Here is a 56,774-nt window from a genome sequence, read left to right on the forward strand (position 1 = left end):
CGGGCCGACCGCCACCAAGCCTGACCCCGCCCACCTGCCCGAGCTGCCCGGCGCTCCGGCCGGGCCGCGGACCCGGCTTGGCCGGGGACGGGGCGCTCGGTGACGGCGCGGCGGACTTCGCCGGGGCCGCGGGGGCCTCGGCCTTCTCGGCCACGGTCGGCTCGGCGGCCACCGGAGCCGGGGTCGCCGGAGCGGCCGGCGCAGGGCGCTCGGCCGGAGCCGCGGGCGCGGCCTTCTTCGCCGGCTCGGCAGGCGCGACCGGTGCGGTCGCCTGCGGCGCGGCGGACGTGCTGGCGGCGGCCTTCTTGGCTGCGCGCTTCTTCGGCGGGTTCTTCTCGAACTCCTCCGCCAACCTACGGACTACCGGCGCCTCGATCGTCGAGGACGCCGACCGGACGAACTCGCCCATGTCGTTCAGTCTGGTCAGAACGACCTTGCTGGTAACTCCGAGCTCCTTCGCGAGCTCGTAGACCCGGACCTTTGCCACTACTCTCCCTCTGGTCCGAGCCTGGGCGCGGACCGTTAGTTGACGTACGTGCTCATCGCTTTGCACTCATCGGTAGACACTCATCGAGTGGTCATGAGTCGATGACCCGCCTTCATGTCGTCACGACGGTCCGGTCAGACCGCCGCGGACGGCCGGTTGGCCGCCGTTTGCACTGCTTCTTGCCTATCACGTTGCGCGACGTACTCCCGCACCGCGGTCACGTCGAGCGGCCCCTGGGCCCGGAAGGCCCGCGGGAACGCCTTGCGCCGCACGGCGAGGTCGAGACACTCGGCCACCGGGTGCAGGTGCGCTCCGCGGCCGGGCGCCCGATGCGCGGGATCCGGGAGGACAAGCCCTCCGGAAACCGTCATCCGCAGCAGGTCAGCCGGACTGCACCGCTTCCGGCACCCGATGCAGGTACGCTCCCTGGCCTTGCCAGGGCGCGCTTCCGCACTCACTGTCACGTGATCCTTCGGGAGTGGTTGCGACTCAGTCGACCGACCGAGAGATCAGTCTACCTTCTCGTCATCACGAGTCACATCGGTATCCGGCCGGATGTCGATCCGCCACCCGGTCAGCCGGGCGGCGAGGCGGGCGTTCTGCCCCTCCTTGCCGATCGCCAGCGACAGCTGGTAGTCGGGTACGACGACCCGCGCGGCGCGGGCCGCGGCGTCGACGACCTGCACCGATGTAACCTGCGCCGGCGACAGCGCATTCCCGACGAAGGTGGCCGGGTCGTCGCTGTGGTCGATGATGTCGATCTTCTCGCCGTGCAGCTCGTGCATGATGTTGCGCACCCGCTGGCCCATCGGCCCGATGCACGCGCCCTTGCCGTTCACCGACGGGTTCAGGGTGCGGACGGCGATCTTCGTCCGGTGCCCCGCCTCCCGGGCGATCGCGGTGATCTCGACCGTTCCGTCGGCGATCTCCGGCACCTCGAGCGCGAACAGCTTCTTGACCAGGTTCGGGTGCGTCCGGCTGACCGTGATCTGCGGGCCCTTGAAGCCCTTGCGGACGCCGACCACGTAGACCCGCAGCCGGGCGCCGTGCTCGTACTTCTCCCCCGGCACCTGCTCCGGGGCCGGCAGCACCGCCTCGATCTTGCCGAGGTCGACCATCACCGAGCGCGGGTCGCGGCCCTGCTGGATGACGCCGGACACGATGTCGCCCTCCTTGCCGGAGAACTCGCCGTACCGGACCTCGTCCTCGGCGTCGCGCAGCCGCTGCAGGATGATCTGCTTGGCCGTGGTGGCCGCGATCCGGCCGAAGTCGGCGGGCGTGTCGTCGTACTCGCGGGCCAGCGTGCCGTCCTCGGCGAACTCGCGCGCGTAGACGGTCACGTGCCCGGTCTTGCGGTCCAGCTCGGCCCGGGCGTGCTGCTGGGCGCCCTCGGTGCGGTGGTACGCCACCAGCAGCGCCTGCTCGATCGCCTCGACGACCACGTCCAGGGAGATGTCCTTCTCCCGTTCCAGTGACCGCAGGACAGCCATGTCGATGTCCATGTCAGTTCTCCTCCACCGTGCCCGCGGCGTTCGATCCTGGGGCAGCCTCGTCGTTGCCGGGGGCAGCCCGGTTGAACTCGATCTGGACCTTGGCCTTGGCCACGTCGGCGTACGCGACCGTGCGCGCGGTGCCGTCCACGTCCAGCTCGGCCGCCTCCTCGGAGGCGGACTTGATCCGGCCGGTCACCTTCCCGCCCGAGGTCAGCGTGACCGCGACCAGCCGGCTGACGTTGCGCCGCCAGTGCCGGGGCAGGGTGAGCGGCCGGTCGACGCCCGGGCTGGAGACCTCCAGGTAGTAGGCGCCGTCGCCCATGATGTCGTCGGCATCGAGTGCCTTGGAGATGGCCCGGCTAACCTCGGCGACGTCGTCCATGCTGATCCCGCCGTCCCGGTCGACGAGCACGCGCAGCTGCCGCCGACGGCCGCCCGCAGGCGTGACTTCGGCGCCCTCCAGGTCGCAGCCGAACTGCTCCACGATCGGCCGCAGGAAGTTCTCGAGGCTCGAGGTGTCCGTGTGGTCAGTCTTTCGGCTCACAGGTTGACCTGCCTCTCTCCAGTTGTGCACCCGTTCCGCACCCCGGCGATCCGACCGAGGGCAGTAGCCCACCATATCCGGCCCGCGACGATGTGCACGTCACCGCCTCGTCCCAGGCCGGTCACCGGCCCGTCACCAGGTATCGTTCCGCCGTGCCGAACGAACCTGTCCGCGTGTCGCGCCGACTCGCCCTGACGACCGCAGCCCTGCTGCCGGGCGCCGTCGTACTGGCGGGGTGCGACGACGGCCCGAGCAGCTCCGGTACGCCGGGCGCCGCGAACGACTCGAAATCGGGTCAGCCTGCCGAGGAGACACCCAGCACCGACCCGGTGGTCGTCGCGGCACTCAGTACGGCGGCCGCCCAGGTGACTCAATTGTCACTCCGCTACGCCTCGATGACGCGGAAATTCCCCGCGCTCCGTACCCAGCTCGCGGCCGGCTCGAAGTACCACGCCGCGCACCTGGCCCGGCTCAAGGAGACCGCGGGCGTACAGGCGGCGGCCGGCGAGGCGCCGGTCGTTCCCGCCTCGTCGCAGGCGGCCCTCGCGGAGCTGGCGAGGCAGGAGAAGGCCGCCGCGACCGCACACGCCGCAGCAGCCGCCAAGCTGGCCGGATCGCCCGCCCGCCTGCTCGCGATGATCGCCGCGGCCGAGACCCAACTGGCCACCACGCTCACCCCGAAGAAGAAGGCCCAACGATGAAAGCACAGCACCAGTGACGGAGGTCGAGGCACTCCAAGCGGCGCTCGCCGGTGAGCACGCGGCGATGTACGGCGTGGGTGTCGCCGGCGGCAAGCTGAGTGGCGCTCGCTTCCGGGCGGCGACCGACACCTACGACCAGCACCGGCGCAACCGCGACCGGCTGTCGGCGCTCGTGGTCGCGGCCGGCGAGACCCCGGTGGCCGCCGAGGCGGCGTACGACTTGCCGCAGGTGGTCTCCAACACGGCGACGGCCTCGGCGCTGGTCCTGCTGATCGAGCGACGGCTGGCAGCCGTGTACGGCGACCTCGTCGAGGCGGCCGAGCAGCCGGCGGTCCGGGTCTTCGCGATCCAGAGCCTGCTGGCCGCCGCGAGCGCCCAGCTCGCGTGGGGTGGAGCGCCGGTCGCCTTCCCCGGCGACGCCTGATGGCCAGGCGCACCTCGCCCTGTCCCTGCGGGCTCGGCGCCTCGTACGCCGACTGCTGTGGCCCTCTCCACCAAGGCGGTACGGCGACCACCGCCGAGCAGTTGATGCGCTCGCGCTACTCGGCCTTCGTCGTCGGCGACACGGCGTACCTGCTCCGCACCTGGTCGGCCGAAACCCGTCCAGCCGAGCTCCACCTGGATGAAGACATCAGCTGGACGGGTCTCGAGATCCTCGGCAGCACCGACGGCAGCCCCTTCCACACCACCGGCACCGTCGAGTTCCGGGCCAGTTACCGGCTCGGCGGCCGGACGGGGCACCAGCAGGAGAACAGCCGGTTCGTCCGCGAGGACGGCGCCTGGGTGTACGTCACCGCCGTCGACGCCACGGGCCGGTGACCGCGTACGTGATCCCCGGCGTGTAGACGTTGAAGAACATCGTCCGGCCGTCGGCGGAGAAGCCGGCCCCGGCCAGCTCACCGAACTCCGGGTCCTCCGGCGTGCCGTTGTTCACCCGGTTGCGGGCGAACTTGAACACCTCGCCGTCCTCGGTGGTGCCGAGGATGTGCTGCTCGCCGAGGCCGTCCTCGCACATCATCAGACCGCCGTACGGCGACATCGTGATGTTGTCCGGGGCATCGAACTCCGGGTCGTCGGAGCCCGGCGACGGCCGGGTGAAGATCACCTCGAGGCGCAGCGTCGCCTTGCGCGGGTCGTAGCGCCAGACCTGGCCGTCGTGGTCGACCTTCGGGCCGAGCTCGGTCCGCGCGAACGACGAGACGAAGTACACGCACCGGTCCCGGGTGCCCCACCAGCAGCCTTCCAGCTTGTAGCCGCCGGTGATCGGCTTGCCGTAGTCCTGCGCGCGGACCGACTGCGTGGTCGCCAGCGGGTCCGGCACCTTGATCCACTGCACGCCGCCGAACTCGGCCCCGGCCTCCTGGACGACGGACAGGTCCGGCAGGTCCGGGATGTGCATGGCCTGCAACTCCCCGCCCGCCCGCAGCGAACCCCATCCACCGCGCGGACGGTTCGGAAGGAACCGGTAGAAGCCGCCGAGCGGCGCGACGAACGCGTCCTCGGTCTCGTACACGATCCCGGTCGCCGGGTCGATCGCGACCGCCTCGTGCTGGAACCGGCCCATCGCCTTCAGCGGCGTCGGGTCCACGTTGCGGCGGTCGTCGTACGGGTCGACCTCGAAGATGAAGCCGTGGTCCTTGGTGTAGCCGGTGTCGCCGGCCTTGGCCTCGGTCTCCTCACAGGTCAGCCAGGTGCGCCACGGCGTGATGCCGCCGGAGCAGTTGATGGCGGTCCCGCCGAGGCTGACGAACTCCTTCTCGGCGTGGTTGTGCTTGTCCACCACCAGCGTGCTGGTGCCGCCCGCGCCGCCCGGGTCGTAGGTGCGCTCCGGCGGTGCGACCACCTTGATCGTGGCGGTCGGGCTGCACTCGTGGTTGCGGACCAGGCGCGAGCCGCCGTGCCGGTCCGGGAAGGCGCCCATGCCGTCGAACCGGCTGGGCGTCTTCAGGCCGTCGGGACGGACGGTGCCCTCCCGGGACAGGATCTTGTAGCTGAACCCGCGGGGCAGGTCGAGCATGCCGTTCGGGTCCTCGATCAGCGGGCCGTAGCCGATCTTCGGGCCGGACGTGCCGAGCGCGGGCTGGGCGGTGTAGAGCGCCTCGACGGAGCCCGCGACGCTGACCGCGACGCCCGCCGCGGCCGCTCGGGCGACGAACTGCCGCCGGGACAGGGGATTGTGCTCAACGGACACGGTGAGTGGCCTCCTCGTGGGCGGAAAGGATCTGCCGAACAGAGATGAACGTACGGTGAACGACAGACATCGACAAGGCGAACCGCGCGCCGCGGCACCCGCGACTTTCACCGTCGCGGGTGCCGCCTCCTCCCCTACGCCGAGCGAAGCGAGGGAGATTTTCAGCCGACTACTGGTAGCAGGGCTTGGAGAACTCGTGCGCGGTCGCGGTCTTCCCGGTGAAGAAGTCCCGCTCCACCGTGACGCCGGTCGGCGCCGCCGGGTCCACCTTGGAGATGATGCTGGCCCGGAACACCCGGTCGTTCGGCTCCCCGGAGAACCGGCCCGCCTCAGCCGGCAGCATCCCCTCGTAGTCCACCGTGTCCAGCGACTTCACCGCGTTCAGCAGCCCGGCGCGGGTGAGGTCCTTCGCATCGACCGCCTTCTGCAGCGCCGCCTTCATCGGGTACGACCAGACCCAGCCGGCCGTGTAACCGTCGTTCGGCGCCGCCCGGAACGTCGTCTGGTCGATCGACTCGGCGAGCGCCTTGTGCCCCGGCGTGTTCGCGCCGTACGGCGCCCAGGGCCCGGACTGCCGGTAGAGCGCGGTCAGCGCGGGCGCGGCCGGGCTCTTCAGCAGCGCCGGGTTCCAGGTCGGGCTGGTGCCGATGAACTGTCCCTTGAACCCGTTCTGGGCCGCGCCGCCGACGATCGTGGCCGCCTCGGTCGGGCCGGTGGTCAGGATGACCAGGTCCGGCTTGGCCGCGACCAGCTTCTGGATCGCCGCGCCCTGGTTCTCCTGCCCCGGCGCGGTCGGGATGTCGGTGAAGGTCAGCCCGTTGGCCTCGGCCGCGATCTTCGTCCCGGCCGCGGCGTCGTCGCCGTAGTCACCCGGGAAGTGCACCGCGGCGACGCTCTTCGGCTTCAGCGTCTCGACCGCGAAGTCGACCGAGTTCATCGACTCGAAGCAGTAGTTCGTGCCGGACTCCAGGATCACGTCCTCGAACGCCCACGCCGACGTCCAGGACGCCGGTACGCCGATCATCCCGGTGGACTTGAGGTCGCCCAGGATCGCCGCGGTGGTCGGCGAGCCGAGGGTCTGCGCGAGTCCGAGCACGTCGGGCTTGATCTCGGCGTACACCTCGTTGTGGATCTGCGGGTTGTACTTGTTGTCCTTGGTGTACTTGGACACGTCGACCTCGAACGCGCCGATCCCGCCGGCCTCGTTGACCCGCTTCCAGAACGCCTTCTGGCTCTCGGTGATCGGGACCCCCAAGGCCTTGAACGGGCCCTCGGTGAGGTCCGAGATCGAGCCGAGGTAGATGCAGCCCTTCGACGAGTCGACCGCCGTCGGGCACGGCTCGGAGGTGACCCCGACGTCGAACTTGACCCCTGAACTGCCCTGCTGGGCCTCCGGGGCGTCGTTGCGGCACCCCGCGACCAGTACCAGCGCCGCCACGACGGCGACGGCGATTCCCCTGTGCACGCTCATCGATACTCCTTCAGTGCGAGAACGGCCACGACTTCCAGTAGGTGCGGACTCTGATCCAGATCCCGAACAGCCCTCGAGGCTCGAAGATCAGGAAGCCGATGATCAACAGGCCGTAGAGGATCGTCTCGACCTGGAAGACCGTGATGCCCCCGGCCGTGGAGCTCGCGCTGATGAACGGCAGCACGGCCGGAAGCTCGCGGGTGACCCGCGGCAGCAGGGTGATGAACAGCGCGCCGAGCACCGATCCGGAGATCGTCGCGACACCGCCGATCAGCACCATCGCGATGTACTGCACCGACATGCCGAGGTTGAACGACCCCGGCTCGACGAAGCCGATCATCACGTACAGCAGCGCGCCCGCGACGCCGGCGTAGAACGACGACACCGCGAACGCAATCATCTTGTACCGGGTCACGTCGACCCCGATCACCTCGGCGGCCAGGTCCCGGTCCCGTACGGCGGCCAGCGCCCGGCCGATCCTGGACCGGACCAGGTTCCGGGCCAGCACGCCGAAGATCACCAGCAGCACGAGCATCAGCAGGTACAGCTTCTGCGCCTTGGTGAAGGTCGCGCCGTCCACGGCGAACTGGAACCCGAACAACTCCGGCACGGCGGCCGGCCGCCCGACCCCGACTCCCCCTGTCAACTCCCTCCAGTGCTTGAAGATGTGCTCCCCGATGAACACCAGTCCGAGCGTCACCACGGCCAGGTAGAGCCCGCGCAGTCGGGCCGCCAGCGGCGCGACGATCAACCCGGCCAGCCCGGCGACCAGCCCGGCGGCGAGCAACCAGATCGGCAGCGAGGTGATCCCGAACCCGATCAGCCGGGTGCTGTCCGGGTCGCCCGACAATGCCGCTGCCGTGTAGGCCCCGATCCCCAGGAAGAACGCATGACCGAGCGACACCTGGCCGCCGTACCCGGTGACGATGTTCAGCCCGATCGCCCCGATCGACGCGGCACACGCAGTCGCCAGTACGACGAGCAGGTCGTCGGTCAGCAGGAACGGCACCAACACCGCGACCACCACAAGCACTAGCGTCCACACCCGCTTCGCCGGTGTGTTCAGCAGCGACATGTCCTGCTTGTAGGACAGGTAGAGCAGGGGCCGACTCAAATGCGCTCCACCTCTCTGGTGCCGAAGAGGCCGTAGGGCTTGACCAGCAGGACGAGGAGCATCAGGAGGTACGGGACGACCAGGAAGAAGTCGCCGCCGAAGACGGGGTGCAGGTTGTCGCCGTAGCTGCCGACGAGGGCCTCGACCACGCCGATCGAGAGGCCGGCGATCACTGCCCCGCCGAGGGAGTCGAGACCGCCGAGGATGATCACCGGCAACGCCTTCAGCGCCGTCAGCCAGAGGTTCTGCTCGAGACCGATCCCGGTCGACAGGAAGACTCCGGCCAGCGCGGCCAGGGCAGCTGCGAGCGCCCAGGACAGGGAGAACACCCGGCCGACCGACACCCCCTGCGCGAGTGCGACCTCCTGGTCCGACGACGCCGCCCGCATCGCCAGCCCGGTCCGCGACCAGCGGTAGAACGCGAACAGCACGGCGACCACGATCAGTGTCGTCACCAGCGTGGCCAGATGCCGCTGGTCGATCTTCGCCCCGAGTACGTCGACCTGATTGAGGCCCCACGGGTCGCCCATCTGGCGGATGTCGAGGCCGATGAAGGAGTTCACCACCGTGCGGACGACGATGTCGACGCCGAGTGTGATGATCGCGATCACGAACACCGGCTTGCCGATCATCGGCCGCAGCGCCAGCCGTTCCACCCCGGCGCCGAGCAGCGCGGTGAGCAGCAGCGCGACCAGGACGGCGAGGAAGAAGTTCATCTCCAGCACCAGGTAGCCGACCAGCAACGCACCGGTCATCATGAACGCCGGCTGGGCGAAGCTGATCACCCGCATCGACTTGTAGACGATCACGAACCCCAGCGCCAGCAGCGCGTAGATCGCCCCCTGGCCGAGACCGCGGACGACGGTGGCGACGAACTCGTTCACCGCGCACCACCCCCGGCGTACATCGAGTCGACCAGGCCGGCGAACGTGTCCGCGACCGCCTTGCGCTTGACCTTCTGGGTCGCGGTCAGCTCGCCGTCCTCGTGGTCCAGCAGCTTCGGCAGCAGCCGGAACGACCGGACCTGCTCGACGGTGGCGAACCGCGCGTTGACCTCGTCCACGACCCCCTGGACCAGCGCGACCACCTCCGGCTTCGCGGACAGGTCGCCGTACGTCGAGTAGGGCAGCCGGTGCAGCTGGGCCCAGTGGCCGACGGTGTCCGGCTCGATCCCGATCAGGGCGGTCAGGAACTTGCGCCGGTCGCCGATCACCACCGCTTCCTTGATGTACGGCGACGCCTTCAGCGCGTTCTCGATCTCCGACGGGGCGACGTTCTTGCCGCCCGCGGTGATGATGATGTCCTTCATCCGGTCGGTGATCCGCAGGTGCGTGCCGCCGACCCACTCCCCCACGTCGCCGGTGTGCAGCCAGCCGTCGGCGTCGATCACCTTCGCGGTCGCCTCGGGGTCCTGCCAGTAGCCGGCGAAGGTGCCGGGATGCCGGGTGAGGATCTCGCCGGTGAGCTCGTCGACCTTCACCTCGACGCCCTGGTGCGGCTCGCCGACCGTGCCGACCTTGACTCGGCCCGGCCGGTTGGCCGTCGCCACGGCGGTGTTCTCGGTCATGCCGTACACCTCGTGCATCGGCAGGCCGAGCCCCATGAAGAACCGCAGCACCTCGGGCGCGATAGGCGCCGCCCCGGAGGCGGCGTACCGGACCTTGCGCAGTCCGACGCGGTCCTTCAGCGCTCGGTAGCAGAACAGCCAGCCGATCGCGTACACCGCCTTGGAGGCAGGGGTATGACGTCCGTCGTTGGCCGCGAGGACACCGCCGATCCAGTCGGCGCGGCGCAGCCAGTAACCGCCGATCATCCGCTTCACCGGGTCCGCGGACCCGATCCGGATCTGGACACCGGCCGCGATCTTCTCCCAGATCCTGGGGACGCCGAACAGGATGCTCGGCTGGACCTCGTGCAGGTTGGTCGCGACGGTCTCGATCGACTCGGCGAAGTGCACGCAGACGCCGGCGCCGGCGCCGAACCAGCAGCTGAAGATCCGCTCGGCCACGTGGCACAGGGGCAGGTAGGACAGCACGCTGTCGCGCGGTGACGGCGGCGGCGCGGTGAAGCCGCCGCGTTCGACCAGCTCCTGGATGGCGAAGTCGACGTTCGCGGCGGTCAGCATCACGCCCTTCGGCGGGCCGGTGGTCCCGGAGGTGTAGATCAGCGTGACCACGTCGTCGGCCCGAGCCGATTCCATCCGGTGCGCGACGGCGTCCGGGTTCGCCTCGCGGTGCTCGTGGCCGATGGCAAGGAAGTCGGGCCAGGCGATCAGCCGCGGGTCGTCGTACCGGTAGCGGATGCCGCGGGGCTCGACGTACACGATGTGCTCGAGGTCGGGCAGGTCGTCGATCGCGAGCGCCTTGTCGACCTGCTCCTGGTCCTCCGCGATCAGCACCTTGGCGCCCGAGTGCCGCAGCAGGTAGCCGACCTCGGCGACCGGGTTGGTCGGGTAGAGACCGACGGTCGCGGCGCGTACGGCGACCGTGCCGACGTCGGTGTAGAGCCACTCGCGGCGGTTCTCCGAGTGGATCGCCACCCGGTCGCCCGGCTCGATGCCGAGGGCAAGCAAGGCGTGGCCGACGAGCGCGGCGGTGTCCCAGTACCGCTCCCAGCTGACCTGCTGCCAGATGCCCAGATCCTTTTCCCGCAAGGCGATCACGTGCGGTGTCGTTTTCGCCCGCTCCTGGACCCGGGTGGCGATCGTGGCGGTCATGACCGCTCCACCTTGTGCTCCTCGCCCAGGTAGGCGCGGACCACCTCGGGGTCGGTCGCGACCTCCTGCGGGGTCCCGGTCCGGATCGGCTTGCCGAAATCGATCACCATGATCCGGTCGGCCAGGTCCATTACCAGGCCCATGTCGTGCTCGACCATGACCATCGGCAGGCCGAGCTCGTCGCGGATGTCGAGGATGAACCGGGCCATGTCCTCGGTCTCCTCCAGGTTCATCCCGGCGACCGGCTCGTCCAGCAGCAGCAGCTTCGGCTCCGACGCGAGCGCCCGGCCGAGCTCGACCCGCTTCTGGACGCCGTACGGGAGCAGGCCGACCGGGAGCCGCCGCCACTGCGCGAGCTCGAGGAAGTCGACGATCTCCTCGACCGCGCGGCGATTCGCGCGCTCGTTGCGGCGGGCCTTGCCCAGCCACACGAGCGCGGCCAGGACGCCATACGGGTGATGGTGGTGCCGCCCGAGCATCAGGTTGTCGAGCACGGTCAGGTTCGAGAACAGCTCGATGTTCTGGAAGGTACGGGCGATGCCGCGCCGGGCGATCGCGTGCGGGCGGCGGCCGATCAGGTCGTGTTCGCCGAACCGGACGGTCCCGCGCTGCGGCCGGTAGACACCGGAGAGCACGTTGAAGATCGAGGTCTTGCCGGCGCCGTTCGGGCCGATCACCGCGAACAGCTCGCCCGGGTTCACGGTGAAGCTCACGCCGTTGAGCGCGGTCACGCCGTCGAAGGTGAGGACGACGTCCGCGAAGTCGAGCACCGGGGTGGACTCCTGCGTGCTCTCGCTCTGCCGCGCCTCGGTCAGACTCATCCACGTCCTCGCTTCGCTCCGGGCGCGGATGAGGCACAAGGCCGGCTGTGCTTGACGGTGAACTCGCTACGCTCGTTCACGACAACCACCGCTTCCGGCGGCGGTAGTGCTTCACGTTGCGGAACGACTTCGCCGTACCCTCCGCGCCGAGGCCGAGGTAGAACTCGCGGACGTCGCCGTCGGCGAGCAGGTCGGCCGCGGGCTTGTCCATCACCATCGCGCCGTTCTCCAGCACGTAGCCGTGCTCGGCGATCGACAACGCCATCGCGGCGTTCTGCTCGACCAGCAGGACCGTGGTCCCCTGCTGGTTGATCTGCACGATCACGTCCCGGATCTGCCGCACGATCATCGGCGCCAGGCCGAGGCTCGGCTCGTCCAGCAGCAGGTACTTCGGGTCGGACATCAGCGCCCGGCCGATCGCCAGCATCTGCTGCTCCCCGCCGGACAGGTAGCCGGCCAGCTTGCGGCGCCGGTCGGCCAGCACCGGGAACAGCTGGTAGGTGCGGTCCAGGTTCCGCCGGACCGAGCGCGGGCTGACGTGGCCGCCGATCCGGAGGTTCTCCTCGACGGTCAGGTCGGCCAGGATCCGGCGGCCCTCCATCACCTGTTTGATGCCCAGGGCAGCGATCCGGCTGGCGCCGTAGCCGTGGATCGGCTCGCCGTCGAGCGTGATCGAGCCGCGCCGGACCTCGCCCTCGTGCACGTCGAGCAGGCCGGACAGTGCGCGCAGCAGCGTCGACTTGCCGGCCCCGTTCGCCCCCAGCAGGGCGACGATCCGGCCCTGCGGGACCTCGAGACCGACCCCCCGCAGCACCAGCATCACGTCGTCGTAGACGACCTCGAGGTTCTTCGCCGCCAGCACCCGGCCTCCCGGATCCCCGAAGGTTCCCAACCACCGTCCTGGCGAGTGAGTGTGACACCACCGCAGTCGACAGAGAAGGCCTGGCAGCCCGGAAATCGGACAGATCACCCAAACCGTGACCAGCTGTCATGAGTAAAACCAGTTACACAACTGGTATTATAGCGTGTGGCTCGGCGCGGTGGATCGGGCCTGGTCCAGCGCCGCGTTCAGGGTGATCGCCGCATCGATCAGCGCCAGGTGCGTGAAGGCCTGCGGGAAGTTGCCGAGCTGCTCGCCGGTCAGGCCGATCTCCTCGGAGTACAGCCCCACGTGGTTGGCGTAGGTGAGCATCTTCTCGAAGATGAGCCGTGCGTCCTCGAGCCGGCCCGCCCGGGCCAGGGCGTCGACGTAGCTGAAGGTGCACAGCGAGAACGTGCCTTCGTCGCCCGCGAGCCCGTCCGGCGACGCGGCCGGGTCGTAGCGGTAGACCAGGCTGTCGGTGACGAGCTCCGCGTTCATCGCGTCCAGCGTGGACTGCCACATCGGGTCGTTCGGCGCGATCAGGCCGACCGTTGCCATCCGCAACATCGACGAGTCGAGGACGGTGTCGTCGTAGTGCTGTACGAAGGCGCCGATCTTCTCGTTCCAGCCGCGTTGCATCACCTGCTGGTAGATCGCGTCCCGGCTGTTCGCCCAGCGCTCCAGGTCCGCCGGGCGGCCGTGTTTCGCGGCCAGCCGGATGGCCCGGTCGAAGGCGACCCAGCTCATCACCCGGCCGTAGGTGAAGTTCTTCTGCCCGCCGCGGGTCTCCCAGATGCCCTCGTCCGGCCGGTCCCAGTTGTCGGCCAGCCAGTCGACGATGCCACGCAGGGCGATCCAGCCATGGTGGTCGAGCTCGATACCGTGCTGGTCCGCGAAGTAGATGCTGTCCAGCGCCTCACCGAAGATGTCCAGCTGTAGCTGCTCCGAGGCGCCGTTGCCGATTCGCACCGGACGGGAGCCGCGGTACCCGGCGAGGTGGTCCAGGGACTCCTCGGTCAGATCGGACGAGCCGTCCACGCGGTACATGATGTTGAGCGGCCCGCCCGGTCCCGCGGTCTGCTCGTGCACGCGCTCCCGCAGCCACGCGCAGAACTCGGCCGCCTCCTGGGTGAAACCCATGCCGAGCAGCGCGTACACGGAGAACGACGCATCCCGCACCCACGTGTAGCGGTAGTCCCAGTTGCGCTCTCCGCCGACCTGCTCGGGCAGGCCGGCGGTGGGTGCGGCAACCAGCGCGCCGGTGGGCGCGTAGGTCATCAGCTTCAGCGTGATCGCCGAGCGCTGCACCATCTCCCGCCAGCGGCCGGTGTACGTCGACGTGGAGAGCCAGTCCCGCCAGAAGCGCACCGCGTCGTCGAACATCGCGGTGAACTCCGCGACCCTGATCTCCCGCGGCGGACCGTCGGCCGCCGTCTCCAGCACCAGTCCTCGGGTCTGCCCGGCCGTCATCTCGATGTCGACGTGGATGTCGCCACCGTCCGCCCGGGCCCGGGCCAGCCGCTCGTCACCGGGCTCACGGACGACGTGCAGGGTCAGGCTCAGGTCGTCGGTCACGAAGACGGCGCCCGGGTCGATCAGCCGCAGTTCGTGCGGTGTGCGGCCGTAGTCGAACCGTGGCTGGATGTCGAGCTCGAACCTGATCCGGCCGCGCACGCAGCGCACCATCCGCATGATCCGGTGGTTGTCGGTGGGCTGCTTGCCGCTCGGCGGCATGAAGTCGACGACCTCGCCGACGCCGTCCTCGGTCATCAACCGGGTGACCAGAACGGCGGTGTCCGGGAAGTACAGCTGGCGGCTGCTGACCTCGGCGCCGATCACCCGGGCCCGGAAGGAACCACCGCGCTCGTGGTCGAGCAACGCGCCGAAGATGCTCGGCGAGTCGAACCTCGGGCAGCAGAACCAGTCGATCGATCCGTCGGTGGTCACCAGCGCAGCGGTCTGCAGGTCGCCGATCAGTCCGTGCTCGGCGATGGGTGGATAGTCGGCCATCAGGGTCGCCTCCTGGTCCGGTTGCCGTCTGTCCAGCCTTCGGCCCCTGCGGACCGGACGAATCACCCACGCCGGATGATCTGGTTCAGCCGGCCGGGTCGTGCCAGCTCACGTCGTGCGGCAGCAGGGCGCCGGCCTCCTTCGGCCCCCAACTGCCCTTGGCGTACGTGATGACCGGTACGACGTCACCGAGCACCGGCTCGACCACGCGCCAGGCGGCCTCGACCGTGTCCTGCGCGGCGAAGAGCGCCTGCCGGCCCGCGAGCGCCGCCCCGATCAGCCGGTCGTACGGTCGCTGGTCGGATCCCGGCGCCTCGGCGAACGTGAGGTCCTCGGCCTGCGGGGTCCAGCCGGCGCCGGGCTTCTTGCCGGTCAGGGTGATCGCGACCTGGCTCTCCGGCCAGATCCGGAACCGCAGCTGGTTCGAGTGCACGGCAGGCCCCAGCCGGAAGAAGTCCTGCGGCGGACGGCGGAACCGGATCACCACCTCGGTCGCGGTGACCGGCATGCACTTCCCGGCGCGGATCGCGATCGGCACGCCGGCCCAGCGCCAGGTGTCCAGGGCGAGCCGGGCCGCTACGTAGGTCTCGGTCCGCGACTGCGGATCGACACCCGCGACGTCGTGGTAGCCCTCGTACTGCCCGAGCACCGTGTCCTCCGCGGTGAGCGGGCTGAGCGCACTGATGACCGCGGTCTTCTGCGCCCGCCAGGCGGCGTCGTCGAGGCGGCCCGGCGGGTCGGCCAGGACGCTCGCGAGCACCTGCAGCATGTGGTTCTGCAGCACGTCGCGGATCGCGCCGGTGCGATCGTAGAAGCTGCCCCGGTCGGCGACGTCGAAGCTCTCCGCCATGGTGATCTGGATGCTCTCCACGTGGTCGCGGCTGAGCAACGGCTCGATCACCGAGTTGGCGAAGCGGGCGAACAGCACGTTCTCCAGCGGGTCCAGGCCGAGCCAGTGGTCCACCCGGTAGATCGCGTCGTCGGGGAACACCCGGTTCATCGTCGCGTTGAGCTGCTGAGCGCTGGCCAGGTCGGTGCCGAACGGCTTCTCGACCATCACCCGGGCACCGTCGGCCTTGCCCGCGGTCGCGATCCCCTCGGCGATCCGGCCGAACAGCGGCGGCGGCACCTCGAGGTAGAACAGCGCCCGTCCGCCGGCGCCGATCTCGTCGGCCATCGCGGCGTACGTCGCATCGTCGCCGAGGTCGCCGTCGACGTAGCGCAGCAGGCCGAGCATGGCGGCCGCGGCGGGGGTGGCCGGATCGATCCCGTTGGCCCGCAACGACGCCTCTGCGTAAGCGCGGAACTGGTCGAGTCCCCAGCCGCTCTTGGCCACCCCGACTATCGGCACGTCGAGCACGCCCCGGTCGACCAGTCCGACCAGGGCGGGAAACGTCTCCAGCTTCGCGAGATCACCGGTCGCACCGAAGATGACCAGCGCGTCCATATCGGCAGGTGGCATGGAGATTCTCCTGTTCGGTCCGGGTCAGCCGGTCAGTGATGGAACCCGGCCGGTGCCTCCTCCTGCGGCATTGGGGACGCCAGCCCGTCGAGCCACTCGACCCCGACCCGCAGGTCCCGCAGGAAGAGTTCGGCCATGTCGTGACTGAACCCGTTGCGCACGACCACTCGCAGGACGACCAGGTCCTCCCGGTTCGGCGGCATCGTGTACGCCGGCACCAGCCAGCCCCGCTCGCGCAGCTTCCGGGACACGTCGTACGCCGTGTACTTCGTGATGCCGTCGGCCAGCCGGAACGCGAAGACCGGCAGGTCGCGCCCGTCCGAGACCAGTTCGAACGCGGGCATCTCCTTGATCGCGTCGCTGAGGTGGACGGCGACGTCCTGGCAGGTCTGCTGGATCCGCCGGTAGCCGTCCCGGCCGAGTCGCAGGAACTGGAAGTACTGCAGCAGAACCTGCGCGCCGGGCCGGGAGAAGTTCAGCGCGAACGTCGGCATGTCTCCGCCGAGGTAGTTCACCTTGAAGACGAGCTCCTCGGGCAGGTTCTGGCTGTGCCGCCACAGCACCCAGCCGACGCCCGGGTAGACCAGCCCGAACTTGTGACCCGACGCCTGGATCGAGGCCACCCGCGGCAGCCGGAAGTCCCACACCAGGTCAGGCTGCAGGAAGGGAGCCACGAAGCCACCGGACGCGGCGTCGACGTGCACCGGCACCGACAGTCCGGTCCGCTGCTCCAGGTCGTCCAGGGCCGCGCAGATCTCGGCGACCGGCTCGTAACTGCCTTCCATCGTCGAACCGAGCACCACGACCACCCCGATGGTGTTCTCGTCCACGAACGGCAGGGCCCGGTCGGCGGTCAGGTAGAGGTCGTCACCCTCCAGTGGCACGTACCGCGGCTCGACGTCCCAGTACTCGGCGAACTTCTCCCAGACGACCTGCACGTTCTGGCCCATCACCAGGTTGGGCCGGTCGGCCGGCAGGCCCGCGGCGCGCCGGGCGTGCTGCCAGCGCCGTTTGAGCGCCAGTCCGCCGAGCATGCAGCCCTCGGAGCTTCCGGTCGTCGACGTCCCGATCGCGTCGGCCGCGTCCGGGGCGTTCCACAGGTCGGCGAGCATCAGCACGCACCGGCTCTCGATCTCTGCCGTCTGCGGGTACTCGTCCTTGTCGACCATGTTCTTGTCGACCGTCTCGGAGTACAGCCGGTCCGCCTCGTCGTCCATCCACGTGGTGACGAACGTGGCCAGGTTGAACCGGGCGTTGCCGTCCAGCATGACCTCGTCCCGGACGATCTGGTACGCCGACTGCGGCAGCATCTCGTGATCCGGCATTCGGTCCTTCGGGACCGCGAGGACGCTGTCCCGCGTGAAGCGTGGCATCACTGCCAGATCGCCGACCGCCCGTTCCGTGGTGCTGCTGATCCCACCCATCACCGACCCCCTCGGTCACGACGACACGTCTTGCCGCCGCGACCCATCCCACACCGGGTCTCCGGAACCGTCCTCACCCTCTCCGCATGAGGCGCGGACCGTTCACCCGTGCGGTGTCAGAGCGAGCGCACCCAGTTGGCGAGCAGGGCGGCGCCGGCGTCGCCGGACTTCTCCGGGTGGAACTGGGTGGCGCTGAGCGGGCCGTTCTCGACCGCGGCCACGAAGCGGTCGTCGCCGTACGTCGTCCAGGTCACCAGCGGGGTCACCGACTCGCGCGTCCCGGTGAGCTCCCAGGCACGGACGCCGTACGAGTGGACGAAGTAGAAGCGCTCCTTCTCTATGCCGTCGAACAGCGTCGTGCCCGCCGGGACGTCGACGGTGTTCCAGCCCATGTGGGGAATCGGCTCGGCACTGTGCGGCTGCAGGCGCTCGACCGTCCCGGGCCACTGCTCGCAGCCCTCCGTCTCGACACCGTGCTCGATGCCGCGGGCGAACAGGATCTGCATCCCGACGCAGATGCCCAGCACCGGGCGACCGCCGGTCAGCCTGCGATCGACGATGTCGTCACCGCGGACTGCCTTGAGCCCGGTCATGCATGCCTCGAAGGCGCCGACGCCGGGGACGAGCAGGCCGTCGGCGTTCAGCGCCTCGTCGAAGTCCGAGGTGACCGTGACGTCCGCGCCGACGCGCTGCAGCGCCCGCTCGCCCGACCGGATGTTGCCCGAGCCGTAGTCGAACAGGACGACCTTCTTACTCACAGTGCCGCCTTCACAGGGCGCCCTTGGTGGACGGAATGCCCGGCTGCCGTGGGTCCGGCTCGGCCGCCGCCCGCAGCGCCCGGGCGAACGCCTTGAACTGGGCCTCGACGATGTGGTGCGGGTCGCGCCCGGACAGCACCCGGATGTGGATGCAGATCGCGGCGTTGAACGCGAGCGTCTCGAACACGTGCTGGGTCAGCGAACCGGCGTAGTCGCCGCCGATGATCGCGTAGACCTGACCGTCCGGCTCGCCGGTGTGCACGCAGTACGGACGGCCGGACAGGTCGACCGTGCAGTGCACGAGCGCCTCGTCCAGCGGCACGGTCGCGTCGCCGAACCGGCGGATGCCGCGCTTGTCGCCCAGCGCCTCCTTCAGCGCCTGGCCGATCCCGATCGCGGTGTCCTCGACGGTGTGGTGGGCGTCGATCTCGAGGTCGCCGACGGTGTTCACGTGCAGGTCCAGCAACGCGTGCTTGGCCAGCGCGTTGAGCATGTGGTCGTAGAACCCGACACCGGTGGAGATGTCGGCCCGGCCCTCACCGTCGAGGTTCAGCTCGACCAGGACCTTCGACTCACTCGTCTCGCGGTCGATCCGCGCCGTACGACTCATGCCCGTCCTCGCTTCGCTGCGGGCGGGCATGACCCGCCTTCGACGCTGTGTTGTCTGATGACCTCGCCCCGCTCGCTCATGTCAGCCTTCCAGTTTCCGTCTTGAGGACGCGCTCCAGCGAAGCGCGGAATGCGGCCATCTCGGCGCCGGTGCCGATCGAGACCCGCAGCCAGCCGTCCGGGCCGGTCTCGCGGATCAGGACGCCGTCGTCCAGCAGCGACTGCCAGACCGCGTGCCGGTCGGCGAAGGTGCCGAACAGGACGAAGTTCGCGTCCGAGTCGACCGCGCGCAGGCCGAGCGACCGCAGCCAGTCGACCGTCTCGTCCCGCTCGACCCGCAGCTGCTCGACCCGGCCGAGCAGCTCGTCGGAGTGCCGCAGCGCGGCCCGCGCGACCGCCTGGGTCACCGCGGACAGGTGGTACGGCAACCGCACGATCCGCAGCGCGTCCACCAGCTGCCGGCTCGCGGCAAGGTACCCGACCCGGCCGCCGGCCATCGCGAACGCCTTCGACATCGTCCGCGCGACCGCCAGGTTCGGGTACGACGGCAGCAACGTGACCGCACTCGGCGTCCCGGCCCGGCGGAACTCGGCGTACGCCTCGTCGACCACCAGGACGGCGCCCATCGCGGCGGTGCGGGCGGCGATCGCCTCGACCACCTCGATCGGCAGCGCCGTACCGGTCGGGTTGTTCGGCGAGGCGAGCAGTACGACGGACGGGTGGTGCCGGGAGATCGCGGCCAGCGCCTTGCTCTGGTCGAGGGTGAAGTCCTCGGCCCGGCGGCCGGTCACCCAGCCGGTGTTCGTGTCCCGCGCGTACTCCGGGTACATCGAGTACGTCGGGGCGAACGACAGCGCCGTCCGCCCGGGGCCGCCGAAGGCCTGCAGGATGTGCAGCATGACCTCGTTGGAGCCGTTCGCCGCCCAGACCTGCTCGGCGGTGAGCTGCGCCCCGGACTCCCGGCCCAGGTACGCCGCCAGGTCCGCGCGCAGGTCGAGGAACTCGCGGTCCGGGTAGCGGTTCATCCCGCGCGCGGCCACGGCGACCGACGCGGTGATGTCCGCGACGGTCTCCTCGCTCGGCGGGTACGGGTTCTCGTTGACGTTGAGCAGGATCGGGACGTCGAGCTGCGGGGCGCCGTACGGCTCGAAGCTCTTCAGCTCGTCGCGGATCGGCAGCCCGTCGAAGCGGCCCATCAGCCCTCCCCGGGGAATCGCACGCTGACTGCCGCACCGTGCGCCGGGAGATCCTCGGCGTGGGCGAGCGTGACCACGTGATCGGCGACGTCCCGGAGGGCCTCGCGGGAGTAGTTCACGACGTGCATGGCCTTCAGGAAGCTGCGCACGGACAGGCCCGACGAGTGGCAGGCACAGCCCGCGGTCGGCAGCACGTGGTTGGACCCCGCGCAGTAGTCACCCAGGGAGACCGGCGACCAGCCGCCGACGAAGATCGCGCCGGCGTTGTTGATCAGCCCGGCCCGCTCCTCGGCGTCCGCGGTCTGGATCTCCAGGTGCTCTGCGGCGTACGCGTCCACGACCGCGGTGCCCTGGTCCAGGTCGTCCACGAGTACGACGGCCGACTGCTGACCGTTGAGCGCCTCGGTCACGCGGTCCTGGTGCTTGGTCTTCGCGACCTGGACCGGCAGCTCGGCCTCCACCTTGGCGGCCAGGGTCTCGCTCGGCGTGACCAGCACGCTGGCGGCCATCGGGTCGTGCTCGGCCTGGCTGATCAGGTCGGCGGCGACATGCGCCGGGTCGGCAGTGTCGTCGGCCAGGATCGCGATCTCGGTCGGGCCGGCCTCGGAGTCGATGCCGACCTCACCGAGCAGGAACCGCTTGGCCGCGACCACGTAGATGTTGCCCGGGCCGGTGATCAGGTTGACCTTCTTGCACCCTGTGACACCAGCACCGAAGCCGTACGCGAACCCGGCGATCGCTTGCGCGCCGCCCATCGCGTAGACCTCGTCGATCCCGAGCAGCGCACACACCGCGAGCACAGTCGGGTGCGGCAGGCCGCCGTACTCCTTCTGGGGTGGTGAGGCGACAGCCAGGGACGGGACGCCGGCGACCTGGGCCGGTACGACGTTCATCACGACGCTGGACGCCAGTGGGGCGCGGCCGCCCGGGACGTACAGACCGACGCGCTGGACCGGGACGAAGCGCTGCGTGACCCGGCCGCCAGGCGCGGGCTCGGAGGCGATGTCGGCGGTCAGCTCGTCCTGGCTGACCTCGCGGACCCGGCGGATCGACTCCTCGAACGCGCTGCGCACCTCGGGGTCGAGCTCTTCGAGGGCGGTCTTCAAGGCGTCGGCCGGGGCCCGGATGTCCTCGACCCGCACATGGTCGAACCGCTCGCCGTACTCCCTGATCGCCTCGAGTCCACGATGGCGGACGTCCAGGCAGATCGGTCGGACGACGTCGAGAGCCTTCTCGACGTCGAACACGGCTCGGGGGACGAGGGCGTTCACTTCGGCTTGGAGGTCAGGCACCTCTCCGGCCGCCACTCGGCCCCGCAGGTCGACGCGGCGAATCATGGCTTCAGTCTAGTGGTGACGACCCGTGCCGCTGACGCCATATCCACAGGCTGGCCGTCACGAGGCGTGAGCACGGGGTAGCTACCACTAAGCTCGTCGGCATGGACTCCCGCCTGCCGCTGCTCACTGTCGAGACGGTGATCTTCCCCGGGCTGGTGCTCCCCATTCCGGTCACCGACGTGCAGGGCCGCGCGGTGATCCGCGACCTGGTCGAGAACGGTGGCGAGCTGGTCTGCGGCGCGCTCGCGGTCCGGGACGGGTACGAGCTGGGTGAGCGGGTGTTCCGGTCGCTGTACGGGACCGGCTGCGCGGCCACCATCTCGGAGATCACGCTGGACGCGGACGACGACGGGCCGGTCGAGATCACGCTGACCGGCAGCCGGCGGTTCAAGGTCGCGGAGCTGGACGGCAGCGGCGACTACCTGGTCGCGGACGTCGAGTGGCTGGTCGAGAGCCTCGGCGACGACCCGTTGGGTACGGCGACCATCGCGCTCGACCGCTTCCGGCGGTACGCGGCCGCCGTCACCGAGATCAGCCGCCCCGGCCTGCACATCGCCGACCTGCCCGACGACCCGAGCACGCTGTCGTACCTGATGTCGGCCGCGATGACCCTGATCACCCCGGACCGGCAGAAGCTCCTGGAGGCCCCCGACACCACGTCCCGCCTGGTCCAGCTCGTCGGCCTGCTCGACACCGAGCTCACCGCCATCGCCGCCCTCCCCTCGCTCCCGGCCACCGACATCAGCTGGTCCACGATGGCCCCGAACTGAGCCCTACCGATCTGAATCCCAGGTTGGTATGGTTTTGGTATGAGCAAGCAGATCACTGTGCGGTTGCCGGACGAGTTGGTGGAATTCATGGACCAACTGGTGGCGGCCGACAAGGCGTCGAGCCGGGCCACCGTGGTCGCCCGGGCGATGGAGCGTGAGCGCCGCCGGGAGCTGGCCGCCCGCGATCTCGCCATCCTTGCCGAGCATGGTGAGTATGACGACCTGGACGGCCTGGCCGCTGCCGCGTCCGGGACTGTGCTCAGCGATCTCGACTGATGCGGCCGATCCACATCGCCCGGCTGGACAAGCCGCGGCCGGTGGTGGTCCTGACCCGCGAACTGATCCGCCCGCGCCTCACCAACGTGACGGTCGCCCCGATCACCAGCAGAATCCGCGGCCTGTCCACCGAGGTCCCGGTCGGCCCCCGCAACGGCCTCGACCACGACAGCGCGATCTCGTGCGACAACATCCAGACGATCCCCAAGCTCCAGCTGGGCCGCCTGATCGGCTACCTCCACCCCGACCAGGAACCGGCCCTGGCCGAGGCCATCACCCTCGCGTTCGACCTCGAGGGTCCGCTCTAGCCCAGCTTGGTGACGTCGCGGACGGCGCCCTTGTCGGCGCTGGTCGCCATGGCGGCGTACGCGCGGAGCGCCTGGGAGACCTTGCGGTCGCGGTTCTTCGGCGCGTAGACGCCGTTCAGCGCAACGCGGCGGGCGTCCAGCTCCTCGTCGGACACGAGCAGCTCGATGGAGCGGTTCGGGATGTCGATGCGGATCTGGTCGCCGTCCTGGACCAGGGCGATGGTGCCGCCGGACGCGGCCTCGGGTGAGGCGTGGCCGATGGAGAGTCCCGACGTACCGCCGGAGAACCGGCCGTCGGTGACCAGCGCGCAGACCTTGCCCAGCCCGCGGCCCTTGAGGAAGGACGTCGGGTAGAGCATCTCCTGCATTCCCGGGCCACCCTTCGGCCCCTCGTAGCGGATCACCACGACGTCACCCGGCTGGACCCGCTTGGCGAGGATCTTCTCGACCGCCTCCTCCTGCGACTCGCACACCACCGCAGGACCCTGGAACGTCCAGATCGACTCGTCCACGCCGGCCGTCTTCACCACGCAGCCGTCTACGGCCAGGTTGCCCTTCAGCACCGCGAGCCCGCCGTCCTTCGAGTAGGCGTGCTCAAGGTCGCGGATGCACCCGTTGGCCGCGTCGGTGTCCAGCGTGTCCCACCGCTCCGACTGCGAGAACGCTGTCGCGGACCGCTTGCACCCCGGCGCCGCGTGCCACAGCTCGACCGCCTCCGGCGACGGCGAGCCGCCGCGCAGGTCCCAGGTCTTCAGCCACTCGTCGATCGAGTCGCTGTGCACGGTGGTGACGTTCTCGCTCAGCAGCCCGGCGCGGTGCAGCTCGCCGAGGATCGCCGGGATCCCACCGGCCCGGTGCACGTCCTCCATGTAGTACGTCCCGCTCGGCGCCACGTTCGGCGCGACCTTGGCCAGGCACGGCACCCGGCGCGACACCGCGTTGATGTCGTCCAGGTCGAACCCGACCTCGGCCTCCTGGGCGGCGGCGAGCAGGTGCAGGATCGTGTTCGTCGAGCCGCCCATCGCGATGTCCAGCGCCATCGCGTTGCCGAACGCCTCCGTGGACGCGATCGACCGCGGCAGCACGGTCGCGTCGTCGGTGTCGTAGTACCGCTCGGTGATCCGTACGACGGTCTCGCCGGCCTTCTCGTACAGCGCCCGGCGGGCGGTGTGGGTCGCGAGCACCGAGCCGTTGCCGGGCAGCGACAGCCCGATCGCCTCGGTCAGGCAGTTCATCGAGTTCGCGGTGAACATGCCGGAGCAGGACCCGCAGGTCGGGCAGGCGTTCTCCTCGATCCGCAGGATGTCGGCGTCGGAGACGTTCTCGTTGACCGCCTCGGACATCGCGTCGATCAGGTCCAGCTTGCGCACGGTCCCGTCGACCAGCGTGGCCCGGCCGGCCTCCATCGGGCCGCCGGAGACGAACACGGTCGGGATGTTCAGCCGGAGCGCGGCCATCAGCATGCCCGGGGTGATCTTGTCGCAGTTCGAGATGCAGACCAGCGCGTCCGCGCAGTGCGCCTCGACCATGTACTCGACCGAGTCCGCGATCAGGTCCCGGGACGGCAGGCTGTAGAGCATCCCGCCGTGGCCCATCGCGATCCCGTCGTCGACGGCGATCGTGTTGAACTCGCGCGCGATCCCGCCGGCCGCGTGAATGGCCTCGGAAACGATCCGGCCGACCGGCGCCAGGTGGGTGTGGCCGGGGACGAACTCGGTGAAGCTGTTCGCCACCGCGATGATCGGCTTGCCGAAGTCCTCCCGGGCGACCCCGGAGGCCTGCATGAGCGCGCGGGCGCCCGCCATGTTGCGGCCGTGGGTGACAGTGCGGGACCTCAGAGCAGGCACGGGGTATCTCCTAGGTGTGGGACAACTCGTCCGATGGTGCCACGCCCGTCCAGATGGCGGTACGCGGGTCCCGGATTCTGGCGGGCTCGAAAGTGCCTGACCGGGGCGGTGGGGTGGGGGAGGAAATTGTCTGTACGCGGTCCTAGCCTGGGGAGCATGACGGGCTACGAGCTCCACTCGCGGCGAGTGCACCCTGCCTTGCGCCCGTACGTCGCGGACATCAGCGGCTACGCGTACGTCGGTGAGCCGCCGCCACTGCATCGCGGCCTCCCCTCGCAGTACCTCACGCTCGTCATCACGCTGGACGATCCGCTCGGCGTCGCTTGGCCGGACTCCCCCGTGGAGAAGTACGACACACTGATCGGCGGCCTGCACTCGACCGCGGTCCACATCGGCGAGACACCCAACCGCTCCGGCATCCAGCTCGGCCTCACGCCGGCCGCATCCCGCGCGCTGTTCGGGCTGCCACCGGGCGAGCTCGCGTCGATCGTCGTCGGCCTGGACGAGGTCATCGGCGCCCCGGCGCGTGTGCTCACCGAGCGCCTGCGGACGGCGCCGTCCTGGGTCGACCGCTTCGACGTGCTGGAGGCGATGTTGCTCCGGCAGTGGGCCGAGCCGCCGGCCGCGGAGACGCGCGCCGAGGTGGGCTGGGCGTGGCGACGGCTCCGCGAGACGGCCGGCGGCATCGGCGTACAGGATCTGGCGGAAGAGGTCGGCTGGAGCCGGCGGTACCTGACCGACCGCTTCACGACGGAGTACGGGTTGGCGCCGAAGGTGGCGGCCCGGGTGATGCGGTTCGAGCAGGCGGTCGGACGGCTCCGGCGCGACCATCGAGTCAGGCTGGCGGACGTGTCGGCCGAGCTCGGGTACGCCGACCAGGCGCATCTGACCCGGGAGTGGAACACGATCGCTGGTTGCTCGCCGCGGCAGTGGATCGCCGAGGAGCTGATCCCAAACGTTCAAGACGTACCGGTCGCCGCGGCGGCAGAGTCGGAGGCATGAACACGACAACCGAGAACAAGATCGCCATCGGGGTCTGGCCGACGCTCGTCTACCACGACGGCCACGCGGCCCTGAAGTTCCTCACCGAAGGTCTGGGATTCACCCAGGTCTGCCTGTACGCCGGTGACGCCGAAGGATCGATCGCGCACTCCGAGCTGGCCTGGCCGGCCGGTGGTGGCGTGATGGTCAGCTCTGCCGGTCGTTCGCGCCAGCCGGACGACTTCTCCTTGCTGGCCGACCATCCGCAGTCGGTCTACCTAGTCGTCGACGGCGACCCGGATCGGCTGCTGGCCAAGGCGATCGCGGCCGGTGCTGTCGTCGTCCGCGGGCTGCGGGACGAGGACTACGGCTCCCGTGGGTTCACCGTGAAGGACCACGAGGGCAACCTGTGGAGCGCCGGCACGTACCCCGGCGAGATCACCGCGTAAGGGTTATCCACAACCCGCCCACGAGGTCCGGGATCGCGTGTCCCGGAGTCACTAGAATCGCCGGGTGACCGAGACAGCCGCAGTCCTGGACGAATCCGCCGGCGAAGCACTCGACGTGCTCCGCCGGGTGTTCGGGTACGACGCCTTCCGCGGTCAGCAGGCCGACATCATCGACACCGTGATCGCGGGCGGCGACGCGTTGGTGCTGATGCCGACCGGCGGCGGGAAGTCGTTGTGCTACCAGATTCCCGCCCTGGTCAGATCCGGTGTGGGCGTGGTGATCTCGCCCCTGATCGCGCTGATGCAGGACCAGGTAGACGCGCTGACCGCGCTCGGTGTGCGGGCCGGGTTCCTCAACTCCACCCAGGACTTCGAGCAGCGGCGCGAGGTCGAGCAGGCGTTCCTGGCCGGTGAGCTGGACCTGCTCTACCTGGCACCCGAGCGGCTCCGGGTCGAGGCGACCGTGCGGTTGCTGGACCAGGGCAAGATCGCGCTGTTCGCGATCGACGAGGCACACTGCGTGTCCCAGTGGGGCCACGACTTCCGGCCGGACTACCTGATGCTGTCGGAGTTGCACGAGCGCTGGCCCGACGTGCCGCGGATCGCGCTGACCGCGACGGCGACCGAGGCGACGCACCGGGAGATCGCGACCCGGTTGAAGCTGTCCGACGCCAAGCACTTCGTCGCGAGCTTCGACCGGCCGAACATCCAGTACCGGATCGTCCCGAAGGACAACCCGCAGCGGCAGTTGCTCGACCTGCTGCGCACCGAGCATGCCGGCGACGCCGGCATCGTCTACTGCCTGTCCCGCAACAGCGTCGAGAAGACGGCGGAGTTCCTGACCAAGAACGGCATCGAGGCCCTGCCGTACCACGCCGGGCTGGACGGCCGGACACGCGCGGCGAACCAGGCCAGGTTCCTGCGCGAGGACGGCCTGGTCGTGGTCGCGACGATCGCGTTCGGCATGGGGATCGACAAGCCGGACGTGCGTTTCGTCGCGCATCTCGACCTGCCGAAGTCGGTCGAGGGCTACTACCAGGAGACCGGTCGCGCGGGGCGGGACGGGCTGCCGTCGACGGCGTGGCTGGCGTATGGGCTGCAGGACGTCGTACAGCAGCGGAAGATGATCGACACGTCCGAGGGTGACCTGGCGCATCGCCGTCGGTTGAGCTCGCATCTCGACGCGATGCTCGCGCTGTGCGAGACCGTGCAGTGCCGCCGGTCGCAACTCCTGGCGTACTTCGGCCAGCAGGGCGACGCGTGTGGGAACTGCGACACCTGCATGACCCCGCCCGAGTCATGGGACGGCACGATCGCGGCGCAGAAGTTGCTGTCGACGGTCTACCGCCTGCAGCACGAGCGCGGTCAGAAGTTCGGCGCCGGCCAGTTGATCGACATCCTGCTCGGCAAGGAGACGGAGAAGGTCAAACAGTTCCGGCACGACCAGCTGACCGTCTACGGGATCGGCACCGAGCTGAAGGATCCCGAGTGGCGCGGCGTCGTCCGGCAGCTGCTCGCGCAACGGCTGCTCGCGGTCGAGGGCGACTACGGCACGCTCGTGCTCACCGAGGAGAGCGGCGAGGTGCTCGGGCGCCGGCGCGAGGTGATGATGCGCCGCGAGCCCGAGCGGGCAGCACGCTCGTCCAGGTCCTCCAGTGCGAAGAAGGCTGCCGCGGACCTCTCCCCCGAGGCCGCGCCGATCTTCGAGCGACTGCGCGCCTGGCGGGCCGGTGTGGCCAAGGAGCAAGGCGTGCCGGCGTACGTGATCTTCCACGACGCGACGCTGCGCCAGATCGCGACTGATCTCCCGGGCAGCCTGACCGAGCTCGGCCGGATCAGCGGAATCGGCGAGAACAAGCTGGCCAAGTACGGCGAGGGCGTGCTGGAAGCGCTGGCCGGCCAGGACTGACCCGGGTGTCGAATCCTGCGCCCATTCTTCGACGGGAGGGTACGGGGCGCGGACCGGCCGCGCTCCCGGACTGAAGGAGCAGGCTCATGTCCACAGCGGTGTTGTTGATGTCGATGTCCCTCGACGGTTTCATCGCGGGCCCGAACGACGTACCGGGTAACCCGGGCGGCGATGGCTTCATGCGGCTGCACGAGTGGTACGAGCGCCCGGACGGCGAGTTCGGCAGACCCGACGGGCCGGCTGGCGAGATCGTGGACGAGTTGAACGCGACGGGCGCGGTGGTGGTCGGGCGACGGACCGCGGAACAGGTGGACTACTACGGCGGTGACCACCACGGCACGCCGCTGTTCGTGTTCAGTCGCTCAGTCGACCCGGCAGCGGCGGCGAAGTACCCGGCGGTGACGTTCGTGACGGACATCGCGAGCGCGATCGCCCAGGCCAAGGCGGCCGCCGGCGACAAGGATGTCCTGGTCCACGGCGCGTACACGGCGCAGAAGGCACTCGAGGCGGGAGTGCTGGACGAGTTGCAGATCGACCAGGTTCCGGTGCTGTTCGGCCAGGGCCGGCGGCTGTTCGACGTACTGCCGGACCGGATCGAGTTGGACATCGTCCGCGTCATCGACACCCCGGCCGCGACCCATCTCCGCTACCGCGTCCGGCGTTAGGTGAGCAAGGGTTGGAGGGCTGTGGTGAGGTCGGTCATCACGGTGTCCACCTGTTTGTTGCCGTCGGCAAGGAGGATGGCGACGGAGATCTTCTTGTCCGGGATCACGACCAGCAGGCTGGTGTAGTCGGGCATGACGCCGCGGTGGCCGACCGCCGTACCGATGCCGAAGCGCTGGGTGAACAACATCGTGCCGAGGCCGTACTCGCCGTCGCCCTTGGTCATCTCGCTGACCAGGTTCGCCGGGATCACGCGGCCGCCGTACAACTGGTAGCCCCAGCGGGCGACCGTCGGCGCGTCGGCCGCGAGCCCGGCGTTCGCGGCGGACAGGCTCGCAATCGCGCGGCAGGGCAGGTAGCCGTCATCGGCCTTGCCACACACGGGATTCGCGTCACCGACGATCGGCGGCTGCGGCTTCTCGCCGTCCTGGAAGGCGGCTCGCAGCAACTCCGCGGGAGTCGCCAGATCCTCGCGCAGTGCCTTCGCCAGCGGCTTGCCGGCGACGTTCTCGATCAGCATGCCGAGGAGCACATAGCTGGGGTTGCTGTACGTGTAGCTGCCCGGCTGGCCGACCGGCGCGGAGTGATAGGCCAACGCCTGCTCGGCGGTCCAGGACTTGTCCGGCGCGGCCTTGATCGCTTCGTCCATGCGGCCGTAGTCGGCCGGCAGATAGTTCGGTACGCCGGACAGCATCGCCAGGTGCTGCCGCACGGTCGCGTTGTTGGCGGTCAACTTGTGCTTCACGTACGTCGAGATCGGCGCGTCCAGATCCACGTTCCCTTGGCCGGCGAGCAGCATCACCTCGGCGGCCACGAACGTCTTCGTGATGCTCGCGACCCCCATGGTCGTGCCCGGCCCGATCGCCTTGCCCGCAGCATCGACACCGGCCGCGCCGGACCAGACCCACCGATCCGTGACGACGGCCGCGCTCACTCCCCGCGACGCCGACTCGTCGGCCGGATTGGCGCCGTACCGGCTGACGACCTTCGTGAGCACGGCCTGCAGGGTCTCGGCTTTGGCGGACTCCAGCGGCGCCGCTGCAGGTTGCGGCCAGCTTGGCGATGCCTCGGACGTCGCCGCGACCGGCCCGCCGCTGTCCTCGCTACACCCGACCAGCGCGAGCCCCACTACCGCCGCAACGATCCCCCACCGCCTCATCTGCCGATGGTCGCACCCCACGAGTTCACTGTTGCCCGTGCTCGTGTGAGGGTGGGGGCTATGGCACGCGTTCTGGTGACCGGGTCCGCGGACGGGCTCGGTCAGATGGTGGCCCGGGAGTTGATCGAGCAGGGGCACGAGGTGGTGTTGCATGCGCGGAATGCACGGCGCGCCGACGACGCCGTCGCTGCGCTGCCGAAGGCCGCTGGTGTGGTGATCGGGGATCTGTCGAGTATCGACGAGACGCGCGGCATCGCCCGGCAGGCCAACGACTCCGGTCGGTTCGACGTCGTCGTCCACAACGCGGCGGTCGGGTATCAGGAGCCGCGGGTCGAGACGGTCGACGGGCTGGAGCACGTGTTCGCGGTCAACTCGCTGGCGCCGTACCTGCTGACTGCGTTGATCGAGCGGCCCGATCGGTTGGTGTACCTGAGCTCGGGGATGCACGAGAGCGGCGATGTCGTACTGGACGATTTGCAGTGGGTACGGCGCCGGTGGAGCGGGTCGCGGGCGTACTCCGACTCGAAGCTGCACGACGTGATCCTCGCGTTCGCGGTCGCCCGGCGCTGGCCCGCCGTACTGTCGAACGCCGTCGACCCGGGCTGGGTGCCGACGCGGATGGGCGGCCGCGGTGCGCCCGGCGACCTCGGCCAGGCGCACCTCACGCAGGTGTGGCTGGCGACAGCGCCGAGCACGCCGAGTGGCGGGTACTACTACCACCTGCGCCCGCACGCGACCCACCCGGCGGCCGCGGACCCCGAGGTGCAGGACGCGTTCCTCGAGGCCTGCGGCGCGCTCACCGGGGTGCCGTTCCCCGGGTGATCACTCCTGGACGACGTACAGCGTGTTGCCGTCCGGGTCGCGGAAGCTGAACATCGGCGGGACGTCGGGCCAGCGGATCAACTCGTCGGTGTCGACACCCTCGGACTGCAGGTGCTTGTGCGCGGCGGCCGCGTCGGGGGTGACCAAGCGGACGCCGGTGTCGGTCGGACCGTCGCTCGCAGCCGGCGTCAGGGCGAGGTTCGTCGGGGAGCCGGGCGGCGCGACGACGATCCAGCGGCCGCCGATCTCAGGCAGCGGCGCGTCCATCAACAACTCGAACCCGAGCGTCCCGGTGTAGAACGCCAGCGCACGATCCTGGTCCCCGACCGGGACCCCGATGGTCCGGATACCGGTGAAGTGGTTCATCTCTACCTCCTGGTGGTGGGTGCTTTCACCAAGGGGTAGAAACTGCCTGGGAGATTTCGACATCCCGACTCCACAAAGAAGCCCCGGACGGCTTTGTAGCGGCTGTCCGGGGCTTCTTCGGGCGGGTTACTTCGCGACTACTCGCAGGCTGAACTCGGCCTTGCCGTCGCCGGTCGAGCGGACGACGTAACCGCCCGCTCGCAGGGCCGCCAGGTCCTTGTTCCGGCTGAACTCCCGGCTCAGCGAGCCGGCCGCCTCGAAGTCGACGTAGCCGATCGTCACCGCGCCCTTGGTGTCGGGCAGGGCCTGCTTGAACGTGTCGGTCCCACCCAGGTTGCCGCCCTTCAGCACCTGCTCGGCGTACGACTGGTCGGTGGCGACCACCAGCGAGTCGTCGTCCTTGGCGGTCTCGATCGGGATGTTGCCGTTCGCCTTGCGGCGCAGCAGGTCGGTGAGCTTCTCCACCACCGGCTCGGCCTTGGCCGGGTCGGTCTCGATCCGGGCCGCGATCCTCGGGCCGTTGCCGGCGTCCTTGTCGATGGCCACCGCCAGGTTCTTGCCCAGCAGGTTCTTCAGGTCGTCCGGCAGGGTCAGCCCGGTCTCGTCCTGGAACGCCTCGACCATCTGCTGCAGGTTGCCGTTCGACGCCTTCTCGACCTGCTTCCACATCGTGTCGACCAGGTTCTCGCCACCGGAGATCGCGATCGCGCCGGCCGTGGTGTCGGGCAGCTGCCCGATCAGCTCACCGGCGTCCGCGCCGTCGACCTTGACGCTCTGGTCACCGTGCACGATGCCCTTCAGCTCGACGTACGACGAGTCGAAGCGCAGCGCGGCCGCCATCGACGCGTCCGAGATCCCGGCCAGCTGCTCGGACCCGACCTTGCCGGAGATGTCCGCGATGCCCTTCGCGTCGGCCCAGACCGAGGCGAAGCCCTGCTCGCCGAGCGCGTCCATGTCGGCGCTGAACCTGGCGTTCTTCTCCAGCGGGTTGTCCTTGCTGGTGGCAACGGCCTGGTCCACGGTGGCCTGGTCGTCGGCGAGCAGCACGTAGCCGTTGCTGAACGCCCGGCCCGGCTTCTTGTCCTCGTTCGCCATCAGCTTGTCCAGGCCCTTGGCGGCCTCGTCCTCGTTCTTCACCTCGACGGCGACCACGACGACCGGCTCGTCCTTGCCGTCGGCGGGCGGCAGCGCGGCCAGGCCGGCGCGTTCGCCGAGCCACGGCTTGACGTCCTTCTCGTAGTCCACGTCGGCGAGGTCGTCACCGGCGTACTTCTTGATGCTCTCGAACAGCTTCTGCCGCAGGTCGTCCTGCTCGCCGGTCAGGCCGAGGTTCTCCTTCACCGACGGGAACTTCAGCAGGTACCGGATCGCGGCGACCTTCTGGCCGGCCGACGGGTTCAGGTCGACGCGGGCGTAGGCGACCGCGTTGCCCGGCAGCACCGCGGCCGGCTGCTTACCACCGTTCAGCTTGCCGTAGGCGAAGATGCCGCCGCCGGCGACCACCAGCACCATGGCCAGCGCCGCGACGATCGGGATCAGCTTGCCGCGCTTCTTCTTCGGCTCGGGCTGCCACTGCTGCTGCCCCGGCCCGAACCCCGGCCCCTGCGGCGGCTGCCCACCGACATGCATCTGCTCGTACGACGCCTGCCCACCAGCCTGCCCGTACTGCTGCTGCCCGTACGACGCTGCACCGGGCTGCCCGTACTGCGTCCCGCCGTACTGCGGCCCCGGCTGACCCTGCTGCGGTCCCGGCTGACCCTGCGGCGGCCGGCCCGGCTGCCCGTACTGCTGCGGGCCCGGCCGGCCGTACTGCGGCTGCCCCTGCGGCGCCGGACCAGGACGACCCTGCTGCGGCTGACCCTGCTGCGGCCACTGGCCCTGCTGGTTGCCCTGAGCACTCATCGGCGGACGCTGTCCACCCGGCTGATTGCCGTACTGGTTCGGGTTCTGCTGCGGACCGCCCGGGTACTGCGGATTGGGCGGATAGTTCTCGGACATAAGCTCCCTCGCGTGGTCCCAAGCGGCCTCACCCGCTGGGCTAGGTCGTGTCCGGTGCTCCAGCGCCTACTGCGCGGCACTCGGCACGGCATCTCGCCGCACTGGAGCAAAGGCCACGATGGATCCGCATCGAGACCTTCACTCCAGCACGCCGAGCTACCGCACCGAGCACCTGCTCGCGACGGCGCCGGAGCACCGGACACGACCAGTCAGGCTAGTGCACCTGCGGCGAGGACTCTGACGTGCCAGGTTGCGATGTGGTTGCAACCGATGTGGTGGTTGGCTCGGCACGCCAGGTCGTGGCGGCGATGATTGCGGCCGCCAGCGCCGCACCGACCAACCATGCCGCAGCAGGGGTCCATGTGTGCAGTTCGAGCGGGGCTGAGACCAGATCTCCCGGCTTGGCGGCCTCCAGCCGCGGCTGCAGCGGGTCGTGGCCGAGGAACATGCCGACGCCCCACGCGACCCCCGCGCCGAGCACCGCGCCGAGGGTGACGATCGCGACCGACCACGGACCGTAGTTCCGCAGCCACCAGAACAGTGCACCGCCCAGCACCAGCGCGACGAGGAACCCGATCGCGGTGAAGGTGCCGTCCGGCCCGAACACCCGGGTCATCTGCTCCTCCCCCAGCGCGCCGCCCTGCTCGTCCACCGTGTACTGCGCCAGCGGCGAGAACTGCTGCCACGCCCACCCGGCCACCACACCGGCGACCAGGAACCCGATCACGGTCACCGCGATCGCCTTCGCCCACGGCATCGCCGGCTCCTGCGGCGGCGGCGTACCGAAGGGAACCCCCGACGGCGGCGGCAGGTACGGCGAAGGCTGGGCAGACTGGGGTTGCGTCACCTCGACAGTGTGCCGCACCAACCCCACCAACCCTGCATTGACCCGAAAACAGACGTCCCGCACACCCCTCGGCGAACCGAGGAGGGTGCGGGACGTTCGGTACTACTTACTCGCCGACCAGCTGGTCGTAGTGCGTGGTGAGCGACACGTGGTTGACGCCGTTGAAGACCCCCGGGATCTTGCCGTACGACGTGATCGCCGTCGCGGCGCCGTTCGCCTTGCTCATGGCGTACAGGTACCCGGACTGCGTGTTGTGGTCGACACCGGCGACGAGCGAGCCACCGCGGGTGCCGCAGCCCTCGACGACCAGCGACTCGTACGCGGCCCACCCAGTGCTGCGGATGAGCTTCAGCACCGGCTTCGCGCCCGCGGCGACCGGGATGCGAACGGAGTAGAGCGCACCGGCGGTGGTCGTCATCAGCAGCGTGTCGTACGTCGCGGTCTCGCTGATCACGGTCATCGCCTTGAAGCCCCGGAAGCCGGGCAGCGGGCCGAGCGACCGGAAGCCGGTGCCGACCATCTGGTACCGGTACAGGCTGCCGTTGGTGTTCAGGCCGTACAGGTACGCGTGCCGGGGCTGCGCGACGCTGTAGTTGGACGTGGCGATCGCCTTGAACGTCGACCAGCCCGGCCCGACCTTCTTGAAGGTGGGCACCGGGTTGCCCTCGTCCGGCAGGTACGTCGTGTGCCGGTACAGGTTCGCGCCCTGCAGGAGCAGGCCGTAGAAGTAGAGCTGGGTACCGGTGGCGTTCTGCGCCAGGTACCAGGTCGCGTTGGCCCGGGTGCTGACGTAGTTGAACGGATCCCAGGAGAAGCCCGCCGGCGGCTTGCCGGCCGTGGCGTCGATCTCCTGCATGGTGCCCGCGGCGGTGGGCACGCCGATCCAGATCTGGCACGCCTCGCTGACGGCCAGGGCCCGCACCGACTGCGGGTTGGTGACCTTCTCCGAGAAGTGCGGCTTCGGGTCGGCCGTGCCGGTGGCGGCGGCCGGGACCGAGGCAGCCGTCGCGGCGAGCAGGCCGACGGCGGCGAATGCAGGCGCGAGGCGCTGCAATTTCATAGGGAGTTCCCCCTCCAGAAACGTCTCGAGAGCTCGAGATCGCGCCGACTATAGCTGACGGCACAGACAACCGACGACCTAGTTGCTCCCGGCCCCGATCAGGTCCTCAACCGGCCAGGCAGGACGGCCCCAGCAGCGCCTTCAGGTCAGCGCTGAGCGCCGAGGTCGGGGTCACCCGGAACCGGTCGCCGATCCGCATCACCGTGGTCTTCTGGCGGGCCTGCAGCCGCAGCTGCACCTCGGTCATCCCGGGGTGCGCCTGCAGGATGTCGCGGAGCTGGTCGACGACCGGCTGGGTGCAGCGGGTCACCGGCATCGTGATCACCACCGGTCCGCTCGGGCCCTCGGTCAGGTCGGGGACGACGACCTCGTCACCGCTCAGCTCGACCCGGTCCTCGCGACGGCGCAGCCGGCCCTTCATCAAGATGATCGCGTCGTTGCTCAGCAGGTGCGCGTGCAGCTGGTACGCCGAGGAGAACATCATCACCTCGATCGAACCCTCGAGGTCCTCGATGGTGACGATCGCGTAGATGTCGCCGCGCTTGTTCACCTTGCGCTGGACGGCGGTGACCAGGCCGCCGATCGTCACCCGGGTGCCGTCCGGCCGGTCCTCGTCGGCGAGCAGCTGGCCGATCGTGCAGTCGCTGCCGTTGGTGAGCACGTGCTCGACGCCGAACAGCGGGTGGTCGGAGACGTACAGACCCAGCATGTCCCGCTCGTGCGAGAGCTTGGTCGCCTTGTCCCACTCCTCGATCTCGGGGACCGTGACGGTGAGCCGGCTGTTGCCCTCGCCCTCCTCGGCCTCGTCGTCCCCCATCGAGAACAGGTCGAACTGGCCGTGCGCCTCGTTCCGCTTCAGGTCGATCGCCTCGTCGACCGCCTGCTCGTGCACCGCGACGACCGCGCGCCGGGCGTGGCTCATCGAGTCGAACGAGCCGGCCTTGGCCAGCGACTCGATCACCCGCTTGTTGCAGACCGGCAGCGGCACCTTGTCGATGAAGTCGACGAAGTCGGCGAACCGGCCCTTCTCCTCGCGGGCCGCGACGATCTCGGCCACCACGTTCACGCCGACGTTGCGGATCGCGGACAGGCCGAAGCGGATGTCGGTGCCGACCGGGGTGAAGTTCGAGTCCGACTCGTTCACGTCCGGCGGCAGCACCTTGATACCCATCCGGCGGCACTCGTTCAGGTAGATGGCCATCTTGTCCTTGTCGTCCTTCACCGACGTCAGGACCGCGGCCATGTACTCCGCCGGGTAGTTGGCCTTCAGGTACGCCGTCCAGTACGAGACCAGCCCGTACGCCGCCGAGTGCGCCTTGTTGAACGCGTAGTCGGAGAACGGGACCAGCACGTCCCAGAGCGCCTTGATCGACGCCTCGGAGAAGCCGTTCGCCTTCATCCCCTCGGAGAAGCCGACATACTCCGCGTCCAGCACCTCGCGCTTCTTCTTGCCCATCGCGCGGCGGAGCAGGTCCGCTTTGCCCAGCGTGTAGCCCGCGAGCTGCTGGGCGATCGCCATCACCTGCTCCTGGTAGACGATCAGGCCGTACGTCGTCCCCAGGATCGGCTCCAGCGCCTCGGCCAGCTCGGGGTGCAGGTAGCTGACCTCCTGCTGCCCGTTCTTGCGCAGGGCGTAGTTGGTGTGGCTGTTCGCGCCCATCGGGCCGGGCCGGTAGAGCGCGCCGACCGCGGAGATGTCCTCGAAGTTGTCCGGCTTCATCAGCCGCAGCAGCGCCCGCATCGGGCCGCCGTCGAACTGGAACACGCCGAGGGTGTCACCGCGGCCGAGCAGCTCGAACGTCGGGCCGTCGTCCAGGGTCTTGGCCAGCTCGTCCAGGTCCAGCGCGATCCCGCGGCTGGCCTCGACGTTCTTGACCGCGTCGTCCATGATCGTCAGGTTGCGCAGGCCCAGGAAGTCCATCTTGACCAGTCCGAGCGTCTCGCAGCTCGGGTAGTCGAACTGGGTGATGACCTGGCCGTCCTGCTCGCGGCGCATGATCGGGATCAGCTCGATCAGCGGCTCGCTGGACATGATCACGCCGGCCGCGTGCACACCCCACTGGCGCTTCAGGTTCTCCAGGCCGCAGGCGGTGTCGACGATCTTGCGGACGTCCTGGTCGGACTCGTACAGCTGGCGGAACTCGCCGGCCTCGGAGTACCGCTTGTGGGTGGAGTCGAAGATCCCGGACAGCGGGATGTCCTTGCCCATCACCGACGGCGGCATCGCCTTGGTGATCCGGTCGCCCATCGCGAACGGGTAGTCCAGCACCCGGCCGGCGTCCTTGATCGCCTGCTTGGCCTTGATGGTGCCGTAGGTGACGATCATCGCGACCCGGTCGTCGCCGTACTTCTCGGTGACGTAGCGGATCACCTCGGGGCGGCGGCGGTCGTCGAAGTCGATGTCGAAGTCGGGCATCGACATCCGCTCCGGGTTCAGGAACCGCTCGAAGATCAGGCCGTGCTGGAGCGGGTCCAGGTCCGTGATCCGCATCGCGTACGCGCACATCGAGCCGGCGCCCGAGCCACGGCCCGGGCCGACCCGGATGCCGTGCTCCTTGGCCCAGTTGATGAAGTCCGCGACGACCAGGAAGTAGCCCGCGTACCCCTTCGAGGTGATGACCTCGATCTCGTACTCGGCCTGCTTGCGGACGTGGTCCGGCACGCCGCCGGGGTAGCGCTTGTGCAGGCCGGTCTCGACCTCGGCGACGAACCAGGACTCCTCGTTGTGGCCGTCCGGGCAGGGGAAGCGCGGCATGAACCGGCCCTCGCCCTCGGTGAAGCTGACGTCGCACTGCTCGGCGATCAGCAGCGTGTTGTCACACGCCTCCGGGAGCTCCTTCCAGACCTCGCGCATCTCGGCCGCGGTCTTCACGTAGAACTCGTTCGCGTCGAACTTGAAGCGGTTCGGGTCGGACAGCGTCGAGCCGGACTGGACGCAGAGCAGCGCGGCGTGCGCGGTGGCGTCCTCGGGCTTGGTGTAGTGCAGGTCGTTGGTGGCGACCAGCGGCAGGCCGAGCTCCTTGGCCAGCTTCAGCAGGTCCTTCTGGATGTCCCGCTCGATGCCGAGGCCGTGGTCCATCAGCTCGCAGTAGAAGTTCTCCTTGCCGAAGATGTCGCGGAACTCCGCGGCGGCCTCGACGGCCTCCTTGTACTGCCCGAGCCGGAGCCGGGTCTGCACCTCGCCGGACGGGCAGCCGGTGGTCGCGATCAGGCCCTGGCCGTAGGTATTCAGCAGGTCGCGGTCCATCCGGGGCTTGAAGTAGTAGCCCTCGAGGCTGGCCAGCGAGCTCATCTTGAACAGGTTGTGCATGCCGGAGGTGTTCTTCGCCAGCAGCGTCATGTGCGTGTAGGCGCCGCTGCCGGAGACGTCGTCGCGGCCCGAGTTCGCGTCGCCCCACTTGACCCGCTTGCGCTCCGAGCGGTGGGTGTGCGGCGTCAGGTACGCCTCCACGCCGATGATCGGCTTGACGTCGTACTTCTTCGCCGTCCGCCAGAACTCGTAGGCCCCGAACACGTAGCCGTGGTCGGTGGTGGCGATGGCCGGCATGCCCATCTCCTGGGCGGTTTTGAACAACTCGTCGATCCGCGCGGCGCCGTCCAGCATGGAGTACTCGGTGTGCACGTGTAGATGCACGAAACTGTCGCTGGACGCCATGTCTGCGCAGACCTCCCAGGGCGTGAGTGAGGGTGACTGCAGCAGCCTAGTTGGGGCCTCGGACACTTTCCGAATGGGCTCTCCGGGGAGTCCCCGACGCGCCCGCTATCCGGTCAGGTACGGCGAGGTGGAGCGGCGGACCTGGCGCCGAGCAGGGGTCCTCAGGACGCCAGGTCCGCCGGTTCAGGCACCGTCTGGCAGGAGGGTCCAGACGGCACTGTTCGGGGGTAGCTTCTCGCCGGCCTCGGGGTCGCTGGCGAGCAGCAGGGTTCCGTCGATCGGGTTGACGACCGGCCGGGACGAGCAGTTGACCGCGCACGCGAAGCCGTCACCTCGGGTGAACGCCAGTACGCCGGGCTCGGCCGGCAGCCAGCGCAGTTCGCCAGTGCCGGACGTGAGCGCCGGGATCCGGTGCCGCAACGCCAGTGCCTCGCGGTACAGGTGCAGCATCGAGTCGCCGTCGCCCAGCAACAGGTCCGCCGCGTGCTCGGCGAACCACTCCGGTTGTGGCAGCCACGTCGTACCCGAGCCGCCGTCCGGAGAGAACCCGAAGGAGTCGTGCTCTGCCCTCCACGGTAGCGGTACCCGACAACCGTCCCGGCCGCGTCGCACGCCGCCGGTCCGGTGGAACATCGGATCGGTCAGCACATGGTCCGGCAGGTCGGTGACCTCGGGCAGGCCCAGCTCCTCCCCTTGATAGAGGTACGCCGATCCCGGCAACGCCAGCATCAGCATCGCCGCCGCCCTGGCCCGCGCCCGGCCGAGCTCGAGATCGCCGGGCCCGGCGCCTGGTGCACCGCCGGCATACCGGGTGACGGACCGCGGCATGTCGTGGTTGTTCAGCACCCAGGCGACGGAAGATCCGGACCCGGCGATCGTCTCGAGGCCGCGGTCGATCACGTCGTACAGCGACCGGTCGTCCCACTCGGCGCGGAGGAACTCGAAGAAGAAGGTCTGGTGCAGCTCGTCGGGGCGCTGGTAGCGCGCGAGCTGCTCGGTGTCGAGCAGGCCGACCTCGCCGACCAGCACCCGCTCCCGCCCGGTGGCCTGCGAGTACTCCTCCGTGATCGCCCGCCAGCTGCGCCAGACGTCGTGCACCTCGGGCTGGTTCCAGGCGTGCGGGTTGACCGGGTCGCCGGTCACCTCGTCGCAGTCGGCGTGCTCGTGGTCCGGCAGGCCCTCGGCCTTGTGCAGGCCGTGCGCGACGTCGATCCGGAGCCCGTCCACGCCGCGGTCGAGCCAGAACCGCAGTACGTCCTCGAAGGCCGCCTCGACGTCCGGGTGCCGCCAGTTGAAGTCCGGCTGCTCCGTCGCGAACGTGTGCAGGTACCACTGCCCGTCGGGCACGCGCTGCCACGCAGAGCCACCGAAGATCGACCGCCAGTTGTTCGGCGGCTCGTCGCCCTCGCCGTCGGCGAAGTGGAACCGGGCCCGCTCCGGACTCCCGGGTCCGGCGGCCAGTGCCTCGCGGAACCACGGGTGCTCGATCGAGCAGTGGTTCGGCACCACGTCGACGATCACCTTCAGGTCCAGCCGGTGCGCGTCCTGGATCAGCCGGTCGAACGACGCCAGCGTCCCGTAGTCCGGATGCACATCGCGGTAGTCGACGACGTCGTACCCGTGGTCGTGCTGGGGTGAGGGGTAGAACGGGTTCAGCCAGAGGCCGTCGACGCCCAGGCTGCGCAGGTACGGCAGCCGGGCCCGGACGCCGTCGAGGTCGCCGACGCCGTCACCGTTCGAGTCGGCGAAGCTCCGCACGTAGACCTGGTAGATGACGGCAGTCCGCCACCAGTCGGCATGACTCAGCGGCGGGCGACTTGTCTCGGACATCGGGACCTCGGGTGGCGCAGGGGAGGGACAACGTTGTCACCCAGGATCCCCGGGCCGGCCGGCGCAGACATCGGGACACCTACGGATTTCGCTACGTAGAGATCAGCAAAAACCCACCACGCGGCGCCCGGAGCGGGTGGAAGCGTTACCGATCGGGGTGCTCGGCGACCCAGCGGGCGACCTGGGTGCGGGAGGAGAAACCGAGCTTGCTGAGGATGTGCTCGACGTGGGTCTCGGCGGTGCGCTGGGAGATCACCAGGCGGCCGGCGATCTCCCGGTTGCTCAGCCCGTCGCCGACCAGCACCGCGATCTCGTGCTCGCGCCGCGTCAGCCGCCCGGTCCGGCCCGGCTTGGCCGCCTGGTCGCCGCCGGTGTCCTCCCCCAGCGCGAGCGCGACCGCCTGCTCGAACGAGTACGCCGCCCCGACGGCGAACGCCGCGTCGAACGCCGCGTCCCCGATCACAGCCCGGATCCGCTCCTCGGCCCGGTCGTCGAACTGGCTGTACGGCGTCGTCTCGTCGACGTGAGCGCCACTGGACCGCCAGACCGCCCGGGACGCGCCCATCAGCAACGCGGCCTGCACGGACGGCGCCCCGGTCCCGGCGCACCAGGACAGCGCCTGCACGCAGAACCCGATCCCGGTCCGGTCGTTCAACGGCCGCCACAGCCGGATCGCCTCCCGGAACGACCGGGTCGCGTCCTCGGTCCGGCCCTGGTCCCGCCACTGAACGACGCCGACACTCCACAGCGCGTAGGCCTTCGACGAGTCCGCACCCTGGGACTCGGCCAGCTCGTACGCCGCTTGGCTGAACCCGGCGACCCGCGGGTCGCCGAGGAAGAACGTTGCCGCCGACAACAGAATGAGCGCGTCGAACTCGCCGAGCTGGTCCCCGGTCGCGCGGAACCCGGCGAGCGCTTGCTCGAGATGGCCGAGCGCGCCGGCCAGGTCGCCCTGATAGATCAGCGCGTGGCCGGCCACCTCGGCGATCCGGGCGCGCAGCAGGTCGTCGTCGTACCGCTCGGCGAGCTCCGTGCACTCGGCTAGCAGCCGGCTCATCTGCTCCGACTCGCCGAGGAACATGGCCAGGTAGCTGCCCGCCCAGAGCCCCAGTGCGCGCTGCGGCGTCTGCTCCGGCGCGGCCTCGAGCGCCCGGGTCAGGTAGCGATGGCCCTCGCGCAGGCAGCCGGCGAACCAGAAGTTCCAGAGCGGGGCGGCGATCTCGATCGCGACCGCCGCTTCCCCCGGTTCGGCCAGGCAGAAGTGGAGGGCGACCCGCAGGTTGTCGCGCTCGCGGCGCATCCGGATAAACCAGTCGGCCTGCTGCGGTCCGAAGCTCTCCGCGGCCCACCCGGCAGCCAGTGTCCGCAGGTGGTCTCGGTGCCGGAGCCGGAACTCGCGGGTGCGACCGGCCTTGGCCAGGCGCGTTGCGCCGTACTGGCTGATCGTGGTGAGCATGTCGTACCAGGCGACCGCGTGATCGGTGGCCATCGTGCGGGTGATGATCGACTTGTTCACCAGCCCGGCGACCAGTTCGAGCACCTCCTCGCGAGCGATGCCGTCGCCGGAGCAGACCTGTTCGGCGCCGTCGAGGTCGAAGCCGCCGGAGAACACCGACAGCCGCTGCCACAGCAACCGCTCGGCCGGCGAGCACAGGTCGTAGCTCCAGGTCACCGCTGCCTCGAGCGCCTGCTGACGGGGTGGTCCGGCCGGGCGACCGCCGGCGAGCAGCCGGAACCGGTCCTCGAGCCGGTCGAGGATCTGCGCCAGCGACAGCGTCCGCATCCAGACGGCCGCGAGCTCGAGGGCCAGCGGTACGCCGTCCAGCTGCCGGCACACCTCGATCACCTGGGCGCGGTTGCGGTCGTCGATCTCGAAGTCGGGCAGCACGGCCCGGACCCGGTCGGCGAAGAGAACCAACGACTCGTACTGATCCGCGTCGGCAGTCGGCGCCTCGGCCGGTGGCGTTGACAACGGAGGCACGGACAGGACCTGCTCGCCTTCCACCCCCAGCACGTGGCGGCTGGTCGCCAGGATCCGCAGCTGCGGTGCGGCGGCGAGCAGCTTGCTCACCAGCACGGCGCAGGCCTCGGCGACCTGCTCGCAGTTGTCGAGGACGAGCAGCAGGTGCTTGTCCTCGAGGTACTCGGCCAGGTCAGCGGTCGGGTCCGCCGAGACCTGACTCAGCTCCAGCGCACCCGTCAGGGTGAGGCTGAGGAGTGCGGGGTCGTGCAGGGCGGCCAGCTCGACGAACCAGACTCCGTCGGGGAACGTACGCCGTACCTCTGCTGCCATCCGCACGGCCAGGCGGGTCTTGCCGACTCCCCCGGCACCCGTCAGCGTCAGCAGGCGGCTCCTGGCCAGCAACCGCCTCGTGTCCGCCAGCTCCCGACGCCGCCCCACGAAACTCGTCAACTCAGCCGGCAACCGACCCTCCGCCATTGGCTCAGCGTAGGACGGATCTTTGCTCTTGAGACCGGCTCGGCGCGCACACTGATCTATATGGTGCGCATGGCGCTCGTGCTGGGGTCGGTGGTGCTTCTGTTGGTTGCCGTGCTCTGGGGCTACCAGCGACAGCTGATCTATCTGCCTGACACGACCACGCCTACGAGTGTGGGTGCGAAGGACATCGTCCTCGAGACGAGCGACGGACTGCGGTTGGGTGCATGGCTGGTGCCGCCACTTGGGGCCGATCGTGGGGTCGCCGTACTGGTCGCCCATGGCAACGGTGGGAACCGGGCCGGTCGGCTTCCGCTGGCGCAGGCGCTGGCCGGCGAGGGGCTGACGGTGCTCCTGTTCGACTACCGCGGCTACGGCGGCAACCCGGGCAGCCCAAGCGAGCGCGGGCTGGCGCTGGATGTCCGTGCGGCCCAGGAGTACCTGGTCGAGTACGGCGTACCAGCTGCCCGGACGGTGTACTTCGGCGAAAGCCTCGGTGCCGCAGTCGTCACCGAGCTAGCCGTCGAGCGCCCACCCGCCGCCCTCGTCCTGCGCTCCCCCTTCACCGACCTCGCAGCCGTCGGGCGCCACCACTACCCGTTCCTCCCGGTCACCTTGCTCCTCCGAGACAAGTTCCCACTAGTCGACCACCTGACCGCGGTGAAGGCACCAACCGCCGTCGTTTACGGCAGCGCAGACTCGATCGTCCCACCTGAGCAGAGCCGGACCGTGGCGGAGGCGGCGCCGACGCTGAAGGAGGCGGTGGAGATCCCAGGCGCCGACCACAACGACGCCGTCCTGGTCCATGGGCCACAGGTAGTCGCGACCGTGGCCCGGCTGGTCGAGCAGCTTTAGATGAGCTCGCGGTGGGGGCCGTTGATGATCAGGGCTTGGCCGTCGCGCATGGGCAGGTAGGGGACGGCGGTGCGGTCGTAGCGGGCCGCTACCTTCTCGACGAGTTCTGTCTCGGGGTGGCCGGGTGAGTTGAGGTGGGGGACGAAGGCGTGGTCGAGCACGCCGAGGCCGTCCCAGATGATGTCGCCGTCGACCGCGTCGGTCGGGTCGCAGAGCTCGAGGCCGCGCAGGCTCGGCGCGAGGACGCAGATCCCGGCGCTGTAACCGGCGTACACGAACCGCTCGTCGCGGATCAGCTCCGGCAAGATCTCGTCGGCGCCGCTCTTCGCGAGGGCCGCCCGCAGCACGAAGACGTTGCCGCCACGGACCCACAGCCCGTCGTACGACGTCAGGCGGGCCCGCAGCTCACCGGGCTCCCGCAGGTCCAGCTCCTCGGGCCGGAGGCCGAGCTCGGTCAGCCAGCGGATCTCGTCGGCGACCTTCTCCCGGCGTACGGCGGGATCCTCGGTGTCGATCGAGTTGCAGATGACGGCGACCCGGGCGGACGGCGGCAGGAGTGCGACCAGGCGCTCCGGGTGGTCGCCGAGCCGGAACGACGACAGGTACAGCTTCACTGGCTGTCGACCAGCAGGTCGAGGGCGTGGTCGAGGTCGTCCGGGTACTCCGAGGTGAACTCGACGTACTCCCCCGTGCCCGGGTGGGTGAAGCCGAGCCGCATCGCGTGCAGCCACTGCCGGGTGAGCTGGAGGCGCTCCGCGAGCACCGGGTCGGCGCCGTACGTGAGGTCGCCGCAGCAGGGGTGACCGATCGCGGCCATGTGGACGCGGATCTGGTGGGTCCGGCCGGTCTCGAGGGTGATCTCGAGCAGCGTCGCGTACCGGAACGCCTCGAGCGTCTCGTAGTGCGTCACGCTCGGCTTGCCGCCGGCCACGACGCCGAACTTGTAGTCGTGGTGCGGGTGCCGGTCGATCGGCGCGTCCACGGTGCCGGTGAACGGGTCGGGGTGACCCTGGACCAGCGCGTGGTAGATCTTCTTGACCGTGCGCTCCTTGAACGCGCGCTTGAGCACGGTGTAGGAGTACTCGGTCTTGGCGACGACCATCAGGCCCGAGGTGCCGACATCGAGGCGGTGCACGATGCCCTTGCGCTCGGCGGCGCCGCTGGTCGAGATGCTGAACCCGGCCCCGGCCAGGTGGCCGATGACGGTCGGCCCGGTCCACCCCGGGGACGGGTGCGCGGCGACGCCGACCGGCTTGTCGACCACGATGATCTCGTCGTCGTCGTACACGATCCGCAGGTTCTCGACGGTCTCCGGTACGACGGTGACCTCGGCGGGCGGCGGTGGCAGCTCCACGTCGAGGAGCACGCCGGCGGCGACCCGGGCCGACTTGGCCGCCGGGGCGCCGTCGACCTGGACCAGACCGGACTCGATCAGCTCGGCGGCCTTGGTCCGGGACACCCCGAACAGCCGGGACAGCGCCGCGTCCAGGCGCTCACCGGCCAGCCCGTCCGGGACCATCACGGTCCGGGAGTCTCCGCTCACCCCTTCACCTCGCTTCGCTCGGTTCCGGCGCGAGCGAGAACGCTGCTCTCCCCATTGTTCGCTCGCTGCGCTCGCTCACTTCTTGAGTTCCTTCGTGCCGTCCAGCTTGATCCCGCGCAGCGTCTGGATCACCAGCAGGGCGGCGGCCGAGGTCACCGCCATGTCCGCGACGTTGAAGATCGCCCAGTGCGGGGTCTGCAGGAAGTCGATCACGTGCCCGTGGAACGGCGACGGCTCCCGGAAGATCCGGTCGATGATGTTGCCCAGCGCGCCACCGAACAGGAACCCGAACGCCACCGCCCAGCCGACCGACCCGAGCCGCCGGGACAGGAACACCACCCCGAGCGCGACGATGATCTGGATCGCGCTGATGTACGGCGTGTACCCGGCCCCGAGGCTGAACGCGGCGCCGGAGTTCCGGATCAGGTTGAACTTCAGGAACCCGCCGATCACGTCCACCGGCTCACCCGGCGTCAGGTGCTCCAGCGCCAGGGCCTTGGTCAGCTGATCCAGGAGCAGCACCAGGAACCCGACCGCCCCGAACAGCGCCATCAACTTCCACGACGGCTTCTTCGGGCCAGTGTCCGCAGGCTCCGGAGACGACGGAGAACCGGCCGACTCGTGGTCGGCCGGTTCTGGCGTTGGTTCGGCGGCGTCCCCCACCTGGTGGGACGGGTCCGGGTCGCTCAGCGGCGTTCTTCGCGTTCTTTGCATGACACGCACAGTGTCGCACGCGGGAACGCCTGCAACCGACCCTTGCCGATCGCGTTGCCGCAGCTCTCGCAGATGCCGTAGGTGCCGTCGTCGATCCGGGCCAGCGCCCGCTCGATCTGGTCCACCATGTCCCGGGCGTTGTTCGCCAGCGACATCTCGTGGTCGCGCTCCAGCGTGGTGGAGCCGACGTCGGCCTGGTCGTTGCCGGCGCCGTCACCGCCGTCGCGGAGCAGCCCGACGATCTCCTGCTCGGCGTCGCGGATCTCCTGCCGCAGGTGCACCACGTCGGCCTCCAGCTCGCCGCGCAGCTCGGCCAGCTCGGCCGCCGTCCACGGGGTCTCGCCGGACTTCACCGTGAGGGTCTCTGCCTTGTGTGCAGCGGACTTCGCCGGCGCCGTCGCCGGGGTCCTGTTCTCGTTCGTCTTCATGGCCACCCTCTTCGTCGGAGCTTGCTTGGCAGGGGTCTTCGCCGCTGTGCGTTTGGCCGCGGTCTTGCCGGTGGCCGTCTTCTTGGCCGCCTGCTTGGTCGCGGAAGTCTTCTTCTTCACCGGCGCCTTCTTTGCCGGCGCCTTCTTGACCGGTGCTTTCCGGGCCGTCGTCTTCTTGACCGGCTCGGCAGCTTTCGCGGCACTCTTCTTGGCCGCAGCAGAACGTTGGGGGGCGGACTTCTTGGGAGCCGATGTAGCCATGTCAGCTACCCCCTGCCTTCGTCGGAGACTGAAGCGGACTGGTCGCAAGACACTAGGCCACGTGCACATCACGTGCCAGTCCGACGCGCAGACCGTGGACATACGGTAGTCGGTTCTTCAAGCCCGCTCGATGTTCCGCGCGTCACAGGCTCGTTTCATGCTGCCCCGCCCCACCGCCCCGGTCAGGTTTCGGCATCCCGTTACCTAATAGCCGAGCAGATGTTCGAGCCCGGCCCTGAGCCCCCTCCCCCTGTACCACGGCCCGCAGCAGAATTCTCACGGCTGAATTCCTGCCTGACCACTGATTAACGATTCGTAGTTGCCTGGTACGAAGTCGTACACTGACAACCGCGATCCGCAAGGCAGTGATGGGGCCATCACCCCGGAGCCGCCGGAAGAACGGTCCGTAGCGACTTATTAGAACCGGCAGCGACGCAGAAAGGAAGTGGGTGACTCCCCGCGAGTCACCAAGGAGGGTGGTACCGCGCGGCCCCCGGCGACCCGGCCGGAGCTTCGTCCCTCGTCCAGCATGCAGCAGGCTCGACGAAGGACGACGAAGAGATGGCAACAACTCCGTGGCGCCAGGTCCCGGCCCAGGTGGACTTCCCCGCGCTCGAGCGGGAGATGCTCGCGCACTGGGACGAGCACGACACCTTCGCCAAGAGCCTCGAGCAGTCGGCCGGCGGCAAGCCGTGGACCTTCTTCGAGGGCCCGCCGACCGCGAACGGGATGCCCGGCACCCACCACATCGAGGCGCGCGTCTTCAAGGACGTCTTCCCGCGCTACCGGACGATGAAGGGCTACTCGGTCGAGCGCAAGGCCGGGTGGGACTGCCACGGCCTGCCGGTCGAGGTCGCGGTCGAGAAGGAGCTCGGCTTCAACGGCAAGAACGACATCGAGGCGTACGGCATCGCCGAGTTCAACGCGAAGTGCCGTGAGTCGGTGCTGCGGCACGTCGACGCGTTCAACGAGCTGACCGTCCGGATGGGCTACTGGGTCGACCTGGAGCACCCGTACCGGACGATGGATCCGGAATACGTGCAGTCCGTCTGGTGGTCGCTCAAGCAGATCCACGACAAGGGCCTGCTCGTCGAGGACTACCGCATCACGCCGTACTGCCCCCGCTGTGGCACCGGGCTGTCCGACCACGAGCTCGCCCAGGGCTACGAGACCGTCATCGACCCGTCGGTGTACGTGCGCTTCCCGCTGACCTCCGGCCCACTGGCCGGTCAGGCGTCGCTGCTGGTGTGGACGACGACCCCGTGGACACTCGTTTCAAACACTGCAGTCGCAGTGCATCCCGACGTGCAGTACGTCGTCGCCACCGACGGCACCGAGTCGCTCGTCGTCGCGGAGCCGCTGCTCAGCACGCTCGGCGAGGGCTGGACGGTGACAGGTCAGTACGGCGGCCGCGAGATGGAGCGGTGGACGTACCAGCGCCCGTTCGAGCTGGTGGAGTTCCCCGAGCCGGCGCACTACGTCGTACTCGCCGAGTACGTCACCACCGAGGACGGCACCGGTCTGGTCCACCAGTCCCCCGCGTTCGGCGCCGACGACCTCGCGGTCTGCCGTGCGTACGGGCTGCCTGTGGTGAACCCGGTCGAGTCGGACGGCCACTTCGCCGCCGACGTGCCGCTGGTCGGTGGGCAGTTCTTCAAGAAGGCCGACGAGGCGCTGGTGAAGGACCTGCAGGAGCGCGGTGCGCTGTTCCGGCACGTGCCGTACGAGCACCCCTACCCGCACTGCTGGCGCTGCCACACCCCGGTCATGTACTACGCGCTGCCGTCCTGGTACATCCGCACCACGCAGGTGAAGGACGCGCTGCTCCGGGAGAACGAGAAGACCAACTGGTACCCGGAGTCGGTCAAGTGGGGCCGGTACGGCGACTGGCTGCGCAACAACATCGACTGGGCGATCTCGCGCTCCCGCTACTGGGGCACACCGCTGCCGATCTGGCGCTGCGAGGACGACCACCAGGTGTGCGTCGGCTCGCTGGCCGAGCTCGGTGAGCTGGCCGGCCGCGACGTGAGCGCCACCGACCCGCACCGGCCGTACGTCGACGACATCACCTTCGCCTGCCCGACCTGTGGTGCGGAGTCCCGGCGGGTCGCCGAGGTGATCGACGCCTGGTACGACTCCGGCGCGATGCCGTTCGCCCAGTGGGGTTACCCGTGGGTCGAGGGATCGCGGGAGAAGTTCGAGGTGGCCTACCCGGCCGACTACATCTGCGAGGCGATCGACCAGACCCGCGGGTGGTTCTACACGCTGATGGCGGTCGGCACGCTGGTGTTCGACGAGTCGTCGTACCGCGACGTCGTCTGCCTCGGGCACATCATGGCCGAGGACGGCCGGAAGATGTCCAAGCACCTGGGCAACATCCTGGAGCCGATCCCGCTGATGGACGACCACAGCGCGGACGCGGTGCGCTGGTTCATGGCCGCGTCCGGGTCGCCGTGGAAGGCGCGCGGCATCGGGCCGAACGTGCTGAACGAGATCGTCCGGAAGGTGCTGCTCACCTACTGGAACACGGTCGCGTTCCACTCCCTGTACGCGCGGCTGGCCGACTGGTCGCCGGCCGACGCGCCGCCGGTCGCCGAGCGCTCGGTGCTGGACCGGTGGCTGGTCAGCGAGACGCACCGGCTGGTCCGCGACACCGACCAGGCGTACGAAGGCTACGACACCCAGCGGCTCGGTCTGCTGGTCAACTCGTTCGTCGACGTGCTCTCCAACTGGTACGTCCGGCGTTCGCGCCGCCGCTTCTGGGCCGGTGACGCCGGCGCACTCGCCACGCTGCACGAGACGCTCGACGTCCTCACCCGGGTGATGGCGCCGCTGACGCCGTTCGTCACCGAGCGGGTCTGGCAGGACGTGTTCCGCCCGGTCACGCCCGGCCTGCCGGAGTCGGTGCACCTGGCGGCGTTCCCGACGTACGACGAGACGCGCATCGACGACGTACTCGCGCAGCACGTGTCGATGGCGCGCCGAGTCGTCGAGCTCGGCCGGTCGGCGCGGGCCGAGGCCAAAGTGCGGACGCGGCAGCCGCTGTCCCGTGCCCTGGTCGGGTCGGCCGCGATCGCGGACCTGTCCGCCGAGCTGCTGCAGGAGATCGCCGACGAGCTGAACGTCGGCTCTGTCGAGCCGCTGTCCTCGGCCGGCGCGGACCTGGTCGAGTTCTCTGCCAAGGGCAATTTCCGCGAGCTCGGCAAGCGGTTCGCCAAGCAGACGCCGGTGGTCGCGGCCGCGATCGCCGCCGCCGACGCCGCCGCCCTGGCCGCCGCCCTCAAGGAGTCCGGTACGGCGACGGTCGTCGTCGACGGCGCGGACGTCCAGGTCGGCGAGGCCGAGGTGCTGCTGTCGGAGCGGCCGCGGGAGGGCTGGTCGGTGGTGAACGAGCAGGGCGAGACCGTTGCCCTCGACCTCGAGGTCACCCCGGAGCTCCGGCAGGCTGGTCTGGCCCGCGAGGTGGTCCGGACGTTGCAGGAGGCCCGGAAGAACGCCGGCCTCGAGGTGTCGGACCGGATCAAGGTCTGGCTCACCTCGACCGACGCCGACCTCACCGATGCCCTCGGCAAGCACGCCGACGAGATCGCCCGCGAGGTGCTCGCCGTCGAGCTCAGCCAGGCGGCCCCGTCGGAGTCCGCCGACGTTGCCACCGGCACCGAAGAGGACCTGCAGCTCACCTACTGGCTGACGAAGGCCTGACGAGGTAGCCGCGCCGCCCAGGCCCGCAAGGCCGGGGCGGCGCCCAGCAGGTCGATCGGCGATGTGAAGACGCTGAGTGGCCGGAAGGAGCCTCTGGTCTGGCCCTGACTCGGTGTCACCGTCATGGGACCCTGTGTCAAAGGTGTCCAGACATGACGAAGAGGCGGTGCCGCCGGAAAGCACCGCCCCTGTCAGAAACTACAGAGCTCAGAGGTTTTAGACGCCGTGACCGTGCGCCTGGGCGCGGGCCTCCGGGCGGAAGCCGTTGCGCGGGCTCAGCGTGTCGTCTCCGTTGCCCAGAGCCTTGAGCTGCTCGGTGAAGTAGGTCTTCAGCCGGCTGCGGTACTCGCGCTCGTAGGCGTGCAGGTCGTCGATCGTGCGCTCGAGCTGACCCTTCTGCTTCTCCAGCGTGCCGAGCATCTGGGCCCGGCGCTCAGCGATCTCGCCGTCCAGCTTCTCGGCGCGGGCGCGGGCCTCGCCGGTCATCCGGTCGGCCTTGCCGCGCGCCTCGTTCTCCAGCCGCTCGGCCTTGGCGCGGGCCTCGCCGATGATCTTGTCGGCGGTGTCCTTCGCCTCCTGGACGAGGTCGTCGGAGTGCTTGGTGGCCATCTCCAGCAGCCGCACCGCGGAGCTGGAGGCGTCACCGACGGTCCCTGCCGCGGCAGCAGCCCCCGCGGCCGCTACAGGCGCGACGACGGGTGGCTTCTCCTCCGGCTTCTCGACCACGACCGGGGGCTTGGGCTGCTGCACGACGGGCGGCAGCGCGGCGGTCTGGTCGACCGGCCGGTCCTGCCCCGCACCCGCGCGCTGAGCCGCCGCGAGCTTGGCCCGCAGCTCCTCGTTCTCGGCGAGAAGTCGCTCGAGCTCGGCTTCGACCTCGTCGAGGAAGGAGTCGACCTCAGTGACGTCGTAGCCCTCCCGTAGTCGGACGGGCGTGAACTGCTTCGAGCGGACGTCATCCGGCGTCAGCGGCATCTTTCACCTCGTTTGTCTGTGTCTTGGCGGAGTCCCCGTGGCCTTCGCCCCGGCGACTCAGTAGATCACGTTATCGCTTCGTTGTGTTCTAACGGAATCCGGGCGGCGATAACGGCCTAGGTTCCCCGTTTTCGAGACTCTACCTACCCAGCTCCCGGCCGCCTCACCCTCACAGTGAGCGCAGCGCGGTCGAGTTGATCGACATCGCCAGCGAGACGATGACGAACAGCATCAGCATGGACAGGTCGATCCGGATCCCGCCGGCCCCGATCGGGGGCAGAATCCGCCGCAGCGGGCGCAGGAACGGATCGGTGATCGAGTAGATCAACTCGAAGAAGAGCAGCAGCGGGCCCTTGGGGTGCCACTGCGGCGCGAACATGACGATGAGACTCAGCACGAACCGCGCCACCAGCGTCAGGAAGAAGACGAGCAGCACGACGGAGAGAATCTGCAGAACGATCACTAGAGCAACCATGTCGTCAATGAGTGTAGAAGATGACCGAAGCGAACGCGTCAGCTCTGGTTGTAGAACCCGTCCGCGGCGATCTTCTCCTTCTCCTCTGCGGCGACCGTCACGTTCGGTGGGCAGACCAGGAACACCTTGGTGGTGATCCGCTCGATCGAGCCGCGGCAGCAGAAGATCAGCCCGGCGGCGAAGTCGACCAGCCGCTTGGCGTCCGCGTGGTCCATCTCGGTCAGGTTCATGATGACGGGCGTGCCGTCGCGGAAGTGCTCACCGATGACCCGCGCCTCGTTGTAGCTGCGCGGGTGCACGGTGGTGATGCGGGCCAACTCGGTTACCTCCGGGGACGGTGCGACACCACGTCGATCTGGAAACTTGCTGACCGTCGCGCCCTGCTCCTCGCGGCCTGAGTGGTTGTGCGACTCAGTGCGGGAGTCACGGGACTCGCGGACCTCCCGGCCGGCGGGCACCGGCTCGGGCTCGTGGGACTCCCCGTCGACGGCTTCGTCGTACTCGTCGTAGTCGTCGTACTCGTCGTCGTACCGCGCGTTGTAGCGCTCCCCGTCCTCGACCAAGCCGAGGTAGACACCCATCTTGCGCAGCGCGCCGCTCATGGCCCTCCAGCCCCTCGATCCGGTCTCGACGACAACGGTGAGCAGGAAGGAAACCTGCTCGATGTCGACACTAACCCGGCGGAGTACGCGTTCCGAGTAAGGCGCGCCCGAGGCGCACGTGTGTCGCTCCCTGCCTGATCGCGGCGTCCAGGTCGCCGGTCATCCCGGCCGAGATCCAGCCGGCCCCGGGATGATCGGAGCGTAACCGGGAGGCTACTTCATGCAGTCCCGCGAACGCCTTGTCGGGGTCCGACCCGAGCGGCGCGACCGCCATCACGCCACCCAGCTCCAGCCCGTCCGCCGCGGCGACCTCGGCAGCCAGCTCCGGTACGGCGGAAGGCTCGACGCCCCCGCGGGCAGCGCCGGTCGCGGCATCGGCCGATCCGTACGACGCCAGGCTCACCTGCAACAGGCAGCGAACAGTCCGTTCCTCGGCGACCGCAGCCTTGGACAGCGCGGTCACCAGCGACGCGCGGTCCACCGAGTGCACCACCGACGCGTACCGCACCACCGAACGGACCTTCTTCGACTGCAACTGCCCGACGAAGTGCCAGGTGGCGTCCGGGCAGTCCGGAGCCTTCGCCTTGAGCTCCTGCTCGCGGTTCTCCCCCACGTCCCGCACCCCAAGGGCCGTCAGCGCCCGTACGTCGCTGACTGGGAAGGTTTTGGTGATCGCGACAAGGGTGACCTCGTCCGGAGACCTCCCGGCCGCCTCACAGGCCTTCTCGATCCGTTCCCGGGCGAGCCGCAGGTTGTCCCGCAGCTCCTCCTCCCGCGCCGCCATCACGCGCCCAGCTTGACCAGGCCGGCCAGGCGGCCGCTGACCGGTCCCTCGCGGCGGTACGAATACAGGCTCTCCGACTCGATCGTGCACGCGGTCGCGTCGACCACCTCGACCCCGAGCTCGGCCAGCTGCGCCTTGACCCCGGCGGCGACATCGATCGCCGGCGTCCCCCAGCTCGTCTCCGAGTACGACGCCGGCACCCGCTCGGCCACCTCGGCCCGCATCTCGTCGGGCACCTCGTAGCAGTTGCCGCACGCATACGGCCCGAGTACGGCGGTGATCCGCGACGCACCGAGGTCCCGCATCGCGTCCACGGTCGCCGGTACGACGCCGACGTACATGCCCTTGCGTCCGGAGTGGGCCGCTCCGACAACACCGTCACCGGCCAGCAGCACCGGAAGGCAGTCGGCGGCCCGGACGGCCAGCACCACGTCCGTCCTGGTCGTGACGAGCGCATCCGCTCTCGGCGTCGGCGCCGGCGGCAGCTCGTCACCGGGGCGGACGACGTGCACGTCGCGGCCGTGGACCTGGCTGACCCGGACCACCCCTTCGGGCCGGACGCCGAACACGTCCGCGACCCGCCGGAAGTTCTCCGCGATCAGCCCCGCGTCCTCACCCGATCCGCCGAGGTTCAGCTCGCCGTACGGCGCTCTGCTCGCCCCGCCGAACCGATCGGTGAACGCGAAGCGAACCCCCTGCCGAACCTCGTCATACCCGAACACCCCCAAACCCTATCCGCCCGACGTTGAGAACCCACCAACCATCTGGCGCGTCCGAAAACGGTCGGGGGCTTCTCAAGGTGCGGGTTACTTGAGGAAGTCGGGGATGTCGAGGTCTTCCTCGGGGTCGGGCTTGCGGGGTGGGCGGGTCGGGGTGGGCTGCGACGGCGACGGCGTCGCGTTGCTCGGGCCGTTGACGGGCCAGGAGTGCTGGGTGGTCGGCGACGCAGGGGTGTGCGGCGTGGGCTGCGCGGTCGGCGACACCGGACGGACCGGCTCACCGGCCTGCGGGCGTGCCGAGTGCGTCGTACCCGCGCCTGGACGGCCCTCGGTCGGCGCCGGCACCGGGACGGTGTCGTCGGTCGGCGTCGGTGGGTTCACCGGCTGGTTGCTCGGGGCCTGCCCGTTCGCGGATGGCGCCGAAGCCGGCTGCGGCGAAGCACCCGGAGTCGCCGCTGGGGCCCCGGTGGACGGCGGCGTGGACGGCGGTGTCGCAGGTGGCGGCGTCGCGGCAGGCGGCGTGGACGCCGGGTTACCCGACTGCATCTGGGCGGAGTACCCCGGCTGGCTCTCCGATCCGGCCGCCGGACGCGAGGCCTGCGGGCGGGCCGAGTTCATCGCCTGCTCGCGCCGCTTCGGCATCCCGCCGTCGAAGCCGGCCGCGATCACCGTGACCCGCACCTCGTCGCCGAGGGCGTCGTCGATGACCGCGCCGAAGATGATGTTGGCGTCCGAGTGCGCCGACTCCGACACCAGCTGGGCCGCCTCGTTGATCTCGAACAGGCCCAGGTCGGAGCCGCCGGCGATCGACAGCAGCACCCCGTGCGCGCCCTCGATACTTGCCTCGAGCAACGGCGACGAGATGGCCGCCTCGGCGGCCGCGACCGCCCGGTCCTCGCCGCGGGACGAGCCGATCCCCATCAGCGCCGAGCCGGCGTTCGACATGACCGCCTTGACGTCGGCGAAGTCGACGTTGATCAGGCCGGGCGTGGTGATCAGGTCGGTGATGCCGGAGACGCCCTGCAGCAGCACCTGGTCGGCCTGCTTGAACGCGTCCAGCACCGACACCGCGCGGTCGGAGATGGTCAGCAGCCGGTCGTTCGGGATGACGATCAGCGTGTCCACCTCCTCGCGGAGGGTGCTGATGCCGTCCTCGGCCTGGGTAGCGCGGCGCTTGCCCTCGAACGAGAACGGCCGGGTCACCACACCGATGGTCAGCGCGCCGAGCGATCGGGCGATCCGGGCCACCACCGGCGCGCCGCCGGTGCCGGTGCCGCCGCCCTCGCCGGCCGTGACGAAGACCATGTCGGCGCCCTTCAGCGCCTCCTCGATCTCCTCCGCGTGGTCCTCGGCGGCCTTCTGCCCGATCGCCGGGTTGGCCCCGGCACCCAGGCCGCGGGTCTCCTCGCGGCCGATGTCGAGCTTGACGTCCGCGTCGCTCATCAACAGCGCCTGCGCGTCGGTGTTGATGGCGATGAACTCAACGCCCTTCAGACCGTGCTCGATCATCCGGTTGACGGCGTTCACGCCGCCTCCGCCGATGCCGACGACCTTGATGAGTGCCAGGTAGTTCTGCGGTGCCGCCACGTCCGCGCCTCTCGCCTCGTTCGTTTCCCGTTGTCCAGCGAAAAGACTGAACCTCAAGTGGATGCTTAGACTTATGTCAACTTTAGATTACGACGCACGGTACGGGACGCTTCCGGCCAAAGTCCACGCGCCTCGCCGCACTCTGCCGTGATGTGACTCGTCACCGCTTTTCCCCTTTGGTGACAGGGAGATCGGGCGCCGACACGTCGTACACGGTCGCCTTGCGCTTCATCAGCACGCTGAGTACCTCGGCCTTGCGCGCGCTGTCATCGGAACTGCCCCAAACGACCTTCACGCCGGACCCCAGGTTCAGGGTGATCGAGTCCGGCGACGCTGCCGAGATCGACCGCACCTGTGCCCGCAGTGTGGACGGCAGCGCGGCCGAGACCGTCACCACCGAACGGATCGTCACGTCCCGCCGGGCGCCGGTGATCTTCGCCTCCGGCAGACCGGCCGGCCGGTCCGGCACCGTCCTGAACGCCGTCCCGGTCGCGTCCACCAGCTCGTACCGCGAGCCGTCGGTGACGACCACCACCGGCACTCGTTCGGTGACCACGATCACGACCTTGTTCGGCCAGGCCCTGGTCACCTGCGCGTCGGCCACCGCCGGGATGGTCCGGACCCGGGACGCGATCGCACTCAGGTCGACCTTCGCCAGCGGGGTGCCCACCGGCGCCTCGGCCACGTTCTCGATCGTTGCCACCGGCACCGTGTCGGCCCCGCTCACCCGGACGCCGTCGACCGCGAGCGCGGTGGAGAAGTAGAACAGCCAGACGACCAGCCCGCCGAGCACCAGCGCGGCGCCGCCGATCGCCCACGGCAGCCAGCTTCGCCACCGCACCAGACGCTGCCGGCGCGCGAACCGCTGTTGTGCCCGAGCCAGATCAGCGCTCTGGCTCATTCAGTCGACCCCACCCTTTTACTCCACCACAGGAGCAAGGGCTTCGGCGGCAGACTCGCGGGCGGCTGCCCGTTCGGCCAGCAGACCGACGACCTCCGGGCCGATCAGCGTCACGTCACCTGCGCCCAGGGTGACCACCAGGTCGCCCGGCTCGGCCAGGTCGGTGACCACCTGCGGTACGGCGGACCACGACGGCTCGAACCGGACCTGGTCCGGCTTCAGCGGCACGTGGTTCGCGATCAGGGCCCCGGTGACACCGGGCTCGGGGTCCTCGCGGGCCGCGAACACGTCCATCACGACGACCTCGTCGGCCAGCGCGAGCGCCTCGGAGAACTGGGTGGCGAAGATTCTGGTCCGGCTGAACAGGTGCGGCTGGAAGCAGGCGACCACGCGCCCCTCCCCCGCCACCTGCCGGGCCGCGGTCAGGTCGACGGCCAGCTCGGTCGGGTGGTGCGCGTAGGAGTCGAACACCCGCACCCCGTCCTCGAGCCCCTTGAACTCGAACCGCCGGCCGGTCCCGGTGAACGACGCCAGCCCCTCGGCCAGGTCGGCGGCCGAGAACCCGAGCCCGAGCCCGACCGTCAGCGCGGCCGACGCGTTCAGCGCGTTGTGCTTGCCCGCCTGCTGCAACTGGACGACCGGCAGCTTGCGACCG

General features: G+C 69.6%; 51 protein-coding genes and 1 pseudogene (1 of these 52 running past the window's edge). 13 read left to right on the forward strand and 39 right to left on the reverse strand.

Annotated features, from left to right (window positions below; translation table 11 throughout):
• The 4 genes from AB0H36_RS25725 to rimP all read right to left on the reverse strand — a co-directional run.
• On the reverse strand, positions 1-487 hold a 487-nt coding region (locus AB0H36_RS25725; protein WP_360528339.1), incomplete at its 3' end, for a translation initiation factor IF-2 N-terminal domain-containing protein.
• A gap of 134 nt (positions 488-621) precedes the next feature.
• A complete protein-coding gene (locus tag AB0H36_RS25730; protein WP_360528342.1) occupies positions 622-951 on the reverse strand; it encodes a YlxR family protein in 330 nt (109 codons plus the stop codon).
• Positions 952-996: 45 nt separating this feature from the next.
• Complete coding sequence (nusA, locus tag AB0H36_RS25735) at positions 997-1,989, reverse strand: transcription termination factor NusA (RefSeq protein ID WP_360528345.1); 993 nt, start codon at positions 1,987-1,989, stop codon at positions 997-999.
• Between the two features lies 1 nt (position 1,990).
• Positions 1,991-2,524, reverse strand: a complete 534-nt coding sequence (rimP, locus tag AB0H36_RS25740; protein WP_360528348.1) for a ribosome maturation factor RimP — start codon at positions 2,522-2,524, stop codon at positions 1,991-1,993.
• Positions 2,525-2,676: 152 nt separating this feature from the next.
• Between rimP and AB0H36_RS25745 the strand changes: the two genes are divergently transcribed.
• The 3 genes from AB0H36_RS25745 to AB0H36_RS25755 are packed head-to-tail and all read left to right on the forward strand — an operon-like array spanning position 2,677 to position 4,044.
• On the forward strand, positions 2,677-3,225 hold the full coding sequence (locus AB0H36_RS25745) for a cell division protein FtsK (protein WP_360528351.1): 549 nt from the start codon (positions 2,677-2,679) through the stop codon (positions 3,223-3,225).
• A 13-nt stretch (positions 3,226-3,238) separates the two neighbouring features.
• Entirely contained in the window at positions 3,239-3,649 is a 411-nt protein-coding gene (locus tag AB0H36_RS25750; RefSeq protein ID WP_360528354.1) for a ferritin-like domain-containing protein, read from the forward strand.
• A complete protein-coding gene (locus AB0H36_RS25755; RefSeq protein WP_360528357.1) occupies positions 3,649-4,044 on the forward strand; it encodes a YchJ family metal-binding protein in 396 nt (131 codons plus the stop codon). Before AB0H36_RS25750 ends, AB0H36_RS25755 begins: the two co-directional genes overlap by 1 nt.
• Here AB0H36_RS25755 and AB0H36_RS25760 read toward each other — a convergent pair.
• The 14 genes from AB0H36_RS25760 to hisD all read right to left on the reverse strand — a co-directional run bounded on the left by AB0H36_RS25760 (position 4,016) and on the right by hisD (position 21,196).
• On the reverse strand, positions 4,016-5,416 hold the full coding sequence (locus tag AB0H36_RS25760; protein WP_360528360.1) for an alkaline phosphatase PhoX: 1,401 nt from the start codon (positions 5,414-5,416) through the stop codon (positions 4,016-4,018). The two genes, AB0H36_RS25755 and AB0H36_RS25760, sit on opposite strands and share 29 nt — an antisense overlap.
• A 169-nt stretch (positions 5,417-5,585) precedes the next feature.
• Positions 5,586-6,887 (reverse strand): ABC transporter substrate-binding protein, encoded by a 1,302-nt coding sequence (locus AB0H36_RS25765; RefSeq protein ID WP_360528362.1) that lies wholly within the window; start codon positions 6,885-6,887, stop codon positions 5,586-5,588.
• 10 nt (positions 6,888-6,897) lie between these two features.
• Positions 6,898-8,001: a branched-chain amino acid ABC transporter permease gene (locus tag AB0H36_RS25770; protein ID WP_360528365.1), complete on the reverse strand. Its 1,104-nt coding sequence runs from the start codon at positions 7,999-8,001 to the stop codon at positions 6,898-6,900.
• The gene (locus AB0H36_RS25775; protein ID WP_360528368.1) at positions 7,998-8,885 is read right to left on the reverse strand and encodes a branched-chain amino acid ABC transporter permease; all 888 of its coding nucleotides are present in this window, start codon (positions 8,883-8,885) and stop codon (positions 7,998-8,000) included. Before AB0H36_RS25775 ends, AB0H36_RS25770 begins: the two co-directional genes overlap by 4 nt.
• Entirely contained in the window at positions 8,882-10,717 is a 1,836-nt protein-coding gene (locus AB0H36_RS25780) for an AMP-binding protein (protein ID WP_360528371.1), read from the reverse strand. The genes AB0H36_RS25775 and AB0H36_RS25780 overlap by 4 nt, the downstream gene beginning before the upstream one ends.
• Positions 10,714-11,538, reverse strand: coding sequence for an ABC transporter ATP-binding protein (locus tag AB0H36_RS25785; RefSeq protein ID WP_360528374.1), 825 nt, complete (start codon positions 11,536-11,538; stop codon positions 10,714-10,716). Before AB0H36_RS25785 ends, AB0H36_RS25780 begins: the two co-directional genes overlap by 4 nt.
• A gap of 76 nt (positions 11,539-11,614) precedes the next feature.
• Positions 11,615-12,358 (reverse strand): ABC transporter ATP-binding protein, encoded by a 744-nt coding sequence (locus AB0H36_RS25790; protein WP_360528577.1) that lies wholly within the window; start codon positions 12,356-12,358, stop codon positions 11,615-11,617.
• A 198-nt stretch (positions 12,359-12,556) separates the two neighbouring features.
• The gene (locus AB0H36_RS25795; protein ID WP_360528377.1) at positions 12,557-14,410 is read right to left on the reverse strand and encodes a glycoside hydrolase family 15 protein; all 1,854 of its coding nucleotides are present in this window, start codon (positions 14,408-14,410) and stop codon (positions 12,557-12,559) included.
• 85 nt (positions 14,411-14,495) lie between these two features.
• Positions 14,496-15,872, reverse strand: coding sequence for a glucose-6-phosphate dehydrogenase (gene zwf / locus AB0H36_RS25800; protein ID WP_360528380.1), 1,377 nt, complete (start codon positions 15,870-15,872; stop codon positions 14,496-14,498).
• A gap of 32 nt (positions 15,873-15,904) precedes the next feature.
• Positions 15,905-17,296, reverse strand: coding sequence for a glutamate decarboxylase (locus AB0H36_RS25805; protein ID WP_360528383.1), 1,392 nt, complete (start codon positions 17,294-17,296; stop codon positions 15,905-15,907).
• Positions 17,297-17,412: 116 nt separating this feature from the next.
• Positions 17,413-18,054 carry an imidazole glycerol phosphate synthase subunit HisH gene (gene hisH / locus AB0H36_RS25810; protein ID WP_360528385.1) on the reverse strand — a complete coding sequence of 214 codons (642 nt, stop codon included), beginning with the start codon at positions 18,052-18,054 and terminating at the stop codon, positions 17,413-17,415.
• Between the two features lie 10 nt (positions 18,055-18,064).
• Entirely contained in the window at positions 18,065-18,664 is a 600-nt protein-coding gene (hisB, locus tag AB0H36_RS25815) for an imidazoleglycerol-phosphate dehydratase HisB (protein ID WP_360528388.1), read from the reverse strand.
• Positions 18,665-18,740: 76 nt separating this feature from the next.
• On the reverse strand, positions 18,741-19,859 hold the full coding sequence (locus AB0H36_RS25820) for a histidinol-phosphate transaminase (RefSeq protein ID WP_360528391.1): 1,119 nt from the start codon (positions 19,857-19,859) through the stop codon (positions 18,741-18,743).
• The gene (hisD, locus tag AB0H36_RS25825; RefSeq protein ID WP_360528395.1) at positions 19,859-21,196 is read right to left on the reverse strand and encodes a histidinol dehydrogenase; all 1,338 of its coding nucleotides are present in this window, start codon (positions 21,194-21,196) and stop codon (positions 19,859-19,861) included. Before hisD ends, AB0H36_RS25820 begins: the two co-directional genes overlap by 1 nt.
• A gap of 101 nt (positions 21,197-21,297) precedes the next feature.
• Between hisD and AB0H36_RS25830 the strand changes: the two genes are divergently transcribed.
• The 3 genes from AB0H36_RS25830 to AB0H36_RS25840 are packed head-to-tail and all read left to right on the forward strand — an operon-like array spanning position 21,298 to position 22,550.
• On the forward strand, positions 21,298-21,966 hold the full coding sequence (locus tag AB0H36_RS25830) for an LON peptidase substrate-binding domain-containing protein (RefSeq protein ID WP_360528398.1): 669 nt from the start codon (positions 21,298-21,300) through the stop codon (positions 21,964-21,966).
• A 39-nt stretch (positions 21,967-22,005) separates the two neighbouring features.
• The gene (locus AB0H36_RS25835) at positions 22,006-22,242 is read left to right on the forward strand and encodes a ribbon-helix-helix domain-containing protein (protein ID WP_360528401.1); all 237 of its coding nucleotides are present in this window, start codon (positions 22,006-22,008) and stop codon (positions 22,240-22,242) included.
• A complete protein-coding gene (locus tag AB0H36_RS25840) occupies positions 22,242-22,550 on the forward strand; it encodes a type II toxin-antitoxin system PemK/MazF family toxin (RefSeq protein ID WP_360528404.1) in 309 nt (102 codons plus the stop codon). The genes AB0H36_RS25835 and AB0H36_RS25840 overlap by 1 nt, the downstream gene beginning before the upstream one ends.
• Here AB0H36_RS25840 and ilvD read toward each other — a convergent pair.
• Positions 22,547-24,397, reverse strand: coding sequence for a dihydroxy-acid dehydratase (gene ilvD, locus AB0H36_RS25845; RefSeq protein ID WP_360528407.1), 1,851 nt, complete (start codon positions 24,395-24,397; stop codon positions 22,547-22,549). The genes AB0H36_RS25840 and ilvD overlap by 4 nt on opposite strands.
• Positions 24,398-24,553: 156 nt before the next feature.
• Here ilvD and AB0H36_RS25850 point away from each other — a divergent pair, with 156 nt between their 5' ends.
• From AB0H36_RS25850 to AB0H36_RS25865, 4 genes are all read left to right on the forward strand, one after another.
• Positions 24,554-25,399, forward strand: coding sequence for an AraC family transcriptional regulator (locus AB0H36_RS25850; protein ID WP_360528410.1), 846 nt, complete (start codon positions 24,554-24,556; stop codon positions 25,397-25,399).
• Entirely contained in the window at positions 25,396-25,827 is a 432-nt protein-coding gene (locus AB0H36_RS25855) for a VOC family protein (RefSeq protein WP_360528413.1), read from the forward strand. The genes AB0H36_RS25850 and AB0H36_RS25855 overlap by 4 nt, the downstream gene beginning before the upstream one ends.
• Positions 25,828-25,891: 64 nt before the next feature.
• Entirely contained in the window at positions 25,892-27,736 is a 1,845-nt protein-coding gene (gene recQ / locus AB0H36_RS25860) for a DNA helicase RecQ (protein WP_360528416.1), read from the forward strand.
• 86 nt (positions 27,737-27,822) lie between these two features.
• Positions 27,823-28,401, forward strand: a complete 579-nt coding sequence (locus tag AB0H36_RS25865) for a dihydrofolate reductase family protein (protein WP_360528419.1) — start codon at positions 27,823-27,825, stop codon at positions 28,399-28,401.
• On the opposite strand, the gene AB0H36_RS25870 is transcribed toward AB0H36_RS25865, so the two are convergent.
• Positions 28,398-29,558, reverse strand: a complete 1,161-nt coding sequence (locus AB0H36_RS25870) for a serine hydrolase domain-containing protein (RefSeq protein WP_360528422.1) — start codon at positions 29,556-29,558, stop codon at positions 28,398-28,400. The two genes, AB0H36_RS25865 and AB0H36_RS25870, sit on opposite strands and share 4 nt — an antisense overlap.
• Before the next feature lie 60 nt (positions 29,559-29,618).
• Here AB0H36_RS25870 and AB0H36_RS25875 point away from each other — a divergent pair, with 60 nt between their 5' ends.
• Positions 29,619-30,380: an SDR family NAD(P)-dependent oxidoreductase gene (locus tag AB0H36_RS25875; RefSeq protein ID WP_360528425.1), complete on the forward strand. Its 762-nt coding sequence runs from the start codon at positions 29,619-29,621 to the stop codon at positions 30,378-30,380.
• Here AB0H36_RS25875 and AB0H36_RS25880 read toward each other — a convergent pair whose 3' ends face one another.
• The 7 genes from AB0H36_RS25880 to AB0H36_RS25910 form a co-directional block, all read right to left on the reverse strand.
• Positions 30,381-30,746 (reverse strand): VOC family protein, encoded by a 366-nt coding sequence (locus AB0H36_RS25880; RefSeq protein ID WP_360528428.1) that lies wholly within the window; start codon positions 30,744-30,746, stop codon positions 30,381-30,383.
• A 126-nt stretch (positions 30,747-30,872) separates the two neighbouring features.
• Positions 30,873-32,744: a DUF3352 domain-containing protein gene (locus tag AB0H36_RS25885; RefSeq protein ID WP_360528431.1), complete on the reverse strand. Its 1,872-nt coding sequence runs from the start codon at positions 32,742-32,744 to the stop codon at positions 30,873-30,875.
• 214 nt (positions 32,745-32,958) lie between these two features.
• Positions 32,959-33,591 carry a hypothetical protein gene (locus AB0H36_RS25890; protein WP_360528434.1) on the reverse strand — a complete coding sequence of 211 codons (633 nt, stop codon included), beginning with the start codon at positions 33,589-33,591 and terminating at the stop codon, positions 32,959-32,961.
• A 106-nt stretch (positions 33,592-33,697) separates the two neighbouring features.
• Positions 33,698-34,651: a hypothetical protein gene (locus AB0H36_RS25895; RefSeq protein WP_360528437.1), complete on the reverse strand. Its 954-nt coding sequence runs from the start codon at positions 34,649-34,651 to the stop codon at positions 33,698-33,700.
• 106 nt (positions 34,652-34,757) lie between these two features.
• Positions 34,758-38,306, reverse strand: coding sequence for a DNA polymerase III subunit alpha (gene dnaE, locus AB0H36_RS25900; RefSeq protein ID WP_360528440.1), 3,549 nt, complete (start codon positions 38,304-38,306; stop codon positions 34,758-34,760).
• Positions 38,307-38,489: 183 nt separating this feature from the next.
• Positions 38,490-40,136 carry a glycoside hydrolase family 13 protein gene (locus AB0H36_RS25905; protein WP_360528443.1) on the reverse strand — a complete coding sequence of 549 codons (1,647 nt, stop codon included), beginning with the start codon at positions 40,134-40,136 and terminating at the stop codon, positions 38,490-38,492.
• Between the two features lie 145 nt (positions 40,137-40,281).
• On the reverse strand, positions 40,282-42,576 hold the full coding sequence (locus AB0H36_RS25910) for a LuxR C-terminal-related transcriptional regulator (protein ID WP_360528446.1): 2,295 nt from the start codon (positions 42,574-42,576) through the stop codon (positions 40,282-40,284).
• Between the two features lie 60 nt (positions 42,577-42,636).
• Here AB0H36_RS25910 and AB0H36_RS25915 point away from each other — a divergent pair, with 60 nt between their 5' ends.
• A complete protein-coding gene (locus AB0H36_RS25915; protein ID WP_360528449.1) occupies positions 42,637-43,428 on the forward strand; it encodes an alpha/beta fold hydrolase in 792 nt (263 codons plus the stop codon).
• On the opposite strand, the gene AB0H36_RS25920 is transcribed toward AB0H36_RS25915, so the two are convergent.
• From AB0H36_RS25920 to AB0H36_RS25935, 4 genes are all read right to left on the reverse strand, one after another.
• Positions 43,425-44,042: a Type 1 glutamine amidotransferase-like domain-containing protein gene (locus AB0H36_RS25920; protein WP_360528452.1), complete on the reverse strand. Its 618-nt coding sequence runs from the start codon at positions 44,040-44,042 to the stop codon at positions 43,425-43,427. The two genes, AB0H36_RS25915 and AB0H36_RS25920, sit on opposite strands and share 4 nt — an antisense overlap.
• Positions 44,039-44,947 (reverse strand): RluA family pseudouridine synthase, encoded by a 909-nt coding sequence (locus AB0H36_RS25925; RefSeq protein WP_360528580.1) that lies wholly within the window; start codon positions 44,945-44,947, stop codon positions 44,039-44,041. Before AB0H36_RS25925 ends, AB0H36_RS25920 begins: the two co-directional genes overlap by 4 nt.
• Before the next feature lie 99 nt (positions 44,948-45,046).
• The gene (gene lspA, locus AB0H36_RS25930; protein ID WP_360528455.1) at positions 45,047-45,685 is read right to left on the reverse strand and encodes a signal peptidase II; all 639 of its coding nucleotides are present in this window, start codon (positions 45,683-45,685) and stop codon (positions 45,047-45,049) included.
• Complete coding sequence (locus AB0H36_RS25935; protein WP_360528458.1) at positions 45,658-46,374, reverse strand: TraR/DksA C4-type zinc finger protein; 717 nt, start codon at positions 46,372-46,374, stop codon at positions 45,658-45,660. The genes lspA and AB0H36_RS25935 overlap by 28 nt, the downstream gene beginning before the upstream one ends.
• 561 nt (positions 46,375-46,935) lie before the next feature.
• Here AB0H36_RS25935 and ileS point away from each other — a divergent pair.
• Positions 46,936-50,076 (forward strand): isoleucine--tRNA ligase, encoded by a 3,141-nt coding sequence (ileS, locus tag AB0H36_RS25940; RefSeq protein WP_360528461.1) that lies wholly within the window; start codon positions 46,936-46,938, stop codon positions 50,074-50,076.
• Positions 50,077-50,292: 216 nt separating this feature from the next.
• Here the strand turns inward: ileS and AB0H36_RS25945 are convergent, their stop codons facing one another.
• From AB0H36_RS25945 to murC, 8 genes and pseudogenes are all read right to left on the reverse strand, one after another.
• Positions 50,293-51,051 (reverse strand): DivIVA domain-containing protein, encoded by a 759-nt coding sequence (locus AB0H36_RS25945; protein WP_132144064.1) that lies wholly within the window; start codon positions 51,049-51,051, stop codon positions 50,293-50,295.
• A gap of 169 nt (positions 51,052-51,220) precedes the next feature.
• Positions 51,221-51,526, reverse strand: coding sequence for a YggT family protein (locus tag AB0H36_RS25950; protein ID WP_360528464.1), 306 nt, complete (start codon positions 51,524-51,526; stop codon positions 51,221-51,223).
• 38 nt (positions 51,527-51,564) lie between these two features.
• Entirely contained in the window at positions 51,565-52,128 is a 564-nt protein-coding gene (gene sepF / locus AB0H36_RS25955) for a cell division protein SepF (RefSeq protein ID WP_360528467.1), read from the reverse strand.
• 70 nt (positions 52,129-52,198) lie between these two features.
• The gene (locus AB0H36_RS25960) at positions 52,199-52,912 is read right to left on the reverse strand and encodes a YggS family pyridoxal phosphate-dependent enzyme (protein ID WP_360528470.1); all 714 of its coding nucleotides are present in this window, start codon (positions 52,910-52,912) and stop codon (positions 52,199-52,201) included.
• Positions 52,912-53,634: a polyphenol oxidase family protein gene (locus AB0H36_RS25965; RefSeq protein WP_360528472.1), complete on the reverse strand. Its 723-nt coding sequence runs from the start codon at positions 53,632-53,634 to the stop codon at positions 52,912-52,914. Before AB0H36_RS25965 ends, AB0H36_RS25960 begins: the two co-directional genes overlap by 1 nt.
• A 324-nt stretch (positions 53,635-53,958) precedes the next feature.
• A pseudogene (gene ftsZ / locus AB0H36_RS25970) lies at positions 53,959-55,275 on the reverse strand (cell division protein FtsZ); the annotation flags it as partial.
• A 103-nt stretch (positions 55,276-55,378) separates the two neighbouring features.
• The gene (locus AB0H36_RS25975; protein ID WP_360528475.1) at positions 55,379-56,119 is read right to left on the reverse strand and encodes an FtsQ-type POTRA domain-containing protein; all 741 of its coding nucleotides are present in this window, start codon (positions 56,117-56,119) and stop codon (positions 55,379-55,381) included.
• An 18-nt stretch (positions 56,120-56,137) separates the two neighbouring features.
• On the reverse strand, positions 56,138-56,774 hold the final stretch of the coding sequence (gene murC, locus AB0H36_RS25980; protein WP_360528583.1) for a UDP-N-acetylmuramate--L-alanine ligase. Its footprint extends 836 nt past the window's final position; only the last 637 of its 1,473 coding nucleotides appear in the window; its start codon lies off the right edge, out of view; its stop codon occupies positions 56,138-56,140.

Source organism: Kribbella sp. NPDC050820 (genome assembly GCF_040653975.1).
Classification (GTDB): Bacteria; Actinomycetota; Actinomycetes; order Propionibacteriales; family Kribbellaceae; genus Kribbella.

Bases quoted from the DNA above. Each gene is read 5' to 3' on its own strand.
- nusA (WP_360528345.1), bottom strand. From the start codon at position 1,989: ATGGACATCGACATGGCTGTCCTGCGGTCACTGGAACGGGAGAAGGAC.
- AB0H36_RS25755 (WP_360528357.1), top strand. From the start codon at position 3,649: ATGGCCAGGCGCACCTCGCCCTGTCCCTGCGGGCTCGGCGCCTCGTAC.
- AB0H36_RS25765 (WP_360528362.1), bottom strand. From the start codon at position 6,887: ATGAGCGTGCACAGGGGAATCGCCGTCGCCGTCGTGGCGGCGCTGGTA.
- AB0H36_RS25780 (WP_360528371.1), bottom strand. From the start codon at position 10,717: ATGACCGCCACGATCGCCACCCGGGTCCAGGAGCGGGCGAAAACGACA.
- AB0H36_RS25785 (WP_360528374.1), bottom strand. From the start codon at position 11,538: ATGAGTCTGACCGAGGCGCGGCAGAGCGAGAGCACGCAGGAGTCCACC.
- AB0H36_RS25790 (WP_360528577.1), bottom strand. From the start codon at position 12,358: ATGCTGGTGCTGCGGGGGGTCGGTCTCGAGGTCCCGCAGGGCCGGATC.
- AB0H36_RS25795 (WP_360528377.1), bottom strand. From the start codon at position 14,410: ATGGCCGACTATCCACCCATCGCCGAGCACGGACTGATCGGCGACCTG.
- zwf (WP_360528380.1), bottom strand. From the start codon at position 15,872: ATGCCACCTGCCGATATGGACGCGCTGGTCATCTTCGGTGCGACCGGT.
- AB0H36_RS25805 (WP_360528383.1), bottom strand. From the start codon at position 17,296: ATGGGTGGGATCAGCAGCACCACGGAACGGGCGGTCGGCGATCTGGCA.
- hisB (WP_360528388.1), bottom strand. From the start codon at position 18,664: ATGAGTCGTACGGCGCGGATCGACCGCGAGACGAGTGAGTCGAAGGTC.
- AB0H36_RS25820 (WP_360528391.1), bottom strand. From the start codon at position 19,859: ATGGGCCGCTTCGACGGGCTGCCGATCCGCGACGAGCTGAAGAGCTTC.
- hisD (WP_360528395.1), bottom strand. From the start codon at position 21,196: ATGATTCGCCGCGTCGACCTGCGGGGCCGAGTGGCGGCCGGAGAGGTG.
- AB0H36_RS25830 (WP_360528398.1), top strand. From the start codon at position 21,298: ATGGACTCCCGCCTGCCGCTGCTCACTGTCGAGACGGTGATCTTCCCC.
- AB0H36_RS25835 (WP_360528401.1), top strand. From the start codon at position 22,006: ATGAGCAAGCAGATCACTGTGCGGTTGCCGGACGAGTTGGTGGAATTC.
- AB0H36_RS25840 (WP_360528404.1), top strand. From the start codon at position 22,242: ATGCGGCCGATCCACATCGCCCGGCTGGACAAGCCGCGGCCGGTGGTG.
- AB0H36_RS25850 (WP_360528410.1), top strand. From the start codon at position 24,554: ATGACGGGCTACGAGCTCCACTCGCGGCGAGTGCACCCTGCCTTGCGC.
- AB0H36_RS25855 (WP_360528413.1), top strand. From the start codon at position 25,396: ATGAACACGACAACCGAGAACAAGATCGCCATCGGGGTCTGGCCGACG.
- AB0H36_RS25865 (WP_360528419.1), top strand. From the start codon at position 27,823: ATGTCCACAGCGGTGTTGTTGATGTCGATGTCCCTCGACGGTTTCATC.
- AB0H36_RS25870 (WP_360528422.1), bottom strand. From the start codon at position 29,558: ATGAGGCGGTGGGGGATCGTTGCGGCGGTAGTGGGGCTCGCGCTGGTC.
- AB0H36_RS25875 (WP_360528425.1), top strand. From the start codon at position 29,619: ATGGCACGCGTTCTGGTGACCGGGTCCGCGGACGGGCTCGGTCAGATG.
- AB0H36_RS25880 (WP_360528428.1), bottom strand. From the start codon at position 30,746: ATGAACCACTTCACCGGTATCCGGACCATCGGGGTCCCGGTCGGGGAC.
- AB0H36_RS25885 (WP_360528431.1), bottom strand. From the start codon at position 32,744: ATGTCCGAGAACTATCCGCCCAATCCGCAGTACCCGGGCGGTCCGCAG.
- AB0H36_RS25895 (WP_360528437.1), bottom strand. From the start codon at position 34,651: ATGAAATTGCAGCGCCTCGCGCCTGCATTCGCCGCCGTCGGCCTGCTC.
- dnaE (WP_360528440.1), bottom strand. From the start codon at position 38,306: ATGGCGTCCAGCGACAGTTTCGTGCATCTACACGTGCACACCGAGTAC.
- AB0H36_RS25905 (WP_360528443.1), bottom strand. From the start codon at position 40,136: ATGTCCGAGACAAGTCGCCCGCCGCTGAGTCATGCCGACTGGTGGCGG.
- AB0H36_RS25910 (WP_360528446.1), bottom strand. From the start codon at position 42,576: ATGGCGGAGGGTCGGTTGCCGGCTGAGTTGACGAGTTTCGTGGGGCGG.
- AB0H36_RS25915 (WP_360528449.1), top strand. From the start codon at position 42,637: ATGGTGCGCATGGCGCTCGTGCTGGGGTCGGTGGTGCTTCTGTTGGTT.
- AB0H36_RS25925 (WP_360528580.1), bottom strand. From the start codon at position 44,947: ATGGTCCCGGACGGGCTGGCCGGTGAGCGCCTGGACGCGGCGCTGTCC.
- lspA (WP_360528455.1), bottom strand. From the start codon at position 45,685: ATGCAAAGAACGCGAAGAACGCCGCTGAGCGACCCGGACCCGTCCCAC.
- AB0H36_RS25935 (WP_360528458.1), bottom strand. From the start codon at position 46,374: ATGGCTACATCGGCTCCCAAGAAGTCCGCCCCCCAACGTTCTGCTGCG.
- ileS (WP_360528461.1), top strand. From the start codon at position 46,936: ATGGCAACAACTCCGTGGCGCCAGGTCCCGGCCCAGGTGGACTTCCCC.
- AB0H36_RS25945 (WP_132144064.1), bottom strand. From the start codon at position 51,051: ATGCCGCTGACGCCGGATGACGTCCGCTCGAAGCAGTTCACGCCCGTC.
- AB0H36_RS25950 (WP_360528464.1), bottom strand. From the start codon at position 51,526: ATGGTTGCTCTAGTGATCGTTCTGCAGATTCTCTCCGTCGTGCTGCTC.
- sepF (WP_360528467.1), bottom strand. From the start codon at position 52,128: ATGAGCGGCGCGCTGCGCAAGATGGGTGTCTACCTCGGCTTGGTCGAG.
- AB0H36_RS25960 (WP_360528470.1), bottom strand. From the start codon at position 52,912: ATGGCGGCGCGGGAGGAGGAGCTGCGGGACAACCTGCGGCTCGCCCGG.
- AB0H36_RS25975 (WP_360528475.1), bottom strand. From the start codon at position 56,119: ATGAGCCAGAGCGCTGATCTGGCTCGGGCACAACAGCGGTTCGCGCGC.